Annotated in this window: 48 protein-coding genes and 3 pseudogenes (2 of these 51 only partly in view); 25 read left to right on the top strand and 26 right to left on the bottom strand. The window is 61.8% G+C overall.

Annotation, left to right across the window (positions count from 1 at the left end; translation table 11 throughout):
* Together FHK92_RS00760 and FHK92_RS00755 are read left to right on the top strand one after the other, a co-directional pair.
* A protein-coding gene (locus FHK92_RS00760) for a LysR family transcriptional regulator (RefSeq protein ID WP_181286341.1) crosses the window boundary here: on the top strand, nt 1–526 show its 3' portion. The gene continues 386 nt to the left of window position 1, outside the view; 526 of the gene's 912 nt are visible here — the last part of the coding sequence; the start codon falls outside the window, past its left edge; the stop codon is at nt 524–526.
* 215 nt (nt 527–741) lie between these two features.
* Nucleotides 742–1,899, top strand: a complete 1,158-nt coding sequence (locus FHK92_RS00755) for an alpha/beta hydrolase family protein (protein WP_181286340.1) — start codon at nt 742–744, stop codon at nt 1,897–1,899.
* 87 nt (nt 1,900–1,986) lie between these two features.
* Here FHK92_RS00755 and FHK92_RS00750 read toward each other — a convergent pair whose 3' ends face one another.
* Together FHK92_RS00750 and FHK92_RS00745 are read right to left on the bottom strand one after the other, a co-directional pair.
* Nucleotides 1,987–2,586 (bottom strand): NADPH-dependent F420 reductase, encoded by a 600-nt coding sequence (locus tag FHK92_RS00750; RefSeq protein ID WP_181286339.1) that lies wholly within the window; start codon nt 2,584–2,586, stop codon nt 1,987–1,989.
* A 72-nt stretch (nt 2,587–2,658) separates the two neighbouring features.
* Nucleotides 2,659–3,393: an SDR family NAD(P)-dependent oxidoreductase gene (locus FHK92_RS00745; protein WP_181286338.1), complete on the bottom strand. Its 735-nt coding sequence runs from the start codon at nt 3,391–3,393 to the stop codon at nt 2,659–2,661.
* A gap of 113 nt (nt 3,394–3,506) precedes the next feature.
* Between FHK92_RS00745 and FHK92_RS00740 the strand changes: the two genes are divergently transcribed.
* Nucleotides 3,507–3,908: a winged helix-turn-helix transcriptional regulator gene (locus FHK92_RS00740; RefSeq protein WP_181286337.1), complete on the top strand. Its 402-nt coding sequence runs from the start codon at nt 3,507–3,509 to the stop codon at nt 3,906–3,908.
* An 18-nt stretch (nt 3,909–3,926) separates the two neighbouring features.
* Here the strand turns inward: FHK92_RS00740 and FHK92_RS00735 are convergent, their stop codons facing one another.
* A complete protein-coding gene (locus FHK92_RS00735; protein WP_181286336.1) occupies nt 3,927–4,814 on the bottom strand; it encodes a LysR family transcriptional regulator in 888 nt (295 codons plus the stop codon).
* Between the two features lie 94 nt (nt 4,815–4,908).
* Here FHK92_RS00735 and FHK92_RS00730 point away from each other — a divergent pair, with 94 nt between their 5' ends.
* The 5 genes from FHK92_RS00730 (at nt 4,909) to FHK92_RS00710 (ending at nt 9,971) form a co-directional block, all read left to right on the top strand.
* Complete coding sequence (locus tag FHK92_RS00730; RefSeq protein ID WP_181286335.1) at nt 4,909–5,955, top strand: Ldh family oxidoreductase; 1,047 nt, start codon at nt 4,909–4,911, stop codon at nt 5,953–5,955.
* Nucleotide 5,956: 1 nt separating this feature from the next.
* Entirely contained in the window at nt 5,957–6,685 is a 729-nt protein-coding gene (locus FHK92_RS00725) for an ABC transporter substrate-binding protein (RefSeq protein ID WP_181286334.1), read from the top strand.
* A gap of 51 nt (nt 6,686–6,736) precedes the next feature.
* Nucleotides 6,737–8,041, top strand: a complete 1,305-nt coding sequence (locus tag FHK92_RS00720) for a CitMHS family transporter (RefSeq protein WP_181286333.1) — start codon at nt 6,737–6,739, stop codon at nt 8,039–8,041.
* Between the two features lie 130 nt (nt 8,042–8,171).
* Nucleotides 8,172–9,110, top strand: a complete 939-nt coding sequence (locus FHK92_RS00715; RefSeq protein WP_309109591.1) for a glycosyltransferase family 2 protein — start codon at nt 8,172–8,174, stop codon at nt 9,108–9,110.
* Nucleotides 9,111–9,119: 9 nt separating this feature from the next.
* A complete protein-coding gene (locus FHK92_RS00710) occupies nt 9,120–9,971 on the top strand; it encodes an NAD-dependent epimerase/dehydratase family protein (RefSeq protein ID WP_181286331.1) in 852 nt (283 codons plus the stop codon).
* On the opposite strand, the gene FHK92_RS00705 is transcribed toward FHK92_RS00710, so the two are convergent.
* The 4 genes and pseudogenes from FHK92_RS00705 to FHK92_RS27690 all read right to left on the bottom strand — a co-directional run.
* On the bottom strand, nt 9,938–12,094 hold the full coding sequence (locus FHK92_RS00705) for a glycosyltransferase (protein ID WP_181286330.1): 2,157 nt from the start codon (nt 12,092–12,094) through the stop codon (nt 9,938–9,940). The genes FHK92_RS00710 and FHK92_RS00705 overlap by 34 nt on opposite strands.
* Entirely contained in the window at nt 12,087–12,773 is a 687-nt protein-coding gene (locus FHK92_RS00700) for a 2OG-Fe(II) oxygenase (RefSeq protein WP_181286329.1), read from the bottom strand. Before FHK92_RS00700 ends, FHK92_RS00705 begins: the two co-directional genes overlap by 8 nt.
* Nucleotides 12,767–14,113, bottom strand: a pseudogene (locus tag FHK92_RS27695) (polysaccharide pyruvyl transferase family protein); the annotation flags it as partial. The gene FHK92_RS00700 and the pseudogene FHK92_RS27695, both read right to left, overlap by 7 nt.
* 132 nt (nt 14,114–14,245) lie before the next feature.
* A pseudogene (locus FHK92_RS27690) lies at nt 14,246–15,469 on the bottom strand (ABC transporter ATP-binding protein); the annotation flags it as partial.
* A gap of 181 nt (nt 15,470–15,650) precedes the next feature.
* Here FHK92_RS27690 and FHK92_RS00690 point away from each other — a divergent pair.
* The 10 genes from FHK92_RS00690 (at nt 15,651) to FHK92_RS00645 (ending at nt 28,992) form a co-directional block, all read left to right on the top strand.
* Nucleotides 15,651–16,469: an ABC transporter permease gene (locus FHK92_RS00690; RefSeq protein ID WP_181286327.1), complete on the top strand. Its 819-nt coding sequence runs from the start codon at nt 15,651–15,653 to the stop codon at nt 16,467–16,469.
* 146 nt (nt 16,470–16,615) lie between these two features.
* On the top strand, nt 16,616–19,063 hold the full coding sequence (locus tag FHK92_RS00685; RefSeq protein WP_181286326.1) for a glycosyltransferase: 2,448 nt from the start codon (nt 16,616–16,618) through the stop codon (nt 19,061–19,063).
* Nucleotides 19,064–19,282: 219 nt separating this feature from the next.
* A complete protein-coding gene (locus FHK92_RS00680) occupies nt 19,283–21,691 on the top strand; it encodes a phospholipid carrier-dependent glycosyltransferase (RefSeq protein ID WP_219915907.1) in 2,409 nt (802 codons plus the stop codon).
* Nucleotides 21,692–21,703: 12 nt separating this feature from the next.
* A complete protein-coding gene (locus FHK92_RS00675; RefSeq protein WP_181286325.1) occupies nt 21,704–22,726 on the top strand; it encodes a glycosyltransferase family 2 protein in 1,023 nt (340 codons plus the stop codon).
* A 110-nt stretch (nt 22,727–22,836) separates the two neighbouring features.
* Nucleotides 22,837–23,505, top strand: coding sequence for a class I SAM-dependent methyltransferase (locus tag FHK92_RS00670; RefSeq protein ID WP_309109589.1), 669 nt, complete (start codon nt 22,837–22,839; stop codon nt 23,503–23,505).
* A complete protein-coding gene (locus tag FHK92_RS00665; protein ID WP_181286324.1) occupies nt 23,502–23,909 on the top strand; it encodes a GtrA family protein in 408 nt (135 codons plus the stop codon). The genes FHK92_RS00670 and FHK92_RS00665 overlap by 4 nt, the downstream gene beginning before the upstream one ends.
* Complete coding sequence (locus tag FHK92_RS00660) at nt 23,909–25,192, top strand: NAD-dependent epimerase/dehydratase family protein (protein WP_181286323.1); 1,284 nt, start codon at nt 23,909–23,911, stop codon at nt 25,190–25,192. The genes FHK92_RS00665 and FHK92_RS00660 overlap by 1 nt, the downstream gene beginning before the upstream one ends.
* Nucleotides 25,182–26,768: an FAD-dependent oxidoreductase gene (locus FHK92_RS00655; RefSeq protein WP_181286322.1), complete on the top strand. Its 1,587-nt coding sequence runs from the start codon at nt 25,182–25,184 to the stop codon at nt 26,766–26,768. Before FHK92_RS00660 ends, FHK92_RS00655 begins: the two co-directional genes overlap by 11 nt.
* Nucleotides 26,765–27,874, top strand: a complete 1,110-nt coding sequence (wecB, locus tag FHK92_RS00650) for a non-hydrolyzing UDP-N-acetylglucosamine 2-epimerase (RefSeq protein WP_181286321.1) — start codon at nt 26,765–26,767, stop codon at nt 27,872–27,874. The genes FHK92_RS00655 and wecB overlap by 4 nt, the downstream gene beginning before the upstream one ends.
* A complete protein-coding gene (locus tag FHK92_RS00645; protein WP_258232528.1) occupies nt 27,871–28,992 on the top strand; it encodes a glycosyl transferase in 1,122 nt (373 codons plus the stop codon). The genes wecB and FHK92_RS00645 overlap by 4 nt, the downstream gene beginning before the upstream one ends.
* A 1-nt stretch (nt 28,993) precedes the next feature.
* On the opposite strand, the gene metC is transcribed toward FHK92_RS00645, so the two are convergent.
* From metC to FHK92_RS00615, 6 genes are read right to left on the bottom strand one after another with little or no spacing between them, the layout of a single operon-like run.
* Nucleotides 28,994–31,741 (bottom strand): cystathionine beta-lyase, encoded by a 2,748-nt coding sequence (metC, locus tag FHK92_RS00640; protein ID WP_181286319.1) that lies wholly within the window; start codon nt 31,739–31,741, stop codon nt 28,994–28,996.
* Nucleotides 31,742–31,787: 46 nt separating this feature from the next.
* Nucleotides 31,788–32,387, bottom strand: a complete 600-nt coding sequence (locus FHK92_RS00635; RefSeq protein WP_181286318.1) for a cysteine dioxygenase family protein — start codon at nt 32,385–32,387, stop codon at nt 31,788–31,790.
* A gap of 28 nt (nt 32,388–32,415) precedes the next feature.
* Nucleotides 32,416–33,252 (bottom strand): amino acid ABC transporter ATP-binding protein, encoded by an 837-nt coding sequence (locus FHK92_RS00630; protein WP_181286317.1) that lies wholly within the window; start codon nt 33,250–33,252, stop codon nt 32,416–32,418.
* Nucleotides 33,239–34,027 carry an amino acid ABC transporter permease gene (locus FHK92_RS00625; protein WP_181286316.1) on the bottom strand — a complete coding sequence of 263 codons (789 nt, stop codon included), beginning with the start codon at nt 34,025–34,027 and terminating at the stop codon, nt 33,239–33,241. The genes FHK92_RS00630 and FHK92_RS00625 overlap by 14 nt, the downstream gene beginning before the upstream one ends.
* On the bottom strand, nt 34,017–34,751 hold the full coding sequence (locus FHK92_RS00620) for an amino acid ABC transporter permease (protein ID WP_181286315.1): 735 nt from the start codon (nt 34,749–34,751) through the stop codon (nt 34,017–34,019). Before FHK92_RS00620 ends, FHK92_RS00625 begins: the two co-directional genes overlap by 11 nt.
* A gap of 57 nt (nt 34,752–34,808) precedes the next feature.
* Nucleotides 34,809–35,651: a transporter substrate-binding domain-containing protein gene (locus tag FHK92_RS00615; protein WP_181286314.1), complete on the bottom strand. Its 843-nt coding sequence runs from the start codon at nt 35,649–35,651 to the stop codon at nt 34,809–34,811.
* A gap of 243 nt (nt 35,652–35,894) precedes the next feature.
* Between FHK92_RS00615 and FHK92_RS00610 the strand changes: the two genes are divergently transcribed.
* Complete coding sequence (locus tag FHK92_RS00610) at nt 35,895–36,746, top strand: LysR substrate-binding domain-containing protein (RefSeq protein ID WP_181286313.1); 852 nt, start codon at nt 35,895–35,897, stop codon at nt 36,744–36,746.
* 37 nt (nt 36,747–36,783) lie between these two features.
* Here FHK92_RS00610 and FHK92_RS27685 read toward each other — a convergent pair.
* Nucleotides 36,784–36,888, bottom strand: a pseudogene (locus tag FHK92_RS27685) (LysR substrate-binding domain-containing protein); the annotation flags it as partial.
* A gap of 197 nt (nt 36,889–37,085) precedes the next feature.
* Here FHK92_RS27685 and FHK92_RS00605 point away from each other — a divergent pair.
* On the top strand, nt 37,086–39,029 hold the full coding sequence (locus FHK92_RS00605) for a sigma-54-dependent Fis family transcriptional regulator (RefSeq protein WP_181286312.1): 1,944 nt from the start codon (nt 37,086–37,088) through the stop codon (nt 39,027–39,029).
* Nucleotides 39,030–39,083: 54 nt separating this feature from the next.
* Here FHK92_RS00605 and aldA read toward each other — a convergent pair whose 3' ends face one another.
* Together aldA and FHK92_RS00595 are read right to left on the bottom strand one after the other, a co-directional pair.
* Entirely contained in the window at nt 39,084–40,520 is a 1,437-nt protein-coding gene (aldA, locus tag FHK92_RS00600) for an aldehyde dehydrogenase (RefSeq protein ID WP_181286311.1), read from the bottom strand.
* 42 nt (nt 40,521–40,562) lie between these two features.
* Nucleotides 40,563–42,740, bottom strand: coding sequence for a PQQ-dependent dehydrogenase, methanol/ethanol family (locus FHK92_RS00595; protein WP_181286310.1), 2,178 nt, complete (start codon nt 42,738–42,740; stop codon nt 40,563–40,565).
* A 289-nt stretch (nt 42,741–43,029) separates the two neighbouring features.
* Between FHK92_RS00595 and FHK92_RS00590 the strand changes: the two genes are divergently transcribed.
* Both FHK92_RS00590 and FHK92_RS00585 read left to right on the top strand, forming a co-directional pair.
* Nucleotides 43,030–43,926 (top strand): alpha/beta fold hydrolase, encoded by an 897-nt coding sequence (locus FHK92_RS00590; RefSeq protein WP_181286309.1) that lies wholly within the window; start codon nt 43,030–43,032, stop codon nt 43,924–43,926.
* Between the two features lie 81 nt (nt 43,927–44,007).
* On the top strand, nt 44,008–44,415 hold the full coding sequence (locus FHK92_RS00585; RefSeq protein WP_181286308.1) for an ACT domain-containing protein: 408 nt from the start codon (nt 44,008–44,010) through the stop codon (nt 44,413–44,415).
* A 344-nt stretch (nt 44,416–44,759) separates the two neighbouring features.
* On the opposite strand, the gene glcC is transcribed toward FHK92_RS00585, so the two are convergent.
* On the bottom strand, nt 44,760–45,527 hold the full coding sequence (gene glcC, locus FHK92_RS00580; protein WP_181286307.1) for a transcriptional regulator GlcC: 768 nt from the start codon (nt 45,525–45,527) through the stop codon (nt 44,760–44,762).
* A gap of 231 nt (nt 45,528–45,758) precedes the next feature.
* On the opposite strand from glcC, the gene glcD reads away from it, so the two are divergent.
* Genes glcD through glcF form a run of 3 tightly spaced genes read left to right on the top strand, consistent with a single transcriptional unit; the run spans nt 45,759 to nt 49,543 of the window.
* Nucleotides 45,759–47,258 (top strand): glycolate oxidase subunit GlcD, encoded by a 1,500-nt coding sequence (gene glcD / locus FHK92_RS00575; RefSeq protein WP_181286306.1) that lies wholly within the window; start codon nt 45,759–45,761, stop codon nt 47,256–47,258.
* Nucleotides 47,258–48,322 carry a glycolate oxidase subunit GlcE gene (gene glcE, locus FHK92_RS00570; RefSeq protein ID WP_181286305.1) on the top strand — a complete coding sequence of 355 codons (1,065 nt, stop codon included), beginning with the start codon at nt 47,258–47,260 and terminating at the stop codon, nt 48,320–48,322. The genes glcD and glcE overlap by 1 nt, the downstream gene beginning before the upstream one ends.
* Before the next feature lie 3 nt (nt 48,323–48,325).
* The gene (gene glcF / locus FHK92_RS00565; protein WP_181286304.1) at nt 48,326–49,543 is read left to right on the top strand and encodes a glycolate oxidase subunit GlcF; all 1,218 of its coding nucleotides are present in this window, start codon (nt 48,326–48,328) and stop codon (nt 49,541–49,543) included.
* A 93-nt stretch (nt 49,544–49,636) separates the two neighbouring features.
* Here the strand turns inward: glcF and FHK92_RS00560 are convergent, their stop codons facing one another.
* The 9 genes from FHK92_RS00560 to FHK92_RS00520 all read right to left on the bottom strand — a co-directional run.
* A complete protein-coding gene (locus FHK92_RS00560) occupies nt 49,637–50,023 on the bottom strand; it encodes a hypothetical protein (RefSeq protein WP_181286303.1) in 387 nt (128 codons plus the stop codon).
* Between the two features lie 10 nt (nt 50,024–50,033).
* On the bottom strand, nt 50,034–51,266 hold the full coding sequence (locus FHK92_RS00555) for an SfnB family sulfur acquisition oxidoreductase (RefSeq protein ID WP_181286302.1): 1,233 nt from the start codon (nt 51,264–51,266) through the stop codon (nt 50,034–50,036).
* Nucleotides 51,267–51,435: 169 nt separating this feature from the next.
* Nucleotides 51,436–52,212, bottom strand: coding sequence for an ABC transporter ATP-binding protein (locus FHK92_RS00550; protein WP_181286301.1), 777 nt, complete (start codon nt 52,210–52,212; stop codon nt 51,436–51,438).
* A 52-nt stretch (nt 52,213–52,264) separates the two neighbouring features.
* Complete coding sequence (locus FHK92_RS00545; protein WP_181286300.1) at nt 52,265–53,599, bottom strand: ABC transporter substrate-binding protein; 1,335 nt, start codon at nt 53,597–53,599, stop codon at nt 52,265–52,267.
* 86 nt (nt 53,600–53,685) lie between these two features.
* Nucleotides 53,686–54,750, bottom strand: coding sequence for a branched-chain amino acid ABC transporter permease (locus FHK92_RS00540; RefSeq protein WP_181286299.1), 1,065 nt, complete (start codon nt 54,748–54,750; stop codon nt 53,686–53,688).
* A gap of 4 nt (nt 54,751–54,754) precedes the next feature.
* Complete coding sequence (locus FHK92_RS00535; protein ID WP_181286298.1) at nt 54,755–55,636, bottom strand: branched-chain amino acid ABC transporter permease; 882 nt, start codon at nt 55,634–55,636, stop codon at nt 54,755–54,757.
* On the bottom strand, nt 55,633–56,403 hold the full coding sequence (locus FHK92_RS00530) for an ABC transporter ATP-binding protein (RefSeq protein ID WP_181286297.1): 771 nt from the start codon (nt 56,401–56,403) through the stop codon (nt 55,633–55,635). Before FHK92_RS00530 ends, FHK92_RS00535 begins: the two co-directional genes overlap by 4 nt.
* Complete coding sequence (locus tag FHK92_RS00525; protein ID WP_181286296.1) at nt 56,400–57,362, bottom strand: AMP-binding protein; 963 nt, start codon at nt 57,360–57,362, stop codon at nt 56,400–56,402. The genes FHK92_RS00530 and FHK92_RS00525 overlap by 4 nt, the downstream gene beginning before the upstream one ends.
* 4 nt (nt 57,363–57,366) lie before the next feature.
* Nucleotides 57,367–57,671: the 3' portion of an LLM class flavin-dependent oxidoreductase gene (locus FHK92_RS00520; protein WP_181286295.1), read on the bottom strand. 1,114 nt of this gene lie beyond the right edge of the window; the window shows 305 of its 1,419 coding nt (coding positions 1,115–1,419); the start codon falls outside the window, past its right edge — the gene reads right to left on this strand; its stop codon occupies nt 57,367–57,369.

Here is a 57,671-nt window from a genome sequence, read left to right as displayed (position 1 = left end):
ACTGCTGGGCCCCGGCGACACGTCCACCGAGCTGCTGATGCGCGGCGAAGCGGACATGATGATCGTGCCTGAGCGCTACCTCATCGAAGGCCATCCGTCGCAGTTGCTGTTCGAAGAAGAACACGTTTGCGTCGTGTGGGATGGCAATACCCTGGTGGGCGACAGCATCACGCTGGATCAGTACATCGAGATGGGTCACGTCTCGGTGATCTTCGGCCGCAACCGGCAACTGAGCGTCGAAGAATGGCTGATGAGCCAATACGGCCTCACCCGCCGCATGGAAGTGGTGACCCACGACTTCAACACCCTGCCACAGCTGATCGTCGGCACCCAGCGTATCGCGACCATGCTCCAGCGAATGGCCAGGCTCTACGCCAACTACCTGCCGCTGCGCATCGTGCAGCCGCCGGTGAAAATCCCGGTGATGCGTGAGTTCATGCTCTGGCACCGCACGATGGAAGGCGATCCGATGCACCGCTGGCTGCGGGCGAAAATCAGCCAGATCATCAACGAGCTGGAGCAGTAGCGACTGCCCGCTGCTTGAGCTTTTCGCTGGCGTGCAGCCCATGGCCTCAAACCGATGGTGCACGCCCCCTCCATCGCCGTTCGCAATACCTCCCATCCCGACTCGCGATTGGCCAAACTACCGGCCTCCCCTTAGCCTGCTTCGAACCGTCAGGTCTGGCGATCCCGCTCCGGACCTGGCCGCCTGCCTTTGCTTGCACAAGGACAACAACAATCATGTTTCGCTACTTTCCAACCAACTACGTGTGGAACCTTTCCGTCGACCTGGCCATTGAAATGGGCGCCCGCATCGGCGAAATCGAGGAAATGTGCGCGCCATTGCAAGACGCTGCCAGGCAGCCGGATGCCGCCGGCAGCCAGGCTTTCCGTGAAACCTGGGCGAACATGGCCGACAAGCTGTGCGGCTTGGCTGAAGAAGACGAAGGCAAGGGACGGATGTTGTCCGCCGGTGAAAAATACAACCGCGCCGCCACCTATTACCTGAGCTGCGAACGCCTGCAGGCCCATGGTGCGCCTGGCCGCACGGCGTTGTACCAGCGTTTTCTACAGACCTTCCAGCGCGGCATCGAACTGTCGAGGGAAAACTGTGAGCGCGTGGAAATCCCCTACGAGGGCAAACACCTCAGCGGCCTGCTGGTCCGTGCCGAAGGCGTCAGCGGCCCCGCGCCGATCCTGGTGCAGGTCAATGGGCTGGATTCCACCAAGGAAATGAAATACCGCGTCGGCCTCCCCGCCTGGCTGGCGAAACGTGGCGTGTCGTCGTTGATCATCGACCAGCCCGGCACGGGCGAAGCACTGCGCCTGCATGACCTGACGGCGCGGTTTGACAGCGAACACTGGGCCAGCCGCGTGGTGGACTGGCTGGAAACCCGCGACGATGTCGACGCCAGGCGCATTGGCCTGGAAGGCGTGTCGCTCGGTGGTTATTACTGCCCGCGCGCCGTGGCCTTCGAGCCGCGCTTTGCGTGCGGTGTGGTATGGGGCGCCAATCATGACTGGCGCGACGTGCAGAAGCGTCGCCTGGAAAAGGAAGGCAGTTTCCCGGTGCCGCATTACTGGTCCCATGTGTCTTGGGTCTGGGGCGCCAAAGACACGGACCAGTTCATGGCCATCGCCGAGCAGGTCCATCTGGACGGCATCCTGGATCGCATCAAGGTGCCCTTCCTGGTCACCCATGGCGAGAAAGATTCACAGATCCCGTTGAAATGGGCACACCGCACCTACGACCAGTTGGTCAACAGCCCGAAACGCGAACTGAAAATCTTCACCGAACGCGAGGGCGGCGTGCAGCATTCGAGTTTCGACAACAGTATCAATGCCGGCCAGTACATTGCCGACTGGGTGGCGGAAGTGCTCGGTGGCCGTACGGCATGAACAGGATCTGACAAACCATTACGATCAGGCCCCGGCGGCGATTTGTTCGCCTGAGCCTGGTCGAATCAGAACAGGTAGCTCGACTCATCAGCCGAACTTGACCAGGTCCTTGAAGATCAGTTTGCCCCAGCTGTTTCCCCGCGCTTGCACCAGCAATCCTCCTTCCGAAAGCCCTCCCAGCATGATGGGGGCGAATCTCAGGTTTTGCGCAAGCGCACCCACCTGCTCCGCTGCGCCCTCATCGTCGCTCGCCAGGAACACGACTCTCCTGCCGCCCTGTACCGTCGGATCTTGTTCGAGGACAGTGGCGGTCAAATGGTTGAATCCCTTCACCAGCCTGGCCCCCGCAAACGCCTGCTCGACCACCTTGGAAGAAGGCAGGCCACCGAGCTCTTCAGGGGATACGCCATAGGCGTTTGTCACATCGATGATCGTCTTGCCCTCCCAGCTCGGCAGCGCCTTCGCGACCTCCCGGTGCGACTCGAAACGGACCGCTAGGAAGATAACGTCCGCCTCGATGGCTTGCGCCAGTGTCTTGGGAATGACCTCGGGCCCGATCGCGGCCGCAGCGGAGGCAAAGCTTTCAGGGTCACGCGTGGTTGCAACGCAGACGTCAATGCCGCTTCGGGCAAAGGCCTTGGCAAGCGCCTGGCCGATCTTGCCGAAGCCGATAATTGCGTAGCTCATAGGGTTTTCCTCAGGTGACTTCGCCCTGCGGGCTCCGCTTCTCGAACGGAGCGACCGGCCGGGCGCGAAAAATCAGATTTGCGCCAGGCCACCGTCGACGGCGACTTCGCTGGCGGTCATGAAGCTGCTGTCCGCAGATGCCAGGAAGGCGGCAACGGCGCCGATTTCCTCCGGATCAGCCATGCGCTGCAGCGGATTCATCGAGGCGAAGACCTTCATGCCCTCCTCGCCCAGCGCTTCCTTTGCCAGTTCGGTCGCCGTCGGCCCGGGCGACAGCACGTTGACCCGGATGCCGGTGCCCTTCAGGTCCTCCGCCCAGGTCCGGGCGAGGTTGCGCACGGCCGCCTTGCTCGCGCTGTAGACGCTGAATGCCGGAGCACCAGTAGTGCCGGCGCTGGAGCCGGTCAGGATGATCGAACCGCCCTGGCCCATCAGCGGCAATGCCTTCTGGACCGTGAAGATCGATCCCTTGACGTTGGTTTCGAAGGTTTCGTCAATGTGCTCGGCGGTGATCTGGCCGAGCGGCAGTGGGCTGCCCGCCCCCGCATTGGCGAAGACGATGTCGAGGGTCCCGCGTTCGGCCTTCACCGCCGCGTAGAGTCGATCAAGGTCGGCCGGATCGGAAACCGAACCCTTGACCGCCCGGGCATTCGGGCCAAGCTCGGCCACGGCAGCGTCGAGCGCTGACTGGCGGCGGCCGAAGATGAAAACAAAGGCGCCCTCCTCGATGAAGCGTTTGGCGGCAGCGCGGCCGATGCCGGTAGCGCCGCCGGTGATCACTGCGGTCTTTCCATTCAGTCTGGTCATGTCGTGCCTCCTCGTAGGCGTTGTACGCAAGCAGGAAAACTGATTGCTTGAGAACGAGGATGAAGCCCTGATAACCTAAGGACAAGTATGCACCTTTTGGTAAGTATCAAAAAATGACGACATCTCCTGAAATCTGCGACACCGGATGCGGGCTCAATGCCACGCTGCGCATCATCTCGGGCAAGTGGAAACCGCTCGTCCTGTTTTTTCTGCGCAACGGCCCGAAGCGTTACGGCGAACTCAAGCGCCTGATCCCGGGCGTCAGCGACAAAGTGCTGATCCAGCAACTGAAAGACCTGGAAGCCGACCGCGTACTGGCACGGACCGACTACAAGGAAGTGCCGCCACGGGTGGACTACGCGCTGACTCCGCTGGGCTCCAGCCTGGCCGAAGCGATCATCCCATTGTGCACATGGGGAACCGAACATGCGGCGGAAATGGCGAGCATCTTCGCCGAACGCGACGCGTTACCTGCGCAAGAACCCCACGAATCGCTTGATCGACAGACTGCGTGACAGCCAACGCAGCGGACGTTACGTCCTGATCCCCATCAACAGGTCGAAAAGCAACTGCGCCACGGGGGACAGCGTTCGTCCGCGACGTGAAATGAGCCCCAGGGTTCGGCTGATCGCCGGATTCGTCAAAGGGCGCGTGACCAGGGTCGCATGCCCTTCCGCCGGCATGGCCAGCTTGGGCACCACCCCCACACCCAGCCCTGCCTCTACCAGGCTCACAAGCGCTGGGACATGCTTCACCTCACAAAACGACCGGGGCCGGATATCGCGGTTGGCGAGTGCCTGGTCGATGAGGAAACGATTGCCGCTGCCCTGCGCGAGGCTGATGTAGTCCACCGTTGTCAGGTCGTCCCAGGTCAGTGATTCGCGTTCGGTCAGCGGATGGCCGACTTGCAAGGCAACGACAAACGACTCCTCCAGCAACGGCTGGAACACCACGTCGGCATCCTGGGTGCCGATGTAGGTCAGGCCAAAATCTGCCTCCCCTCTGGCCACCACCGTCAAGATCGCAGATGACGACTCATCAATGACCCGCACCCGGATTCCCGGGTATTTGGCGTGGTATTGCCGAATGACGTCGGGGAGGAAGTACGCCACCGCCGAGGGAACGCAGGCGATGGTGACTTCTCCGGAAAGTCGGTAGGCCAGGTCGTGAAAACCAATCAGCGCATTTTCCAGTTCGTTCAGCACATTGCGCGCTCGCGGCAGGAAACCACGGCCGATGGTGGAGAGTTCCACACGACGGGTGGTGCGCTCGAACAGTTGCACGCCCAGGGCCAGTTCAAGCTTGTCGACCCGACGCGACAGTGCGGACTGCGACAAATGCAGCGCCTGGGCAGCCGCGCTGAAACTGCCCAGGTCCGCTACGGCGAGAAAGCCGCGCAAATCCGCGAGATCGAAATTCATGCGTTTCCCTCATAGACCAAGCTTTTATTTGCATTTCTCTTTTTAATCAGCGACCGGCAACCTGTCAACTCAGTCGAATCCATGAGCTATTTCCATGCACAACAAAAACGAATCCGCTGATGTTTCCCTTGAAGACCTGCGCCAGCTGGGATGTCTTGCCTTCCAAGGGTTGGGGCTTGCGCCAGAAGCCGCCGAACAGGTTTGCGAGGTGTTGGTGCTTGCCGACTTGTTCGGTTTGACCACTCACGGCCTTAGCCGCATCGAGTCCTATGGCGAGCGCCTGGCCTGCGGCGGCATCAGTGCCGCAGCCGAGCCAACGGTGGAAACGCTTGCCCCCGCCATCGCTCGGGTAGACGGCTGCAATGCCGTCGGCCCACTGGTCGGCATGACCGCGCTGGAGGCCGGGATGAAGATTGCTCGGCAGTTCGGCATTGGCCTGGTCCTGGCGCGGGGCAGCAATCATTTCGGACCCGTTTCGCCCTATTCCTACATCGCGGCCGAGCAAGGCTTTGCCAGCATCATCGGCAGCAACGCGACCACCACGATCGCGCCTTCGGGCGGCAGTGACGCACGCCTGGGCAACAGCCCGTTGGGGTTCGGCGTACCGAATCCCGATGGCAATCACTTCATGTTGGACATGGCCATGAGCGTCGTCGCGCGGGCCAAGATCCGCAATGCCCTCACCCGCCAGGAAAGCATCCCGGACAACTGGGCAACGGATGCCAGCGGCAGGCCCACCACCGATCCCCGCGCGGCACTGGACGGCTTCCTGTTACCCATCGGCGGCCACAAGGGCTACGGGCTCGCGCTGGTGGTTGATTTGCTGGCGGGGTTGCTCTCGAACGCGGCCTATCTGACCCACGTGGAATCCTGGGTCGATGCGCCGGATGAGCCACAGAACCTGGGGCACTTTTTCATCCTCATCGATACCGCACGCCTTGGCTCCGCTGACTGGCTGAAGGAGCGCATGAGCGACTTCGCATCGATCCTTCATCAAAGCCCACCCATCGAGCCTGCGTCGCCGGTCATCGTTCCGGGGGAGATCGAACTGAAGAAGATGCGGCGCTACTTGCACGAAGGCGTGCCGGTGGATGCCGCCACCCGACGGTTATTGGATCAATACGCAAGTCGGGTGGCCTGAGATGACTTCATCACACGAAAACCTTGCGGCCGCCTTCAGCCCCACTGGCGTGCTGCGCGCGTCGATCAACGTCGGCAATCCCATCCTCGCGCGGCTGGACGAAGCCGGCAATGCGCTCGGTGTATCGGTCGATCTGGCCAATGCCTTTGCCGTGGAGCTCGGGCTGCCGCTTGAGCTGCGCGTGTTCAAAAGCGCGGGTGAATCCGTCACAGCGGTTTCCGAGGGCCGGGCCGATTTCGGTTTCTTCGCGATCGACCCGCTTCGCGCCGAACAATTGGCCTTCACCGAACCCTATGTGCTGATCGAAGGCTGCTACCTGGTCAGGGAAGACTCGCACCTGAAAGACACTGGCCAGGTCGATCAGCCAGGTCTCACGCTGGTCGTCGGCAAAGGCAGCGCCTATGACCTGCACCTGACGCGCGAGCTCAAGCACGCCCGGATTGTCCGCTCACCGACTTCACCGACAGTCGTCGATACCTTCCTCGCCGAGGGTGCCGATGTGGCGGCGGGCGTGAAGCAACAGCTCGAGTTCGATACCACACGCTTCCCCGGCCTGCGCCTTTTGCCGGGGCGTTTCATGGAGATCCGCCAGGCCATGGGCGTTCCCCATGCCTATGGCAAGGACGCCGCCGAATGCTTGCGACGTTTTGTCGATCGGGCCAAGGCCAGCGGCTTCGTTGCCGAGGCCATCAAGCGCCACGGCATCATTGGCGCCACGGTCCCCGGCTGACGACCACGCAAACGTCCCGGGTCCTCTCCAATAAAAACAAGAGTAACTGACATGTTGGCATTCCTTGGCTTATCGATGGTCGTGGTATTTACCTACCTGATCATGGCGAAGCGACTTTCGCCTATCGTTGCGCTGATCGTCGTACCGGTGGTCTTTTCGATCATCGCGGGCTTCGCGCTCACCACCGACAAGATGATGCTCGACGGCATCAAAATGGTCGCCCCATCGGCCGCGTTGTTGCTGTTCGCGATCCTGTTCTTCGGCGTGTTGTTCGACGCCGGACTGTTCGACCCGATGATCAAGACGATCCTCCGTGTAGTGAACGGCAATCCGGTGAAGATTGCCGTCGGCACGGCCATTCTCTCGTTGACCACCGCACTGGATGGCGATGGCACGACCACCTACATGATCACCTGCGCGGCGATGCTGCCGCTGTATAAACGCATCCAGATGAACCCGATGATTCTCGCCAGTATCTGCGTGCTTTCACTGAGCGTGATGGGTGGGATGACACCGTGGGGCGGGCCGGCGACTCGGGTCATCGCGGTGCTCGGACTGGACGCCGCCGAGTTCTTCATTCCGCTGTTGCCGACCATGGCCATCGGCGCCGCCGGGGTGCTTTACATCGCGTATGTACTGGGAGGGCGCGAGGTTCGGCGAATCGGCGTGATGACCTTGTCCAGTGGTGGAGATGACTGCTACATCGATTCCATCGTCGGCCAGGGTGAGCATAAAAAACCGAAGAACGTGGTGCCCAACCTGATACTGGTATCGATGGTGATGGTGTGCCTGGTAACCGGACTGCTGAATTCGGTGATCAGTTTCTTGCTGGGATTCGTGATTGCCCTGGTCATGAACTACCCGAACCTGAACCTGCAGAAAGAGCGCATGCTCGCCCACGCAGGCAATGCCATGGTCGTTGTATTGCTGGTGTTCGCAGCGGGGGTCTTCGCCGGTATCTTCTCCGGCACCAAGATGGTCGATGCGATTGCACAGCTGTTGGTCAATACCATCCCGCCGTCCTGGGGGCATCTGTTCCCGCTGGTGGTGGCGATCACCAGCATGCCGCTGACGTTCCTGTTGTCCAATGATGCTTACTATTTTGGCGTCGTGCCGATCCTGGCCAACGCCGCGGCGGCGTACGGGATCAGCCCGATGGAAATCGCCCGCGCCTCGGTATTGGGCCAACCCGTGCATCAGATCAGCCCCCTGGTGGCGTCGACGTTGTTGCTGGTCGGCATGATCGACCGAGACCTTGGTGACTTCCAGAAGAGCACGATCAAATGGGCGGTGTTGCTTTCGCTTTTGATGACGGGGTTGTCGCTGCTGACCGGGGCGATCAGTCTGTTTACTTGAGGACAAACGCTCCTCTGATATCGGATGCACTGGTCGAACCCCACCGACCTGCTATCTTCAACACAGACCTGAGTAGTTGCGATCCCATACGTATCCAGGTCTGTACAGGGAGTGGGTGAAGTTGGAAGCAGTGGAACTGCTCGCTATTGATGAATGGACGGCCACATCATCTCTACTTGGCGAGTGTGACGTGATCATCGTCAATTACAACGCCGCTGAGCTGTTGCTGGCGAGTGTCGGATCGGCATTTGCCGCCGGCGCCTCCAAGGTGATCGTGGTCGATAACGACTCCCACGACGACAGCCTGATGCGGCTGGAACAAACCCAAGTTGTCGGCGACTCGCTTCAAATCGTCCGTAATGCCACCAACCTTGGCTTTGCCGTGGCCTGCAACCAAGGTGCCCGCCTGTCAACGGCCCCCAACTTGCTTTTCCTGAACCCAGACACCGAGCTGGCCGCCAATGCCATTGACCGCATGCAGCGGGCACTGCGCAGCTCACCCGAAATCGGCATGGTCGGCGGGTTCCTGTGCAATCCGGACGGCAGCGAGCAAGCCGGTGGACGCCGGGTGTTTCCGACGCCCCGGCGTGCCTTCATGCGAGCGTTCGGACTTTCGCGACTCTCCGCTCTTTTCCCATCGATACTGTCCGACTTCCTGCTGCACAAGGAACCACTGCCCCGAACCCCTGTTGTCGTCGAGGCCATCTCCGGAGCTTGCATGCTGGTCAAGCGTGAAGCGATCGAAAGCGTCGGGTTGTGGGACGAAGATTATTTCCTGCATTGCGAGGATCTGGACTGGTGCATGCGCTTCCATCAGGCCGGCTGGCGCGTCCTGTTCGTGCCGGATGCCCGAGTGATGCATGTGTTCGGTGGCTGCAGCCGTCATCGTCCCTATTTCGTCGAGTGGCACAAGCACCTCGGTTTTCTGCGCTTCTACCGTAAGTTCTTCCGCCGCAAATACCCTTTGGCCCTGTGGTTCAGCGTGGTGATCGGGGTCTGGATTCGATTCGGCCTGATGGTCCTTCGCCACGCCACCACCCGGCTTGGAAAAGCATGGAACCCACGATAAGAGAGCTCGATGCAAATAGGAATGTTGGGCAGCTCCAGCCTCCTGGGCCAACGCGCATTGCCATTGCTGGCACAAGCCGGTCACTCGACAAGCGCGTTTACTCGAGGCGTGCCCAACGTATCTTGCCCTGGTGTGATGTGGCGAAACACCGATGACTGGCACGGACTGACGCTGGACACGTTCCTGTCGTTTGCCCCCCTCTGGGTGTTACCCGACTATTTGGAGCGCCTTGCCAACACCCAGGTCAAACGCATTGTCGCCCTCTCTTCCACAAGCCGCTTTGCCAAGCACGCATCACCCGACGCCAGGGAAAGGGACGTGGCGCAACGCTTGACAGAGGCAGAAGAAAAACTCGAGCAATGGGCGATCAAACGGCGGATCGAATGGGTGATCCTGCGACCGACCCTGATCTATGGTTTTGGCCGCGACAAGAACATTTCGGAAATAGCGCGCTTCATTCAACGCTTCGGATTCTTTCCGCTCATTGGCGGCGCGACTGGATTGCGTCAACCGGTGCATGGCGATGACGTGATCCAGGCGTGTCTATCGGCGATGACCACACCTGGCCTGCCCAGTGGTGGCTATAATCTCTCAGGGGGAGAAATTCTGCCCTATCACCTGATGGTGAGCCGGATATTCCAGGCCATGGGACGCCCGCAGCGAACGTTGCCCCTCCCCGCCACCGTCTTGAGCAAGGGCATAACGCTCCTGCGCTGCCTGCCACGCTACCGGCATCTTTCAAGCGCGTTGGTGGCGCGGATGAATGAGGATCTGGTGTTCGACCATTCGGACGCCCGTGAACGGCTTGGCTTTGTGCCCAGGGCGTTTCATTTGATGGATGAAGATTTGCCTGGTCGATGAACATGAGCCTGCCAAGCCCCCCATTTGCTTTCGAAGTAGGCCTGGTTCCTATCCCAGAGAGCCTGATATTCGCCGCTGGCGATTAGTTTCCGGAACGATGCCTGCCCGTAGTGATGGATAAAGGAGTCTTCAGCGCACACCGTCCGGTAGCCAGCCGCCTGCACGCGACGGCTGTAGTCGTCGTCCTCGAACATGCCGATGCCGAATGCCTCGTCCAGATACCCCACTTCTTCGAGGATGCCCCGGCGAAAGGCGACGCAAAACATCGCGAGCATTGGAATATCGAATGATCGCCCCTTGTGGGCTCCGGTATAGCGGTCTGCAAACGCTTGCATCTGTTGGATGTCAGCGTAGGCAACCTCGATTTTCGCCTCGTTGCCAACCTCATTCGTGACCGGTCCAACCAAGCCGATACTGGGTTCTCTCAAATGCATGACCAGCGGATCCAGCCAGCCGCCAGGCACTATCGTGTCGTTATTGAGCAGCAGCAGAATGTCACCGTCGGCTTCTCGCAACCCCTGGTTGTTGGCCGCCGCGAAGCCACGGTTGTCCGGGTTGAGGATGACCTTCGCGGTCGGCACCTCGTTGCGCAGGCGCTCAAGGTAATCAGCCGTGCCGTCCTTCGAGCCATTGTCGATCACAATGAGCTGGTAATTGGGCCAGGTGGTATTGCGAAGAATGCTGTTTATGCACTGAATCGTCAGGCTGAGATTGTTGTACGTCACGAGCACGATGGAGACTTTTTCGTACAGCCCGGCGATCGCCGGTTTCAGGCTATTGAATCGATCCTTCCAGTCATTGGCCCGGGCGAGTTCGACGCGCCGTTTGTACAAGGCCAAGTCGCGTTCGGCCAAGGCTCGCTCGATCTGCTCGATGAACTCATCGACCCCGGTCGCAAAGTACAGCAACTCTGCATAGATGCTCATTTCCGCCAATGGCGTTGAGATCACGGGTTTGCCTGCACTGATGTACTCGTAGAACTTCACCGGATCGACCGCGTGCGTCACGTTGTAGAGCCTGAAGGGAATCAGGCAGGCGTCGAAATGATCCAGGTAGCGCGGCATTTGCGAGTAAGGCTTGCGGCCCAGCAACCGCACGTTTGGCTTGTGCTCCAGCCCCGCCAGATCGTCGACGAAAATGTCTCCCACCAGGATGAAGTTCCACTCTGGGCGCCGGTCCGCCAACGCCGCCAGCAATGGGTAGTCGAGCCATTGAGCCAGGGCGCCGTAGTAACCAATGACCGGGCCGACCAGCCCACTCAGCAAATCATTGGTGAAACAGTGCTGCCGGAAAAAATCGAAATCCACCGCATTGCGCACCAGCATGCACCGCGGATTATGGGCGCACCATTTCTGGTAAAGCAGCGCGGCGGAAACAGTCACCAGATCCGCCTCCACAACCAGGGCCCTTTCCTCACTCAGCAATTGGTCGCCGATGTTCGGAAAACCATCCCAGTCATCCATGCAATCGTAGTGCACGCGCCAGCCATGCCTGGCGCGCAAGCTGAATGCCACGGGGCTCCAATAGGCAATGTGCACCACCGAGAGAGCGGTTCTGATCTGCATGTCGGCGATCAACGCAGCCAGGGCAAGCAGCAAGGCCTGATGATTCTCAGGCGTTACCACTTTTTCGTAATATGCCTCTTGCGCCTCGCGTTGCAGTGCCACTTCGAAGATATTGGGCGCTACCGACGTCAGTCGATAAAGCTGTCCCTCCTGCGGCAAACTGGAGGGCACGATGTAAAAAACCCGATGACCATTGCTCGCAAACTGCCCCATCAATTGCTGCGGTCGCTGGAAGCGTGCGTCCCAATCGATATTGGCGAAGCAGAGAATATCCAGGCGCCCTTTCGTGACGAAGTCCGCTTCCACACCAGGGGTCGGCAACGGCCCCGGCGCTGTTGGGTAGCCAGTCGCGGCGACCGGTTCGGGCAATTCATGGGTTGCGCCAAAACCATAACGCATCACCCTGAACAGCGCGCGCAGTGGCCGGGTGAAACGCCACGAACGAGTCTTTTGCAGGAAGTCCACTTTTGCCAGGGCGATGTCGCGCTCGTTGATGGCCGCGTCTCTTTGAGCCAAGGCGGCGTCGCGGTCGATCAAGCTGCTGTCGATCTTAAGCACGTGGGTACCCATGCAGCGGAGTGCTGTCGCCCGCCGGCCACATCGAGCTGAGGGATCCCGGTCGATAGAACGTCGCAGTCAGGCTTCGGCGGGAAGAATGGCAACTGCTCACCACGGGCGTGACGGCATGCCAGGATTTATCCGAACGCACCAGGATCGCCGAATTTCCCACCAAGGGCTCGATCTCGGCCGCCACGGCGCTGGGATCGTTGCCGTGCAGGATGTTCAGGCATCCGCCGTCGTTGCGGTCCCAGGACTCGTTGAAGTAAAGGATATGGGTGACCAGTTTATCCGGCAGGTCCGGATGCGCGCCCAGGCTCGCGCCGGGGCCGTAATGAAAGACGTTGACTTCCATCGGCACGCTGCGCAGGTCGATCCCGGTCAGCGCCGACATCGCCTCTCGATAGCCCGCCGAACCAAGGTCCTGCGCCAGCTTCAACCACGCCTCGCTCAGTTCCTCCGGAAAAGCGATGGCATGGGTGCCCATGCTCACGAGGGCGCGGGCCTCATAGTCATAGTTTTTCTCCCCACCATAACCACTCACCGTCTTGAAGTGATCATGGGGAAAGGACGCCGCCAACGCGGCGGCATCCTGGGGCGAATACAGACCGCCGATTTCAGCCCATGAGAACGGATGAGCCTTTAGCGCCGCAGGCGTGAGACGAGAGATATCTAGCATTGTCTGTTCTTGTTCGCTGTCAGGTTTCTGATACCACGGGCGATCGAACGCAGTGGCGCGGTCATTCGGAACGAGTTGGAGTTCTGCAACTCAAGCATCCTGGCATCACCGAGGGCCAGCTGCTGGCTGAGCTGAACGATCCGTTGTTCTTGGGCCAGGCTTTGTGCCTGCTCGATGAGGTCTGGCTCCCGTGCGACGGGGCTTCGCGGCGATTGCGCCGGCGCTGGGTCGCGCCCCTCGGCCGCGGCTTCGAGCAGATTGGGCAGGTGTTGTAGAAACGCCCCCAATACCGGCTGGGACACGGTTTTACCTTGGCGAATGATCGCTGCGACCCGATCCCAGTGCTCGACCAATTGGTCGGCCGCCGCACGCGCCGCCGGCGATGGGCAGGCCTTGCCCAGGCGTGCGACGAACCATTGTGGGTCGATTGTCGCCGGGTCCGGCAACGCATGAAGTGAGTCGAATTCCGCCAGCGCCGTGTATTTGCCTGTCGTCAGGTCCGCCGAGCAAAACACCGGGACGCCAAACGCCAGGGCGGTGATTGCCAGGTGGTAGCTGTGGCCGATCACCGCTTGTGCCTGGCTGATGATTTCCGCCATCAGCAAGGGTTCAGGCCAGAACGGCAAGGTGGTGGCCCCCGGCAGGCGCGCGGCAATGACCGAGTGATCGTCACCCAGCACCGGACCTATCGGCACCACCAGGAACCGATAACCCTGGAACGCCTCGGGGTGGTCTTCGAACAGTTTCATGAACGACTCCACGACATGAATGGCGTGGATCACGATGTATGGACCAGTCAGCCCGGCGTGCTCGCGCAGGCGAATGAACTCAGCGGAGGGCTGCCGTTCATCGATCAGGCGAGGCAAGCCGAACGCGGTATCGGGCAGCACCTCGATCTCGGCGCGCTGGGTGAGCGCGCCCAGGGTGTCGCGCGTTGGTGCGTCACGGACTCGCACGTACTGGCTTTGCTCGAGGGCCATCGTCAATAACGGCCTGGCCCAGGCGGGAACATCATTGCAGTGCATACCGGGGGCGTTCCATATGATTGGAATCGCATGCTGCAACGCAATCAGCGCAGGCGTCAGCCAATAACCGGTCGGGTGATGAATATCGGGCGTTGTCGGACCATAGCCGTGGGCGACGATTTTATCGAAGCGGATCAGGAAGCCCCCGCCGATCAATATACCGTCCAGGGTGGACGCCACCTGGGGCAACTCCGTCAAGGACGTCACCGCGTAGGGCCATTCGGATCGGTTTTTTCCGTGATAGGAGAACCGGTGCAGATTGACTGAGCCCAAGCGTCGGGCCAACTCCGCCTCGGCAATGATCGGAAACAGCAAATCACCGTAGTTTTCGACGTCGAAGGTGCCAAATATAGCGACCTGCCACGTGCGCCCGTCCTGGTGTCCCATCAATGCGTTCTCTCCTTGAATCCGGCAGGCAAGCGGCTCGACCGGCCGTGGGTCGATCCGCTGCAACCCCAGGTCCACCATTCCCAGGAAGTTCTTTTGGCTCGGCAACATGTCGAACGCCAAGGGCGCGACTTGTTTCTCGATCAGTTGCGAGGTGTCCTCCGTCGCTCCGTGCAACAGCTTGAGGGTGACATGGTAGCGACCCTCGGCGAGATTGGCCGGGAAGCGCACCGTGATTGTCGATCGCCGCCAGCCGTTCTCGACAGGGCCTGGTTGCAGCGCGAAGTTGCCGCCTCCGATCACCAACAGCCTGGCTTCCTGGACAGTGAAGCTGATGCTGGGCTGAGTGATCGACTCATGCAGCAACGCCTCGACGCGAATCTCGATGTCGTCGCCATACAGGTAGCTGGAGGTAAGCTGCCCGGTGTTGGTAAAGCAGGCGGTGCTGATGTGCCCTTCTTCAGTTCCAAAGGCCATCCCTTCCTTCCCGCCCATGAACGGCTTGCGCGTCACGGGTATGTTGCCGCCACTGGCCCAACGACGTTGCTCGTCACGCATGTCGAGCAAGTGCAGCTCGGCCATTTCATCGGGCGAGCCGCTGGCAACGATCCGGCCCCCGCGCAGATAAATGACCCGGTGGCAGAAGCGCTTGACCATGCTCATGTCGTGGGAGACGAACAGCAGCGTGGTGCCTTTCGCAGCCAACTCTTCCAGCCGGTTCAGGCACTTGAATTGAAAGGAGGCATCGCCGACGGAAAGGGCCTCATCGACGATCAGCACTTCGGGCTCCACGCAAACCGAAACAGCAAAGGCCAGCCGTACCAGCATCCCACTGGAATAGATCTTGGTGGGTTGATCGATGAAGTCGCCGATATTGGCAAAAGCGAGGATGTCATCAAAACGAGCGTCGATTTCCGAGCGATCCAAGCCCAGCACCGCCGCATTCACATAGACGTTTTCCCGGCCGGTGAACTCGGGATTGAAGCCTGACCCCAGCTCAAGCAGCGCCGCGATCCGGCCATTTGCCTGGACGTTGCCCCGGGTCGGCGACAACGTTCCGCAGATCAGTTGCAACAGGGTGGATTTGCCACTGCCATTGCGGCCGATGATGCCAACGGTCTCGCCCCTTGCAATCGTCAGGGAAACGTCGTCGACGGCCCAGAATTCACGATAGAAACGCTTCCTGCCACGCACCAGCATCTGCAACAGACGGTCCTTGGGCGCATCGTAAATCTGATAACACTTGCTCAGGTTCTCGGCACTGATGGCCACTTCAAACGACATCGGCAAAACCCTTCCATGAACCACGACATTCTGCGGCGCTACTGAATCCGTCCTTCGTTGGGCCTTGCGGATGAGTTAAGCACAGATGGGATAAAAAACTTGGAATGAAGCCAACTTGGTCTACCCTCCGTGAGGATGCGACCCAAGGAGCATCCGAATATCGCCTCAAGGATCAGCAACAATGCAGTCGTTCAACACGTCCCCCGCCGCCATGATCAAGAGTGTCCTGGTCAATCGAATGTTGATCTATGTGTTGATCCGCCGGGAAGTCATCGGTCGCTACAAAGGGTCGATGCTCGGTATCTTATGGTCGTTCTTCACGCCCGCGTTCATGCTGGTGGTCTACACGTTCGTGTTCAGTGTCGTGTTCAAGGCCCGCTGGTCGGGCGGCGGTGAATCCAAGAGCGAATTCGCCCTGGTGCTGTTCGCTGGGTTGCTGGTGTTCAATCTGTTTTCCGAATGCATGAACCGTGCGCCCGGCCTGGTGCTGGCCAATACCAACTACGTCAAGAAAATCGTCTTCCCGCTGGAGACCCTGCCCCTGGTGTCCCTCGGCGCGGCGCTGTTCCACATGGCTGTCAGCGTCGTGGCCTGGCTGATCTTTTATGTCGTGCTGTTCGGCATCCCTCCGGTAACCGTTCTGCTCCTCCCGCTGGTGCTTTTTCCATTGGTGCTCCTGACACTGGGGATTTCCTGGTTTCTCGCTTCGATAAGCGTCTACCTGCGGGATATCGGCCAGTTCATCGGCATTGTCATCACGGCGATGCTATTCCTCTCACCGATTTTTTATCCGCTTTCGACACTTCCGCAAAGCTATCAGAGCGTCTTGCAGGCAAACCCGCTGACGCTGCCGGTGGAAATGGTGCGCGATGTGCTGTTCTGGGGCAGACCGCCGCAATGGGATCAATGGGCTACTTACTCGGCGATCGCCGCGCTGATCGCCTGCGCCGGGTTTGCCTGGTTCCAGAGGACCCGCAAAGGCTTTGCCGATGTCATATGAGCCTGCTGGCGTGGCGCGCTTGGCAACAGCCGCTATGATGATTCATGGCACGGCTGGAGCCGGTGCCTGTCTGGTGATTGAAGTCGACAACGATCCTGGAATCCCTGGGGTGCGTTGCCGTAATGACCAAAGGACCGAAAGCACGCATGGACCCAATCAACCGTCTTGTTGATCGCATCGACCAACTGACTCGCTCGACACGATCCAGATCCATTGAAGCCTTGCAATTGGTCAAGGAAATCGAGAATCGAGATCGACTGATCAAACAACTGAACCTTGATTCCAGGGCGCTTCGCACGCGCGTTTCACTTCAAGAAGATGACACCCGGCGGCTGCGCGGACAATTGCAGGCAGCCGAACAGCGCCTCAAGGACGCTGAGGCACAGCTCAAGGTCAAAGAAAGCGAGGCTGTCGCGCTTTCCGACTGGGCGGTGGACTTGCGCGCCCAACTGGCGAAAAAGCAAGCTGAGCTGCTCAAGCTGTCCGACTGGAGCAGCAGCATCGAGCGCGCACCGTTGCGGTATTCGATTCGCAAGAGTCTGTATCGGTTATCGCGTCGAATCTACGCCTGGTTGCCACTCACCGTGCAGCAGAAAGGCAAGTTGACGCGTCGGATTCGAAGTTGGTTGAAGCCTCGCAGGGCAGTGCCTGGCGAATCAACGGCGCCAGCAAGCTTCACCCCGTTGCAGTACCTGTTGCCGTCGGTAAACGTTGCCGTGCCATCTTGCCCAGGGCTGCCGATGCTCCTGATGTTCGGCGTCATCGACTGGCACTTCCGGATCCAGCGCCCACAAAACCTGGCCAAGGAGCTGGCCCGGGCGGGGCAAACGACCCTCTATATCTCGAACAACTTTATCGACGATGATGCCCCCGGCTTCGAAGTAGAGCCGCTGGAAGGTTCCAACCGGCTGTTCCAGATCCGTTTCAAAGTGGCCGGCGCGCCAGCCATTTATCATGCCCCGCCTTCGGCCGCCGCGATCAGCCAGTTGCACGAAGGCCTGGCCATGCTCCTGCAATGGGCGAACGCCGGTCCTTTGGACTGCATCGTCCAGCACGCCTACTGGTTCCCACTGGCAAGGCGCGTCCCCAACGCCACGTTGGTCTATGACTGCATGGACCATCACGAAGGCTTCGGCAACGTCGCCCAGGAACTGCTTGACCTTGAGATCGCCTTGATGCGCAGGGCCGACCTGCTGGTGGCGACATCCGATTGGATCGAACAACACGGCAAGCGCGAAAACCGCAACGTGGAAGTGATCCGCAATGCCTGTGAGTTCAGCTTCTTCAGTCAACGCCCGGATAAAATCTACCGGGACTTCGCCAACAGGAAAATCATCGGCTACTACGGCGTCATTGCCGAATGGTTCGATCTGGACCTGGTCAAGCAGGTCGCCCAGACATTCCCGCAGCACCTGGTCCTGTTGATCGGCAGCGATACCGTCCAGGCGAAAAGATTCTTCAAGGCCTGCCCGAACGTGGTGCTGGAGGGCGAGGTTCCGTACGCCTCCCTGCCCTATTATCTCCATGCAATGGACGTCTGCCTGCTGCCGTTCAGGATCACGCCGTTGACCCTCGCTACCAACCCGGTCAAGGTCTATGAATACCTGAGCGCGGGAAAACCGGTGGTGTCGGTGAAACTGCCGGAGTTGAGCCAGTTCGGCACGCTGGTCTCGGCGGTTGAGGAGCCTATCGAGTTTCTCTCGGCCATACGCCAGGTCCTGGACACATCGCCAGAAGCCGCCGCAATCCAGGCGCGTCAATCGTTCGCCCAAGGCCAGACCTGGCGGCATCGAGCCGCCCACTTGCGCCAAGCCATCGCGGCACTGCCGCTGCCCAAGGTCAGCGTCGTGGTGCTGACCTATAACAACGTTGAACTGACCAAGGCCTGCCTCGACAGCCTGCTGACCCAGAGCCAGTACCCCAACCTTGAAATCATCGTCGTCGATAATCACTCCAGCGATCAGACCCCAGCCTACCTCACCGCCTGGGCCGACGGGCATCCAGACCGGATCGTCATCCTCAACCGCGATAACAAGGGATTCGCCGCCGGCAACAACATAGGCCTCGCAGCGGCCACTGGCGATTATCTGGTCATCCTGAACAACGACACCGTCGTCACCGCCGGTTGGGTCAAGGGCATGATCCATCATCTGCAGGACAACCCGGAAATAGGCATCATCGGCCCCATCACCAACAACATCGGCAATGAAGCCAAGGTCAGCACTCGCTATGACCGGATAGAAGACATGCCCGCCGAAGCCGCGCAAATGACCCGCGCTCGCATGGGCGAATGGTTCGAGATCAATACCCTGGCGTTTTTCTGTGTGATGTTCCCGCGCTCGACCTACGAGCAGATCGGTGGCTTGTGCGAAGAGTACGGCCTGGGGTTCTTCGAGGATGACGATTACTGCCGCCGCGTGCAGCGTCGCGGCATGCGCGCGGCCTGTGCCGAGGACGTCTTCGTTCACCATCACCTGTCCGCTTCGTTCAATACCCTGGGCGCCGGAAAAAGACAGGCGCTTTTCGAGAAGAACCGGGCGATCTACGAGAGCAAGTGGGGGTCATGGGTTCCGCATACGTACCGGGATGTGTGAGCACCCCCTTTGCATGCGCAGTAGATGAATTTGTGGCGAGGGGATTTATCCCCGCTGGGCTGCGAAGCGGCCCTGAATCCAACCACCGCAGCGTGCCAGGTTGGTTGCATTCAGCCTTTTTGGGGCTGCTTCGCTGCCCAACGGGGATAAATCCCCTCGCCACAATGAATCGAACACGCATCCAGCGAACAGCATTGTCCCTTCAGCCGAGACAATAATTTGCCCAGATACAGCCTGAAATACGCAGTGGTGTTGTTGGTTCTGCTGGCGAGTGTGGCGGTCGGCGCCTACGGGTTTTCGACGCTTGAAATGGCGTCCATGAACAGCGGCACCCGGACGATACTGCTGTCCGTGGGAAGCCTGGCTGTCCTCACCGTCTTCACTCGCCGAACACCGTACATCCTCTGCCTGGGTTTACTGGCCTGCTTGTCCATCGTCTGCGCACAGGTGTGGCCGGTGATGGTCGTTACGCTCTTCGCGCTATCTGCTACCCTCCTCGGCAGCTGGATGCTCAGGCAACGAGCCTCGGCCGACAGGAGCATTCACCTGCTGGTAGGAGCAGGTACGCTTGGCACCCTGACAGGCCTGGCGGCCTACTTGCCAATCAATTATCCCGGGCTGTATGGCACGCTGCTGTCATTGCCACTGTTGCTGGGGCGCAACCACCTCATGGCGGTAGGACGCGAACTGCTAGGGCACATCCAGGCCACCCGCTCGGCACAAACACCTGTCCAGACGGCGCTCGACGTGCTGATCTGCAGCTTCGCCTGCCTTTACGTGCTGGTAGCCTTCATGCCCGAGATCGGCCATGACGCCTTGGCGATGCACCTCTTCATCCCTTCCCAACTGGCGCAGCGGCATCAATGGTCGTTCGACGCCAGCACATATGTATGGGCGGTCATGCCCATGCTGGCCGACTGGATCTACAGCATCGTCTACCTGCTGGCCGGCGAAACGGCGTCACGCTTGAGCAACAGCGCATTCACCTTGTTGCTGGCGTGGCAGATCCACAACATGACGCTCTGGGCTGGAGGCTCTGCCACAAGCGCCCGTTGGGCAAGCCTGATCTTTCTCTCGACGCCCCTCGCCTTTGCCGAAAGCAGCAGCTTGCATATCGAGTCAGCGTGGACCGCTTTCATGATGGCCGGGACCCTGGCGATCCTGAAGGTATCCAACTTCACGCCGGATCCCAGGGAGCGCCTGTGGCAATTGCGCCTGGCCGGCGTCTTGCTGGGCTTCGCCATGGCGGCCAAGGCCGTGACCCTGAGCGTGCTGCCGGTCCTGTTGCTGGTCCTGCTGTGGCAGTTCAGGGCCTGGGCTGTTCCAGGCCTCGCCAGGGCGCTGCTGCTCGGCAGTGCCGGCCTGATACTGGCGGGCGCCACCCCTTACGTCTCCGCCGGGTATCTGACCGGTAACCCGGTGTTCCCGTTTTTCAACGCCATTTTCCATTCGCCGCTCTGGCCCAACGTTAACTTCGAACCGCCGGCCACTTTCGGTACAGGGATGACGTGGGACACGCTCTATCGAATGGTCTTCCATTCGCCGCAGTTCATTGAAGGACGAGTCGGCGCGGCAGGCTTTCAGTGGTTGTTGCTGCCTACATCTGCCGTTGCCGTGTTGTTGAGTGGTAACAGAAAGGCGCTGTGCATTCTCCTGGTCGGCGCCGGTGCGATGTTCATGACGTTCCAGTCAACAGCCTATCTGCGTTACGTGTTTCCGTCTTTCGCGCTCTTTTCGGTGATCCTGGCCCTGCCGGTTGCCGGCGACAAGCACGTCCCGCGCAGCCTCGCCCTTTTGGCTGGAGCCTTGTTGATCCTGACCAATACCCGTTTCATCCAGGCCGCGACCTACTATGGAGAAATAAAACCTTCGGCATTGTTGAGCCAGGCAGGTCGGGAGGCCTATCTATTGGAACGCCTGCCCATCCGCAAAATGGTCGACACCGTCAACGCATTGAACATAGGCCATCAACCCGTGGCGGTCTTTGCGCCGCCGTTGATGGCGGGGTTGCAGGCCGATGCCCTTTACGCGTCGTGGTACAACCTAGATTGGAAACACGATTTCGACACGGCGGCCTCTCCATCGGAGCTTGCCCAACGCTTGCGCCAGCGCCACGTCAGCTGGCTGGTGATCGACCTCAAGTCCTTGCCCCAAGTGAAACTCGATCGGCTGCTCACGGTGTCCACGTCGTATACCAGGCTGGGAGACCTGGACCTGCGCAAACTCGATGTCGCGCACTACGAACACCTGCTCAATCCAGACCTGTCCAGCCTTGAAGGCTGGAGCCTGACGTCACCTTCCAGCTATGACCCATCGCACAAGACCCTGACCGTCAACGTCAAGACACCCGCCACACAGCGGGTCGAAGTGACACCGGGGCTGACCTACACCAACAGCGTGTCCGCACGCTGCGCAACGATACCCACCGCAGGAAGAATCCAGGCCAATTGGATGGACGCCCATGGCGATTTCATCGCCGCCAGCATCGAGACGTTTGACTGCACCTCGCAATGGGAGACCCACGAAATGAACGTCGTTGCCCCAGCGAACGCAACCTCCGTGATCATTTATGCCTCCGGCCATACCGACACGCCCCTGGCGTTCAAGTCACTCTCATTCAGGCAATAGCGGGCGATATCGATGAACTCCAAAACAGCGCTTTTCACGGACGAACAACGCGTCGCCGTCGTCATCCCCAGCTATCGGGTCACCGCTCACATCGTCGGTGTCATCGATGCCATAGGGCCAGAAGTCTGGCGCATCTACGTCATTGATGACGCCTGCCCGGATGGCTCAGGCGGACATGTCCTGGCCTCCTGTAACGACACTCGGGTCAAGGTGCTGCCCCATGACATCAACCAAGGCGTGGGCGGCGCCGTCATGACCGGCTATCGAGCTGCCCTCGCCGACGGTGCCAGTATCATCGTCAAAGTCGACGGGGACGGCCAGATGGACCCGACCCTGATCCCGCTTTTCATCGAACCGATCCTGGCCGGTGAAGCCGACTACACCAAGGGCAACCGGTTTTTCGATCTGGAAGAAGTCCAATCGATGCCGCGGCTGCGCCTGTTCGGCAACGCGGTATTGTCGCTGATGGCCAAACTGTCGACCGGTTACTGGGACCTGTTCGACCCCACCAACGGCTACACGGCGATCCACCGTGACGTCGCCAGGCTGTTGCCCCTGGACAAGGTCAGCCAGCGCTATTTTTTCGAGACCGACATCCTGTTCCGCCTGAATACCTTGCGTGCCGTGGTGGTGGATATTCCGATGCAAGCCCGCTATGGCGATGAAGTCAGCCATCTCAAGATTTCGAAGATCATCGGCGAATTTCTGTTCAAGCACTTGCGCAATTTCATCAAGCGCGTGCTCTACAACTACTACCTGCGCGACATGTCCCTGGCTTCGATCGAGCTGCCAATCGGGATCCTCATGTTCGTGTTTGGCGTCTTCTTCGGCAGTTATCACTGGTACGACTCGGCGCAGAACGGCGTCGCCACGCCGGCCGGCACCGTGATGCTCAGCGCACTGCCCATGCTCATGGGGTTGCAACTGATCATGGCGTTCCTCGGTTACGACATCGCCTCGGTACCCAGCAGGCCGCGGCATTCCAGGCGCGGCAGAGCCACGTCATTACGGGAAGAAAACTCATTAAAACACTGAGAGATCTTTTATCGGACCCATCCCTTGATGGGCTGGATGTCGACGGCGTCGAGCGCCTCGAACTTCACGGCAGAGTGCTTGGCCGCAAGCGGATGCTTCGGGAAGTCTTCGTGGAGTTCCACCACGCGTTTCATCGCCTGGCGAACCGCTATTTCGAGGTAGACGGCCTTGAGGTGGAGCTGGGGGCGGGCATCGCGCCCATGCGCAACTCATATCCGAAAGTACTGGCCACCGACATTGTCCGCACCGAACAACTGGACATGGCGCTCAATGCCGAAGCAATGGACCTTGGCGATCGTTCGGTCCGGGCATTTTATGGCCAGAATTGTTTCCATCATTTCCCTCATCCCGATCGCTTTTTCACGGAACTGGAACGAACGATCAAGATCGGCGGGGGCGCCATTTTGATCGAGCCGTTCCATGGTCCCTTTGCCGCGTTCCTCTATCGGCGTCTATTCAAGTCCGAAGGCTTCGACATGCATTTTCCCTCTTGGGAAACGCCGTCGACCGGCCCCATGAACGGCGCCAACCAGGCCCTCAGCTACATCGTCTTCGTGCGCGACAGGCAAATATTCGAGCGCAAGCACCCTGGCCTGGAAATCGTCCATCAGGAGATATGCGGCAATTATCTGCGCTACCTGATTTCCGGTGGCCTGAACTTTCGCCAGTTGTTACCGGACGCGCTGATCCCCGTGCTCAAAGTCATCGAAAAACTGCTGCATCCGTTGCGGCGGGTATTGGCGCTGCATCACATCGTGGTGCTCAGGAGGACGTCTTGACCTTTATCAGGTACGGCGCCATCCAACTAATGGCCTATGCGTTGGACATGGGTGCCTTTTTGCTCTTGATCGCGCTTTTCGACGGTCACCCCGTCCTGGCCAACATCGCCGGCAAAGTCACCGCCGGCGTGTTCGCATTTTTTCTGCATCGACACTTCACGTTCCAATCGACCCACGGCAGCGGCAAAGCCCAAGCGGTGCGCTACTTCGCACTGCTCGCCATCAACATCCCGGTCGCTTCGGCACTGTTCAGCGTGGGACTGTATTTCCTCGACAGCCCTGCCCCGGTGAAATTGATCTGCGACGTGGTCTGCGTAGCCCTGACCTACTGGATCAGCAAGCTGTTCGTGTTTCATTCCAACACGCGCCCGCCCGTTTCCGCTGACCGCGCGGAGGGCGCTTGATGAAACTGGTGATTACCGGCGCGACCGGCTACGTCGGACAACGTTTGGCAGCCCTCGCGGCAGCCAGCGGACACGAGGTCATTTGCGCCACGCGCCAGCCATGCCCTGCCCCTTACACCTGGCTTCCCTATGACCTGCGGGGCCCGGGCCTCGATTTACCCGTTGGCACCCAGGCGCTGATCCATTTGGCGGCCAACACCTCGAGCGCGGTCCACACCAGCCCGGACGACGAAGTCGAGGCCGCCCAGGCACTGCTTCGTTGCGCCCAGCAAGGCACGGCCAAGTTCATCTTCATCTCCAGTCAGACCGCCGAGGCCACAGCCCCCAATGTCTATGGCCGGACAAAGTGGCGTATCGAACAACGGGTACTCACCGCCGGCGGCACCGTGATCCGCCCCGGCCAAGTGTATGGCGGTCCCGAGCGCGGGCTCTTTGGCCTGTTGTCCGGGATGGTTCGGCGAAGCCCTTTCATACCGATCCTCATGCCTGCGCCTTGCGTGCAACCGATTCACGTCGATGACCTCGCGGCCTCGATACTGGCGATTGCCGAGCGGGACGATATGCGGGCCGAAACCCTCAACCTGGGCGCCGTGCAGCCCATCGCGTTTGACCGATTCCTGATGTCGATTGCAACGCACCGGGTCCGTACCACTCGCCTGGCGATCCCGGTGCCAGTGGTATTGCTCAGGCTGTTGCGGCGGTCACTCGGCCAGTCGTTGAGTACGAAAGTGGGCTTGGAGCGACTTTTTTCCCTGATCCAACTACCGCCCATGGACAGCGAGCACTCCCTGCAAAGAATCGGCATCCCGCTGCGCCCCCTCGCCTACGGCATGCATCGTTCCGGCCATGGTCAACGTCGAAGCCTTCTTCAAGAAGCTGCGGTGCTCTTGGGCTACCTGCTCAAAAGCCCGCCACAAAAAACCCTGGTCCGTCGTTATGCGAGGGCACTGGAGCGAGCGGGCAAACGGTATCCCATCATCCAATCACGCCTGCTGATGCGCTGGCCGATATTCCTCGCACTTCTCGACAACCCAGGCATCCTGCTCAAGCCCGACGGCCAGGAGCTGGCCTGGCGCCTGCAGGTTGCACTCGGTATCGCCGAAGCCAGCCGCCAGGGTGCGCAGGTGTTTCTCGGCGACCAGCAGCCGCGAAGCCTGGTCGCCACGCTGGTTGCGCTGGGATTGACTGCGGCCAAGGCGCTGGTATGGAAGCTGGCGGCGTTGGCGTGCCGTCCCTTTGCCCGCCAGCTAATGCTTGAAAGTGAAACCCGGCATGGCGCCTGAATTCGACGTCATCATTGTCGGCAGCGGTCCGGCGGGGACTTCAGCTGCCTATCCGTTGGTCAAGGCGGGCCTGAGAATCCTTATGGTCGATGCCCAGGCCGATGCGGGGGCACCGGTGCTGCCAAGCCGTCCATTTCTGGACGCCAGGGCCAACGACGAGCATCAGTGGAAGTGGATGATCGGCGAAGACTTCCACGCCTTGGACCAACTGGACGCGGTATCGCCCAAGCTGAAGACACCGACCCATGCCCATGTGTTCGAGGGGTTCAGCAACGGTAACCGCATCGAGACCGATAACTTTATCGGTATCGGCTCACTCGCAACCGGAGGCCTGTCCAATGCCTGGGGCTGCGGTGTAGCCACGCTCGGTGCCGAAAATTTTGCCGGGCTGCCCATCGATTATTCCGAGATGCAGGCGTCTTACGAAACCGTCGCTCGCCGAATCGGTATCAGCGGTCGGAGCGCCGATGACCTGTCGAGCTATTTCGGCCTCGATGAGTGGTCACAACCGCCCCTGCCGTTGGACGCCTTGCATCAGCGCCTGCTCGACCGATACACCCGGCGCCGGCCGGTATTTCCCGACCTGGGGTTTCGCCTTGGCCGCTCCAGAGTGGCCGTCCTGAGCCAGCCCCTGGACGAGCGCAAGGCCTGCGATCTGTCTGGAAACTGCTTGTGGGGCTGCCACAACCAGGCCTTGTACAGCGCCTCGCAAGAGCTGAGCAAACTCAAGCAATACCCCGGTTTCCAGCACGTCCAGGATTTTCTGGTGGACGATCTGCTGAAACAGGACGGTTCATGGGTGATCAGCGATCGTCGCTCCGCCCGGCGGTTTTGCGCCACGCGCCTGCTGCTGGCGGCGGGCACCCTCGCCTCGACCCGGCTCGCCCTCAAGCACCTGAACCATTCGGCCCCGATACCATTGCTGTCATCGCCAACGGCGGCTTTCCTGCTGTGGCTGCCAAAGATGCTCGGCACCCCAAGGGTGCCAACCTTTGGCCTGGGACAGCTTTCGTTCACCCTGGAGCTGTCGTCCAGTACCACGGCCTTTGGTTCGACGTTCAGTACCACTGGCTTGCCGATGAGCGAGTTTGTCAGCCGGATTCCCTTGGGCAAACGCTACAGCATCGAACTGCTTAGAAATCTGCTCTGTGCCTGCCTTGTAGGCAACATTTTCCTGCCCGGGCATCTGTCCTATAACACGGCGCGCCTGCGCACCGATGGTTCGTTGAGCGTCACCGGCCAGGTGCATCCCGAGCTGCCCGGGTTCATGAAGGCTGCCGAGGCAAAGCTACGGCAGATCTATTGGAAAATGGGCGCGCTGTTGATGCCCAGGAGCTTCACCCTCGGCAGGCCGGGAGCGGATATCCATTACGCGGGAACCCTGCCCATGCACTCGATGCCCAAGGTCGGACAGACCGATAGCCTGGGCGAAGTCGCAGGCCTTGGCGGCGTGCACATTGTCGACGGGGCCTGCCTGCCCAGCCTGACCGAAAAGTCCCACACGCTGACACTCATGGCCAACGCGGACCGGATAGCCCGCTCACTTGCCACAACGATAGGAAATCAAAAGGCATGACTCGCAAGGTACTTTGCATCGTCGGTACACGCCCGGAGGCCATCAAGATGGCCCCGGTGATCAAGGCACTCCAAGCCGAAAGACACATCGATTGCCGGGTGCTCGCCACCGCCCAGCACCGACGCCTGCTGGACCAGATTCTCGAGGGCTTCGCAATCACGGCCGACCTGGACCTGGACATCATGCGGCCCAACCAGTCGTTGACGACATTGACCTCACGCTTGCTGCTTGAACTCGACGGCGTACTGCAATCAGAGAAACCGGCCGTCGTACTGGCTCAAGGCGACACGACCACGGTCATGTGTGCCGCACTGGCGTGTTTTTACCTGCGGATTCCCTTTGGCCACGTCGAAGCGGGCTTGCGGACCGGCGATTTCTGCAACCCGTTTCCCGAAGAGGCCAACCGGGTGATCGCCAGCAAACTGACCCGCTGGCATTTCGCGCCCACCCAGCGCGCCGTGGACAACCTGCTGCACGAAGGCGTCGCCGACAGCGATATCACGCTGACCGGAAACACAGTGATCGATGCCTTGTTGATGACCGCCAAACAAGACTCAGCCTTGGCGATCCCACTGGATGCCAGCAAACGCCTGGTGCTGGTGACCGCCCATCGACGGGAGAACTTCGGCGAACCGTTCCAGAACATTTGCCAGGCGCTCAAGTGCCTGGCCGAACGGAACCCGGACATCCAGATTCTCTATCCCGTCCACCCCAATCCGAACGTCAAGGATGTCGCGCATCGCCTGCTCGGCCAGACCCCGAACATCCTGCTCTGCGCACCACTGGACTATGCGCCGTTCATCACGGCTATGAAGCGCGCGTATCTGATCATCAGTGACTCCGGCGGCGTGCAGGAGGAAGCGCCAGCCCTGGGCAAACCTGTGCTGGTACTGCGGGAGGAAACCGAACGCCCGGAGGCAGTCGACCTCGGCGTGGTCAGGCTGGTCGGTGCCAACCAGGACACCATCGTCGAACAGGCCCAGCGCTTGCTCGATGACCCACAGGCTTATCGAGACATGGCTCGCGGGGTATCGCCCTATGGCGATGGCAAGGCTGCGGCACGTATCGTCGATGTGTTAAGGCAGTACTTCCAATCATGCGAATGATCTATCTGTCGCCGGTGCCATGGGCCAGCTTCAGCCAGCGCCCCCATCACTTCGTCGACTGGTATCACCACCAGACCGGGGCGCCGGTACTCTGGATCGACCCGTATCCGACGCGCTTACCGACGCTGAGCGATCTCAAGCGCAAGTCGCCTGTCGCCGGCCAACAAAACGTCAGCGTTCCATCCTGGTTGCAGGTCCGTAAGCCCCCCAGCCTACCCATCGAGCCCCTGCCGGGATCGGCCATTTTGCTTAAGCGGCTATGGCACAACCTGTTCAGGGAGGTCGCAGTATTTTGCGCAGAAAAGCCCTGCAGGGTGTGCGTCGCAAAACCCTCCGAATTGGCCTTGCAACTGCTGGCGCTCGTCCCTGAAAACCATGCCATCTACGATGCCATGGATGATTTCCCGGCGTTTTACCAAGGCCTGTCGCGCAGGTCCATGGAGCGTCGCCAGGCACAGCTCATCCAACGAGTGGACAAAGTATTGGCATCCTCAAGCCCACTTCGCGACAAGCTCCTGGGCATGACCGACCAGGTGGGACTGGCCCTCAATGCCTGCGACATGAACACACTGGCGCCAGTCCAAAGCCTGGACCTGGGCGCCAAACACCAGGTGCTCGGCTATGTCGGCACGCTGGGGCGTTGGTTCGACTGGGACCTGGTCATCGCGCTGGCGCAGGCCAACCCCGGAAACCCGATCCGGCTGATCGGCCCCCTTTTTACCCCTGCGCCTCGCGGATTGCCCGCCAACATCGAGTTGCTCCCCGAGTGCTCCCACGCCGCCGCGATCGCCGCCATGGCGACGTTTTCGGTTGGCCTGATTCCTTTCAAGCGCAACCGCCTCACCGCCTCGGTCGACCCCATCAAATACTACGAGTACCGCGCCCTCGGCCTGCCGGTCATCTCGACCCGCTTCGGTGAAATGGCCCTGCGCGACCGGGAGCCGGGCGTTTGGATCGTGGACAAAGACACTGATCTGCGTAAGGCCGCCGTTGAAGCGCTGGCCAGTCGAAGTGATCCTTCGGCTGTTGAGCAGTTTCGCGAAGCGCATCGCTGGGCTCGGCGTTTTTCGGCGATAAACCTCACGTATTCCTCCGTGGAAAAACCGAAAGTGTCGTAGCTCAACCAGCGGCTGCAAACCCCCGCTGCAAATCCTCGATCAATACCCCGACGTCCTCCAACCCGACATGCAACCGGACCACCGGATTCAACGCCCGGTCCTCGGCACTGTTCCGATCCTGGGTGTCAGCGACCGTCACCAGGCTCTCGAACCCGCCCCAGGACGCCCCCAACCCGAACACCTGCAAAGCGTCGATGAAGCGTTCCAGGCAAGCGTCGTCCTTCTCGCGGAGCTCGAAGGACAGCAACCCGTTGCTGCCCTTGAAATCCCGTTGCCACAACCTGTGACCGGGATGCTCGGGCAGTGCCGGATGGAAGACCCGCTTGACCTGCGGTTGCGCCTGCAACCAATGGGCGATCTCCAATGCCTGGCGCTCATGCGTCTCCAGGCGTGGAGCCAGGGTACGGGCGCCGCGCAGGACCAGGTAAGCGTCATCCGGGCTGACGGTATTGCCGAAGGTGTCACTCATGGCCGCGAGTGCCGGCCACGCCTCCTGCCGTGTGCAAACGCTGCCCATCACCACGTCGCTATGGCCACCCAGGTATTTGGTCAGGGCCATGATCGAGATGTCGGCGCCCAACGCCAGTGGCCGGTACAGCACGCCCGAGCCCCAGGTGTTGTCCACGGCCAGCAAGATGCCGCGGGATTTGCAGAGTGCGGCGATGGCTGGCAAGTCGCATAGCTCGTACAACAGTGAGCCGGGCACTTCGGTGTAGACCATCTTGGTGTTGGCTCGCAGCCGTCCGAGCAGGTCGCTGCCGTCGGGAGCGAAGTACTCGACCGCTACGCCGAAGGCTTCGAGGAAATCCCGTGCCACGCGCCGTACCGGGGCATAGACCGCATCGGTGATCAGCACATGATCGCCGGGCCGCAGGTAGGCCAGGAAGGTTTGCGCCACGGCGGCCAACCCGGTGCCGAACAGCCGGGTGCGATAGCCACCCTCCAATTCAGTGACGAGGTCTTCCAGTGCGAAGGCCGTCGGATTGCCACGGGCGCCATACGTCAGGACGCGCTCGCTGTCGCGCCGGGAACGGGCGTCACGCATCTGTGCGAGGTTGTCGAACAGCACCGTGCTCAAACGGCTGACCGGTACGTTGACGGTTCTGGCACCGCTGCCCTTTTCGGCGCGCGCGCCATGGATCAGACGGGTGCGAAGTCGTTCATCGACAGCGCCTAGAAGCGGTCCGTGCAATGGCTTGAGGCTGGCGATTTCATCGGCACTCATCTGCGCCAGCAAGCCGATCTCCCAAGCCAGGTATTGGCGCGCTGCATCCTTGTTACCCGCGTGACGGTCGTGGGTAAAAAACAGAAAATCGATGCACTGTTCATCCGGCAGCGTGTCCACGCCTTCTCGTAGCGACAGGCCCGCCGAACGCCAGGCATCAGGGCCGCCCTCCAGCAAGCGGACTTGCGCGTGCGGTAGCTCCAGTGCCGCCAACGCCGCCAGCCGAGGGTCATCGGCCACCAGCACCAGTGGCCGCTGCTCCCCCGCCAGCGCACGCGACAGTAATGGCCGGATCGACCAGCGCGCCCCGGCAATATGCCCGTGGCGATACGCCCGACTCGAACGCAGGTCGATCAAGGCCACCGCGTCATCCTTCAGGGCATCGGCCAAGGCCTGCACGCTGATCAGCGGCAGCCTTTCAGGCGTGACGATAGCTGGAGCCGGCAAAACCAAGCCACTACTCAACCCATCTGATAGGACAAAAGCCTGGTGCCCCAGTTGCCGCAGCCAACTGGCGATGATCGGTGCACGCACACCGTCGTGGTCGAACAGCACCACCCGCGCCTGGCGCACCCCCACATACAGATCGGTGGATTGGATCAACTGCCCGCCCGGGGTGTGTTGCGCGCCCGGCAACGTGCCGGCGGCGAACTCCTCGGCGGTGCGCACATCGCAGAGAAACAGACTGCGCCCGGCGTCCGCTGCCCACCGCTCGACCTCGGCAGCCCCGACGGCAGGCACCCCAGCCCGCGCGGCCAGTCGTGTCGCCGCCAAGCGCTGTTCCGGCAACGTGCTGCCCGACACCTCTTCGGCATACCGACGCTCGCTGCCATGTTCCAGCTGGAAATCTTCCAGGTCCCAGCCTTGCGTACCGTTCTCCAGGGCATAGATCGGGTTTTTCAAACCCAGGTCGATCAGTGTCTGGGCACCGATGATGCTGCGGGTCCGGCCGGCGCAGTTGACCACGATGGGGGTTTGTTCGTCCGCTACCAAGTCGCGCACGCGGTAGCCCAATTCACCATTCGGGCAACAGATCGAACCGGGAATGGTCATCTTGCGATACTCCTCCAGCGGTCGGCCGTCGAGGATCACCAGCGGTTCACCCTCGGCTTGCCATTGCGCCAGTTGGCGGGCAGTGACGTGAGGGGTGTGACGCACCGCTTCCACCTGCTCGCCAAACGCCTTGGAGGGCACATGCACACCGGCGAACAGCTGATAGCCGGCGGCCTGCCAGCCATCGGCGCCGCCCGCCAGGATGTGCACGTTCACGTAATCCAATGCCCGCAGGCGTTGCGCCGCGCGCACTGCGAGGTCTGTGCCATCCTGGTCATGAACAACCAACCGAACCTTGGGGTTGGGTGCCAGCCGCCGAGCGTCCAGCTCCAGGCGGCTATAGGGCAGGTTCACCGCGAAAAACAGATGGGTTTCGCCATACTGGCCGTGCTCGCGCACATCAAACAGGGCGATTTCCTGCCCGTCGAACAACCACTGTTGCAGTTGCTGGGGAGTTACGGTCTGGCTCATGGGAGTCCCGCCGGAAGAAATGGATGACTGGAATTCAAGGGCGGCGTCAGTGGGCATAGGCCTTGATCGACGGTGCCATTTGCGAGGCGTTGTAATTGAGGATGCGCCCGTCCGCTTCAACGCCGTAACGGCCGTTGAGCGATTCCAGCGGCAAGCCATAGAGATGGAAATGCAGGGTCGGTTGCTCGCCGGCCACGCGGATTCCATGCACGTCCTCGCCCAGAAATGCGATGGACGTTCCCGGCTGCACGACGACTTCTTTTTCCAAGTGCAACGTGGTGTAGCCCGGCTCGGGACCTTCATCATCGCGCCGATAGACATAGTTGATTTCCTGGCCTTCGACGGCGCTGATGATCGCCCACGTCTCATGGTTGTGAGGGATCGTGCTTTTGCCTGGCAACAGCGAATTGAGGTAAAGGGTCGGGGTGTCGCCATCGTCATTGAGGCGATAGCGGAACGCCGTGCTGCCCTGCCCTGGAACCGGCGCGGGGAACGCGTCGAAGTTGAACAGGTCACGGCGCTCGGCCAGGCCTTCCAGGAGGGCAACGATCTCTTCCAAGGCCGCGCGATCCACACCGCGCTGGTGGATCACGCGCACTGTCTGCAGGAAGTCTTCGATGACATCGGGACGCTTGAAAATACTCATGGGGCGGGCTCCTTGCTTAACGGAAAAGTCAGACGGACAGGCTGTAGCGACTCAGGTTGGTCAACAGGTACGGATCAGCGGCGATAGGCGGTCGCCGCCCCGGATCACCCAGGGCATGGCGCAGAAACTCCCGGGTGCGCTCGCTGGTGGGGTGCTGGAAAATCCGCGCGGCGCTGCCGTGCTCGACGATCACACCGTTCTCGGTGAAATAGACGATGTCGCTGATTTCCTCGGCGAAGCGCATCTCGTGGGTCACCAACACACAGGTCATGCCCTCTTCGGTCAACTCGCGGATCACTGTCAGCACCTCGCCGACGGTTTCCGGGTCCAGGGCCGAGGTCACTTCATCGAACAGAATCAGCTCCGGACGCATCGCCAGGGCACGGGCGATCGCCACCCGTTGTTGCTGGCCGCCCGACAGCTGCCCCGGATAGGCATCCGCCTTGTGTTCCATGCGCACCTTGGCGAGCAAGGCGCGGGCGTCTTTCTCGGCGTCGGCTCGATGGCGGCCCAAGACCTTTCGCGGCGCGATCACCAGGTTCTCCAGCACCGACAGATGCGGGAACAGGTTGTACTGCTGGAACACGAACCCCACGCGCTTGCGCAGCTCGATGCGCTGGGCCTCATGGGCTAGGGTGTGGACCTCGGTGGCACCGACGCGAATGCTGCCCTTTTGGGGCTGCAACAGGCCGGTGACGCAACGCAGGATCGTCGACTTGCCCGAGCCGGACGGGCCGATGATCGACACGGCCTCGCCACGGCGCACGTCCAGGTCGATGCCCTTGAGCACCGAGTTGCCGCCGAACGAAAGGTGCAGGTCGCGCAGGCGGACCAAGGGCTCGGCGACGGTTTCAATAGAAGGCATAACGTCGCTCCAGGTATTGGGTGAGGCGGGAAATCGGATAGCAATAGGCAAAGAACAGCACCAGCAGGCTCAGGTAGATCAGCACGGTGAACCCGGTCAGGCTCACGGTGTTGCTGGCGATCTGCGCGGTGTCGATCGCGTCATGCACGCCCACTAGCGAGGCCAGCGCAGTGCCCATGGTGATCACTGCGTAGAGGTTCATCCATGGCGGCAACATGCGCTTGAAGCACTGCGGCAGAATGATCGAGCGGAAGATCTGCCCACGGCTGAACGCGAGGGACCGCGCGGCTTCCCATTGAGTGCTGGGGATCGAGGCGATGGCGCCACGGAAGATCTCCGCGACATTGGCGCTGGCCGGCAGGGCCAGGCCAAGCGTGACCTTGACCCAGTCGGGGAACGCGACATAGGCACTGCCGATACGAATCTCGAACGGGAACACATAGGTGGTGAAATAGATCAGCACCAGCCAAGGCGCGTTGCGAAAGACCTGCACCCAGAGCCGCGCCGGCCAGCGCAGCAGGCGCAGAGGCGACAGCACCATGGCACCGACCAGCAGCCCCGCCACGGAGCCCGACCCGATGGCCAACAGGCTGATCAGAATGTTCTGGCCGAACCCGGCGGCCAAGGCGGGAGCCCACTGCAGCAAAGCCTTGAACACTGGGCTGTGTTGCGCGAAATACACCAGCCCGCACAACGCGCCCATCCCCAGTAGCAACTTGCCGACATGGCGACGCGGCCAAGCCCGGGGCAGGACGACGGACGAATCAATGGCCATAGCCGGGCATCCTCAGGCGCGCTTCGAGCCAGCGCCCCACGCAATTGACGGTGAAACTCAGCAGGCCGAAAAACCCCAGGATCACGATCATCAACTCCAGCACGTTATCGCTCTGGGTCCAGATCATGATGGCCGCGTAGGTGATGTCGCCCACGGCGATGGCCGAGGCCACCGCGGTCATCTTCACCAGGTCGATCAGGTTATTGATCAGTGCCGGCAAGGCGAAACGCAGGGCCAATGGCAGTTGAACGTTCCATAACAATTGACGGGGGTTGAACGCCAGCGAACTGGCCGCCTCCAGCGTCACCGTGGGTACGGCTTCGATGCCAGCCCGCAGTGCCTCGGCGTGGAACGCGCCCTTGTGCAGCGAGATCACGATCACCACCCAGGCAAAGGGTGTCAGCGGGTTGGCCGCGCCGACGGCCTCGGTCAGCAGCATATTCAACACCAGGAACGCGCAGTACAGCTGCACCAGGGTCGGTGTGTTGCGGGTGACTTCGACAAACACCCGCGCAGGCCCCGTGAGCCAGGGCTTGCCCGAGGTCAACATCGCCGCCAGGCCGACGCCCGCCAGCAGGCTGCCGACGATGGTCAGCAGGCACAACAGCAAGGTGGTCAACGCGCCCTGCCCCAGCGCGCCGCGCTGATAGGCATCGAGCAAAAACTGATAGTTGAGGCCGAGCCCGGCGCTCCAGTGGACGAATTGCTCCAGCCAAGGGGTCATGGGCGATTACCTTGAGCGTCGGGGTGGGTCGTTGGGAGGGAGGCAGGCACGAGGATCTCAGGCGCCGTTGGCCTGGAACTGCTTCTGCAATTCCACCAGGGCCGGTGATGCCGGGGTAATGCGGTGGCGGGTCTGGGCGTCGATCAGCCAGCCGCTGCGGTGCAATTGCTGGATGATCGGGTCGAGCTTGGCCTGGGTGTCGCTTTCGCCTTTGCGCGTCCAGACCACCGAGGGCGCCGGGTTCAACTCCGGACTCAGGGCGCGGTAGCCCTGCCATTCGGCGTTATCGGCAACCAGCGGATTGATCAGCGTGGCGTCGTGTACAGCAGCGACGCAATTGTTGCCCCGCAGTGCCAGGAGCGATTCCGAGGAACTCTTGAAGGCCTTGATCTCGACGCCCAGCTCGATGAGCGGCTTGATGTAGCTGCTGCCCTGGGAAATGCAGACCGGTTGATTCTTCAAGTCTTCCCAGCGGCTGATCTTGCTGTCCTTGAGCACTGCCGCAGTGCCGCCGACGCGGTAGAACGGCGTGGGCACGAAGCCGAGGATTTCACCGCGCTCGGCGGTCCATTCCATGTTGGCAATCAGCAGGTCGACCTTGCCCTGCTGCAAGAACTGCACGCGGTTGGCGGGAAGCACCGGCACCAACTGCACTTCGGCGCCGAGTTGCCGGCCCAGTTCCTGGGCGAGATCGACATTGAAGCCGCGAGGTTTCTGGGTAGCGGGATCGATACCGCCGAACGGTCCACCGGACAACAACACGCCCACCACCAACGTGTGGCGTTGTTCGATCTTGTCCAGCGTGGCATCGGCATGGACAAGGCTGACGGTCGACAACGAGACCAAGGCGCCCAGCAGGACAGGCAGCAAGCGTTTTATGGGTGAGCGCTCAAGTGACATGGAAATTCCCCTCATGGATGATCGGCGTACCCCGACCTGATGAGTGGGCATCCTAGGTACCGCCCGAAGCCAACGGAAATTCAAATATCTAATATCGTTATAACTCGCCAGGTTTGGTTTCCTAACGAAAAACGAATAACCCCATTTGCATGGGCCTGAATGACATATCGAGCGGAAGCAGTGCACGCATTATATAAAGTTCTGTAATGTTTAGCCTTTCAGCCTTGATATGAAGCGATGACCATGTCGACCTTGGATCTCGAATTACTGCGCACCTTCATCGCCGTGGTCGATCATCACAGCTTTGCCGAAGCAGGCATCCAACTGGCCCGCACGCAATCTTCAGTCACCCAGCATATGCAACGCCTGGAACAACAGGCCGGGGTCACGCTGTTCGAAAAACGCGGGAGGCAAAAACAGCTCACCGAAGCGGGCCAGCAATTGCTACGGCATGCGCGGCAGATGCTTTCGCTCAATGACGACGCGCTCAATTCCCTGCGCGAAAGCAGCCTCAGCGGCGTGTTGCGCATCGGCTCGCCCCACGACATAGCCGATACCATCCTGCCGCCGATTCTCAGCCACATCGCCCGCTCGGCTCCGCGCCTGCGCCTTGAGATCGATGTTGGCCGCAGCCCCTTCCTGATGGACGACCTGCATCGGGGCAAAGTCGACATGGTGATTTCCACGCGCCAGGACCCGAACCTGGAAGGCTTCGCCTTGCGCACCTCGCCGGTGTGGTGGATCTGTTCGGCGCAGTACCTCCACAATCCCGGCGAACCCCTGCCATTGATCCTGGTGGATGAGCCGAGCATCTATCGGCGCTACGCCCTGGAGGCCCTCGAACGCGCCAATATTCCATGGCGCCAGGCCTACCTGGCCTCGAACCTTATTGGCATCAAGGCGGCCACCCGCGCCGGCCTGGGCGTCACGCCCCGCAGCATGGAAATGCTCGGCCCGGACATGCGCGTGCTGGGTGAAAACGATGGACTGCCACGGCTGCCGGATGTGACGTATTACCTATGGATCCGGCCCAATACCGTCAATGCGCTGGTGCGCCGGGCTTATGAGCTGATCAGGAACAATCAGGGGCACTGAGACGTCGGTCGTCACTGCCCAAGGGAACCCTGATCAGTCAATACGCGAAGCCCTGCCCCAACTCACTTTCCATCCACGCCAGGAAACGTCGCACGCGAGGGAAATTGGAGTGGGCCTTGGGAAACACCAGATGCATCGCGGATCAATCGACCTGCGACATCGTCCGGGCGTTGAAAACATTTTTGAGGAGGTGACGAAGCGCGATCCCAACCGGCAATACAACGGTGAAAACTTGCGCGCCAGCGTCTATGGTAGTTATCTGCAACGCAGAGACCATCCCCTAATAACAAGATTGCCGTGAAAGCCCTGCGCGGGCGTCACGCCCGATGGGAGCCTTTCATGACCCTGCACAGCGCGCAGCCGATCCCCAGCGAACTGGCGGCCTTCGTCAACGATCATTTTGCCGGACGCGGCCTGAAGCCCGATGGCGTCATTGCGCGGTCCTGGTACCGCAGCGTCGTGGAGCACCGGCTCGACCCCGGCGCGGCGAGCCGCAAGAACATCCTCAGCGCCGAGGACATCCGTCGTCATCAGGAACAGCACCAGCAGTATCTTTCCATCGCCAGCCAGGGCGTCAGCGGTCTGGCCCGGCGCGTGGTGCCCGCCGGCTTTGCCGTGCTGCTGAGCGACGAGCGCGGCATCACCCTGGATTCGCGATTGCCTGACCAGCACGATATCTATACCCAATCAGGGCTGGTGGTGGGTGCGCAGTGGGAGGAATCGGTGGTGGGCACCAATGGCATTGGCACCACGCTGGCAGCCGCGCAACCGTTGATCATTCATCGGGAAGAGCATTTCCTGGCGGCCAATTTCAGCCTGAGCTGTTCGGTGGCGCCCATCTTCGATGCCCAGGGCTTGCTGCGCGGCTGCTTGAATGCGACTTGCATGAACAGCGCGGGACCTCGGGAAAGCCAATACCTGACGCTGCAACTGGTGATCATGTACGCGCGCCTGATCGAGAATGCGCATTTTCGCCAGAGCTACCGCGACCGCTTGACCTTGTCCTTGAAACCCCTCGACGAAATTGCCGACCTGGCCAATGAACAGTTGTTGGCTCTCGATGAAAGCGGTCGCATCATCGGCGCCAACCGTGCCGCATTTGTTGCCTGGGACCTGGCTGAGGGGCCGGCATTGCTGGGCATAGCCATCGATCGCCTCCTTCCCACCACAATGGATGAGTTGCTCAAACTCACCAACGGAGGCGCCCAAGGCGTGCGGTTGCGTGGTCTTCGGGACGAAGCGTTGCTGGAGGTCGGCCTGCGAATACCCTCTCAACAGCACCGCCCGCGCCCCATCGCCCGCCCTGCCCTTGACGCTCATCCGGACCTGCAGCAACTCGCCGGCCTCGACCCCCAACTGCAGCAGAGCGTCCGGCGGGTGCGCAAGGTGATCGACAAAGGCATCCCGATCTTGATTACCGGCGAGACCGGCACCGGCAAGGAAGCCTTTGCCCGCGCGATCCATCACGCCAGCCAACGTCGCGCCGGGCCTTTCGTCGCACTCAACTGTGCCGCCATCCCGGAGACCCTTATCGAGAGCGAGCTGTTCGGCTATCGCGCCGGCAGCTTTACCGGCGCGAACCGAAAAGGCATGAAGGGCAAATTGGAACTGGCGAATGGCGGCACGCTGTTTCTCGATGAGATCGGCGACATGCCCGCCCATCTGCAGACCCGCTTGCTGAGGGTGCTGGCGGAGCGGGAAATCGCGCCGCTGGGGGCTGAAGTGCCGGTGACGCTGGACGTCCAGGTGATATCGGCGACTCACCAGGACCTGCCGACCATGATCGGCGAGAAGCGCTTTCGCGAAGACCTGTTCTATCGTCTCGCCGGCATGAACCTGGCATTGCCCGCCCTGCGCGAACGCAGTGACCGCGCCGCGCTGATCGAGCAGTTGCTCGCGGCCCAGGACGAAACTCGCGCGCTACGCCTCAAAGCAGATGCCCGCCAATGCCTGCTCGATTACCACTGGCCTGGCAATATCCGCCAACTCCTCAACAGCCTGCGCTACGCGGTGGCCCTGGCTGAAAACGGCGTCATCGACCTGGACTGTTTGCCCAGCGAAGTGCTGATGCCACAGAGGCTGGCACTGCCCGCCTACACCCAACCGGTGTCCGGCAACCTGGGCGAACAGTTGGGCGACGAAGAGTCCCGTTGCCTGCTCGCGACCTTGCGCCAGCATCGCTGGAACATCAGTGCCGCCGCCACCGACCTGGGCATCTCTCGCTCCACGCTGTACCGCAAGATGAAAAAGCACGGCGTCGTCGCGCCCAACGACCAGTTCTGATACGTCCATGAAAATGCTGGCGCCCTCGCGGGCGCCGGCACTTTTCTCGCCCGATCAAACCTGGATGTAGACTACGTGGGTGTGGGTGTATTCATACAAACCATGCTTGCCGTCCGCGCCGCCAATGCCGGACTTGCGCGCCCCGGCATGGAAGCCCTGCATCGCTTCGAAGTTCTCTCGATTGATGTAGGTTTCGCCGAAATCGAGCTCGTTGCTCGCGCGCATGGCAGCAGTCAGGCTGCGGGTGTAGATCGATGACGTCAGGCCGTATTCGCTGTCATTGGCCAGGGCGATGGCTTCGTCCAGGTCTTCGACAATCTGGATCGGCAGCACCGGGCCGAAGATCTCCTGGCGCATGATCGCCATCTCGCCGCCACACCCGGCCAGCACCGTCGGCTGGTAATGGAAGCCCTGGCCCTTGCCAGCCACCGCGCCGCCCGTGACCACTTCGGCCCCCTGCTCCTTGGCAATGGTGACCATCCGCGCGACCTTGTCCAGCGCCGCCTGGTTGATCAGCGGCCCCATGTCCAGATTGTCCTCGGCCAACGGGTCGCCGTAGCGGGTCGCGGCCATCGCGGCGGCGATCTGCTCGATGAACTGATCGGCGACCTTGCGCTCGACATACACCCGCTCGGCGCAGTTGCAGACTTGCCCGGTGTTGATCACCCGCGAAGCCGTGATCGCCTTGACCGCGAGGTCCAGGTCGGCGTCCGCCAGCACGATGGCCGGCGCCTTGCCGCCGAGTTCCAGGTTGAGCTTGGTGATGTTCGGCGCCGCCGCGGCCATGATCCGCGAGCCGGTGCCGACGCTGCCGGTGAAGCTGATCAAGTCGATGCCGGCATGGCGGGTCAGGTTATGCCCCACGGTCGCCCCCGTGCCGCTGACGACATTGAACACCCCAGCCGGCAGGTCGGTCTCGGCCACCAGGCGGGCAAACTCGAAGCAGTTGATCGGCGTTTCTTCGCTGGGCTTGATCACGATGGTATTGCCGGTTACCAGCGCCGGCGCCATCTTGCGAGCGATCAGGAAGAATGGGAAGTTCCACGGCAGGATGCCGGCCACCACGCCCAAGGGCTTGCGCAGCAGGAAGATGCTTTCGCCGGCGCGGTCGCTGGTCAAGACCTCACCTTCAAGGCGCCGTGCCCACTCGGCCATGTAGTCCAGGTAATCGGCTGTGAAGTTGACCTCTACCCGCGCCAATCCCAGCACTTTGCCCTGCTCGGCGGTGATGATATGGGCGAGTCGTTCGGCGTTGTCGCGCACTTTGCTGGCAATTTTGCGCAGGTAGCCGGCGCGCTCGATGGCCGGGCGGGCGGCCCAGCTTTTTTGCGCCTTGCGCGCAGCGGCGATGGCGGCCTCAACCTGCTCGCCGCTGGCCTCGGGCACCCGTGCCAGCAAACGGCCGTTGGCCGGGTTGTGCACCTCAATGCTTGGGTCGCTGTGAATGAAGGCGTTGGCAATGAAATTCTGGTAATCGGTGATCTCAGTCATGTGCTAGCTCTCACGGTCAGTTTCAGAACGATGCAGGGACATTCATTTGGCGGTGAAGGTTTTCCAGACGCCGCCTTCCTGCTGCAGGTCATGGGCGCGCTTGATCAGGTACTGATGAATCTGCTCCACCTGTTCCGGCGTGAAGGCGTCGGCAAAAGACGGCATGCCGTCCGGCACACGACCGCCGTAGAGAATGCCGAGGAACATCTGGTGTTTTTCCGCCGTCAACTTGCGCAGGTCCGGTAGCACGCCGCCGCTGACCGCATGAATGCCGTGGCACTGGGAGCAATAGCCGTCGTAGAGCTTGCCGCCGGCGTCCACTGCGGCGAGGTCACCGGTCAAGGGCGGCGGTTTCGGGGTGTCGGCGAGCGGTGCCGGCTCGTTGAGTTTCGCCGTGCCGCCCAGTTTGTAGGTCAACACTTGAGAAAACGGCCGGACCCCGGCACGCAAGGACAAGGCACCGGCAAAGGTCGAGAAGGCACCGCCCCACCCGGCCATGAACGTCACGTACTGCTCACCGTCCACGCTGTAGGTAATCGGCGCGGCCATGACGCCGCTGGCCGCCGGTTGCTCCCAGAGTTTCTTGCCACTGTCGGCCGCATAGGCAATCACCCGGCCGTCGGCGCTGCCCTCGAACACCAGGTTGCCGGCGGTGCTCAAGGTGCCGCCGTTGAAGATCGTCACATAGGGCACTTCCCAGGCCGGTTTTTGCTTCACCGGGTCCCAGGCGATCAGCTTGCCCGACCAGCCCTTGGCCATTTCTAACAGCCCATCGGCGTCCTCCGGCATCATCCCGGTGCGCAGGCCCAGTTGGTACATGCTCTTGAACGGGTTGCGCTTTGGCGCCTCGGGGATGTGCTCGTAATAGGCGGACATGATGTGCGCCGGGATATACACAAGACCGGTGTTCGGGTTGTAGGACATCGGCTGCCAATCATGGGCGCCCCAGAACGCCGGCGTGACCAGTTTGCGCTTGCCGTCCTTCCAGTACGCTGCATTCTCGTCATCGACAATGGGCCGACCCGTCTTCATGTCCATGCCCTTGGTCCAGCTCTGAGGCACGATGCCCTTGGCGGACAACAGCTCACCCGTGGCGCGGTCGATCACGTAGAAGAACCCGTTCTTCGGCGCTTGCATCAGCACCTTGCGCGGCTTTCCGTCAATCGGCAGTTCCGCGAGGATCATGTGCTGGGTGGCGGTGTAGTCCCAGGCGTCCCCCGGCGTGGTCTGGTAATGCCAGGCGTACTCGCCCGTATCGGCGTTGACCGCGACGATGGACGACAGGAACAGGTTGTCGCCCTTGGCCTGGCTCCGCCATTTCGGGTCCCACAACGATCCGTTGCCGACGCCGATGTAGAGCAGGTTCAAGTCCGGGTCGAAAGCGAAGGAGTCCCAGGCCGTGCCGCCACCGCCCTGGGCCACGTAGGCATCGCCGTGCCAGGTCTTGGCGGCGATGGCCATGGCCTTGTCCTCCGGCGGCAGCTTGGGGTCACCCGGTACCGTGAAGAAGCGCCAGGCCTGCTTGCCGGTCTCGGCGTCGTAGGCGGTGACATAACCGCGTACGCCAAACTCGGCGCCGCCGTTGCCGATCACGACTTTGCCGTTGACCACCCGCGGGGCGCCGGTGATGGTATAGCTACGCGAGTGATCGGCCCGGGTATCCACCGACCAGGCGCGCTGGCCGGTCTTGGCATCGATGGCCTCCAGGCGACCATCGAGCACGCCCACATAAACCTTGCCCTTCCACACCGCGACGCCCCGGTTGACCGCATCGCAACAGGCCTCGCCGGCGCGGTTGCGGTCGGACTTGGGGTCGTACTTCCAGATCAACTTGCCGTCGCGCGCATCCAAGGCGTAGACCACCGAAAACGGACCGGTCGTGTACATCACGCCATCGACCACGATAGGCGTGGCCTCGACACCGCGATCCAAGTCCAGCTTATAGCTCCAGGCGAGACCCAGCTGGCCGACGTTCTGGTCGCTGATTTTCTTCAACGGGCTGTAGCGTTGCTCGTCGTAGGTGCGCCCAGTGCTCATCCAGTTACCGGGTTCCTGGTCGGCGGCGATGATGCGCTTGCCGTCGACATTCGCCGGCATGTCCTGCGCCCAGCTCGGGACGGTATGGAAGGTAAGCGCCAGCACGACAAACAACGTCTTGAGAGGAACGCGAAGGGGCGCGGTCCGAGAAGCAGTAGGCACGGCGAGGCCAATCTGTGTCATGGGGGACTCCTGGTTCTTATTAGTAGCGAAGCCATTGCGCTGCGCACCAGAAGAGGAGCAACCCCCATGCCACCGTTTGAGAACACTTTGCAGGCCCCGCCCTGCGGGGCTTTCAGCTCGTGTCACGGGTGCTGCAGACGTGCGACAGTTGTCGCACCTGCCGCGACAGCTGTGCCAGAGGTGAGTCAGGTTGCACACGATTCGTGAAGAAAGCCGCCACACGCCATGCCTTAGTACCCGAGCACGCGCGCCCTACAATAAGCGCAACCATCAGCAGGAGAGCCAAGCGATGTTCGCCTCATTTGAATCGGGCCGATGCCAAGTCAACGGCATCACCGTCAACTACCGCAAAGGCGGGAGCGGCCAAGGCCTGCTGCTGCTCCACGGGCATCCCCAGACTCACGTCATGTGGCACAAGATCGCCGAACCCCTGGCGGAGCATTTCACCGTGGTCGCGGCCGATCTTCGTGGCTACGGTGACAGCGACAAACCGGCAGGCGACGCCGAGCACCTCGCCTATTCCAAGCGGCAAATGGCCCTGGACGGGCTCGAGCTTATGCGCGCGCTGGGATTCGTGAAATTTGACCTGCTGGCGCATGACCGAGGCGCACGTGTCGCCCATCGCATGGCCATGGATCATCCGGACGCGGTGAAGCGCCTGATCACGTTGGATATCGCGCCGACCCTGGCGATGTACGAACAAACCAACGAAGCATTCGCCCGCGCCTATTGGCATTGGTTCTTCTTGATCCGACCTGCTCCGTTTCCCGAAACGCTGATCGAGGCGGATCCGGAGCTTTATCTGCGCAGCGTCATGGGCACCCGCAGCGCTGGCATGGCGCCTTTTACCGACTCAGCCTTTGCCGAGTACTTGCGCTGCCTGGCACTCCCTGGCACCGCTCATGGTTTGTGCGAAGACTACCGCGCAAGCGCCAGCATTGATCTGGAGCACGACCGGAGCGACCGGCAAGCCGGGCGAAAGCTCTCAACGCCGTTGCTGGCCTTGTGGGGAGCGGACGGCGTTGTGGGCCGTTGCTTCGATCCGCTTGGCGAATGGCAAAAAGTCGCGACCAACGTGCGAGGTAAGGCGTTGCCGTCGGGGCATTACATCGCGGAGGAAGTGCCAGAGCTTTTGATGGACGAAGTGCTTGGATTCATGCTTCCTTCGGTCCCTGGAGGCAGGTAGTTGCAGGTGGTTCCCGTTTCGACAACACTCGCCGGCGTACTTCGGCAAAATGCCCCCTTACCCATCGAACGGTGAACCGACATGTCAGGCGAGAAATCGATTGCGAAATTGCTCCGCGGAATGAGCCCGACGCTCAACGAAGGAGATTATGTCTTCTGTTGCGTCACCGACATGGACCTCGTCAAAGGCGAGGAAATACTGGGGAGCTTCCGCGAAAAAGAAGGCCTGACCGTCATCATCGAGCGCAACAGGGCCCAGGCCCTGGGCCTGCACTTCGAATACGTCGCCGCCTGGATCACCTTGACGGTGCATTCCGCCCTGGATGCCGTCGGCTTGACCGCAGCCTTCGCTACAGCCTTGGGCAACGCGGGCATCAGTTGCAACGTCATCGCGGCTTACTACCACGACCACATCTTCGTGGGCCGGGAAGATGCGCAGCGGGCGATTGAGGTTCTGGAGGCGCTTGCCCGGTCTGGCGGTGGCGAGTGATATTGCTCGTTGAATGGCAGTAGCCACATTTCAGCCCGATCCCGCCTCTACGCAAACCTTGAAACCACCCCAAAACAACTGCGGGCGGGCTTGCCCGCGAAGGCGTCCGGTCAGTTACGTATTTTTTGACTGACACTCCGCCATCGCGAGCAAGCTCGCTCCCACATGGGTTTTTGGGCCGTTTATAAGATCAGTGTCCACCACTCATCCCTTGTCGGAGCGAGCCTGCTCGCGAAAACAGTGGATCAGCTTGCATCTATGTTGAATGTGCCGCCGCCTTCGCGAGCAGGCTCGCTCCTACAGGAGAATGGCGTACCAGCTCGGCACCTGCCCAACGGCTGCCTCTACGCCCACCCCTCCAGCCGCAACGTGGCGCGCACCAGGCGTTGCTCTTCGTTTTCGATTTCCTTGAGGTTTTCGCAGATGCTCTGGATATGGGCGATGGCCGCCTTGCGCGCCTGCTCTGGCAGGCGGCCGGTGACGGCGTTGTAGAGCCGTGCATGCTGGCGGTCGATCTGGCGCTTTTGCGGTACACGGTGGTAGAGGTTGTTGACCGAGGCAAACACCGAGCTGAGCAGCAAGTCCGTCAACGAACGCAAGGTCTGCACCAACACCGGATTATGCGAGGCTTCGCAGATCGCCAGGTGAAACGCATGGTCGAGCCGGGCGTGGACGCTGGCCTCCAACGGACGGCTATGGCCATCGAGCATGGCCTCGTAGCTGCGGGTGATCAGTACGAAATCAGCCTCGGTACCGCGCAAGGCCGCCAGGCGCGCGGACTCGCCTTCGAGCAGGCTGCGCACCTCGAACAAATCATAGAGTGTGCGTGGCTGCGAGCTGAACAGGTGCATCAGCGGCGACGCCAAGCCATGCCCCGACAGGTCGGCCACGAATGACCCCTTGCCCTGCTCGGTCTTGATGATCCCGCGGGCGCGCAACAGCTTCAGTCCCTCGCGAAGCGCGGTACGAGAGACGCCGAGCTTTTCCGTCAACCGCCGCTCCGAAGGCAACAATTGCCCGCTCTTGAGCACGCCATCGACAATCAGGCGCTCGATGCGCTCGCAGACCACGTCGGCGACTTGCGGGTTACGGCTCGTCTCGAAGCTTTCCATCGAATCTCCAACTGGTATGACCAGTGTTGTCGTCGGATTCAAATCTGTTCAAGCACAGTCATAGCTCGCTGTATTTCCTTGATTTTTCCAAACGAACCAGAAGAACAGGGTCGAAGAACTGGTTCGACCAGTCCAACAACACATGGACAGTAGAACGCCTCGGGCCAATGATGCAAGTCAGCCGTATCGGAACAGACCTCTAATAAAAACAACCGAGTCTCGCTACGAACGATGAATATTCTCTACGATGAAAAGGTCGACGGCGTCCTGCCTGACGTCGACAAGAACGCGCTGATGCAGGCCCTGCAAGCACAGCTTCCCGATCTGGAAATCCTCCACCAGCGCGAAGCGCTCAAACCGTACGAATGCGACGGGCTCTCCGCCTACCGCACCACGCCCATGCTGGTGGTGCTGCCGCGCCACATCGAGGAGGTTCAAGGCGTGCTTCGTCTCTGCCACGAGCGCAAGGTGCCCGTCGTCGCCCGTGGCGCGGGCACCGGTTTGTCCGGCGGTGCCCTACCGTTGGAAAAAGGCGTGCTGCTGGTGATGGCGCGCTTCAACAACATCCTCCACATCGACCCCGCCGCCCGTACCGCACGGGTTCAACCGGGCGTGCGAAACCTGGCGATCTCCCAGGCGGCCGCGCCGTTCGGCTTGTACTACGCGCCGGACCCTTCCTCGCAGATCGCCTGTTCGATCGGCGGCAATGTCGCGGAAAACGCCGGTGGCGTGCATTGCCTCAAGTACGGGCTGACCGTGCACAACCTGCTCAAGGTCGACATCCTCACCGTCGATGGCGAACACCTGACGCTGGGCTCCCAGGCCCTCGACTCTCCCGGTTTCGATCTGCTGGCGCTGTTCACCGGTTCCGAAGGCATGCTCGGCGTGATCACCGAGGTCACGGTCAAGCTGTTGCCCAAGCCGCAAACGGCCAAAGTGCTGCTCGCAGCCTTCGATTCCGTTGAAAAGGCTGGCCGTGCCGTGGGAGACATCATCGCCGCCGGGATCATCCCGGGCGGCCTGGAAATGATGGACAACCTGGCCATTCGCGCCGCCGAAGACTTCATTCACGCCGGTTACCCGGTGGACGCCGAAGCCATTCTATTGTGTGAACTCGACGGCGTGGAGGCCGACGTCCACGACGACTGCAACCGCGTGCGCCAGGTGTTGCAACAGGCCGGCGCCACCGAAGTCCGCCAGGCTCGCGATGAAGCCGAGCGCGTGCGCTTCTGGGCCGGGCGCAAGAATGCCTTCCCTGCGGTGGGCCGCCTCTCGCCCGATTACTACTGCATGGACGGGACGATCCCGCGCCGGGAATTGCCCGGCGTGCTGCGGGCCATTGCGACGCTATCGGCGGAATACGGCCTGCGAGTCGCCAACGTTTTCCACGCCGGCGACGGCAACATGCATCCGCTGATCCTGTTCGATGCCAATCAACCGGGCGAGCTCGATCGCGCCGAAGCCCTGGGCGGCAAGATCCTTGAATTGTGCGTGAAGGTCGGCGGCAGCATTACCGGTGAGCACGGTGTGGGCCGCGAGAAGATCAACCAGATGTGCGCGCAGTTCAACAGCGATGAGCTGACCGTGTTCCATGCCGTGAAGGCTGCGTTCGACCCGAGCGGGCTGCTCAACCCTGGGAAGAATATTCCGACGCTGCATCGCTGCGCCGAGTTTGGCGCCATGCATGTCCACATGGGTCAGATGCCCTTCCCCGAGCTGGAGCGTTTCTGATGGGCAGCGAACACGATTTCGATGACAGCGCAGCGCTGCTGGAACAGGTCAACCAGGCGCTGGAGAACGCCACCCCGTTGCGCATCCGGGGCTCCAACAGCAAGGCGTTCCTCGGGCGCAGCGTGGCAGGCGAAATACTCGACACGCGCTCGCACCGCGGCATCGTCAGCTACGACCCGACGGAACTGGTGATCACCGTTCGCGGCGGTACGCCATTGGCAGAATTGTTCGAAGTGCTCGACGCTTCGCAGCAGATGCTGCCATGCGAACCGCCCGCCTTCGGTGAAAACGCCACGGTGGGCGGCATGATTGCCTGCGGACTCTCGGGCCCACGTCGCCCCTGGGCAGGATCGGTGCGCGATTTCATCCTCGGCACACGGGTCATCACCGGCCAGGGCAAGCACTTGCGCTTCGGCGGCGAGGTCATGAAAAACGTCGCCGGCTATGATCTGTCGCGCTTGATGGCCGGCAGCTACGGCTCGTTGGGCGTAGTGACCGAAGTGTCTCTCAAGGTCCTGCCAAAACCACGGCAGACCTTGAGCATCAGCCTGGAGATGGACGTCAATCATGCCTTGCAGCGCCTGGCGGAATGGGGGCAGCAACCGCTGCCGATCACTGCCGCGTGCCACGATGGCCAACGATTGCACCTGAGGCTTGAAGGTGGCGAAGGCTCGGTGGCGGCGGCCCACGACCGTCTGGGCGGCGAGCGGCTGGACTCGTCGTACTGGCAGGAGTTGAACGAACATCGATTGGATTTCTTCGACGAGGACCGCTCCCTGTGGCGCCTTTCCCTGCCGCCGAACACCCCTCGGCTGCCCCTGCCGGGCGTTCAACTGGTCGATTGGGGCGGCGCCCAGCGCTGGCTAAAATCCGATGCCGAAGCGACCTTCATCCGCTCGATCGTCGAACCAACCGGCGGGCATGTGACCTGTTATACCCCTGGCCAGACCGACAATCCTTTCCAACCGCTGCCCGACGCATTGATGCGCTACCACCGGAACCTGAAGCAGCAACTCGACCCACGGGGCCTCTTCAACCCCGGTCGCCTGTACGCGGAGCTTTGAACCATGCAGACCACCTTGAGCGACGACGCCCGCCAATTGCCCCGCGCCGAAGAAGCCGAACGCATCCTGCGCAGTTGCGTGCACTGCGGTTTCTGCAATGCCACCTGCCCGACCTATCAGTTGCTGGGCGATGAACTGGATGGCCCGAGGGGGCGCATCTACCTGATCAAACAGGTGCTCGAAGGCAGCGACGTGACCCGCGAAACCCAGGAACACCTGGATCGCTGCCTGTCGTGCCGCAACTGCGAAACCACCTGTCCTTCCGGCGTCGATTATCACAACCTTCTGGACATCGGCCGGGCGGTGGTCGATGCGGCAGTCCCGCGTTCACTTGGCCAACGCCTGTTGCGCGAGGGGTTGCGCAGCGTGGTGCCCAATCGCGGGCTGTTCAAAGGGTTGGTGAGCGGCGGCCAGGTTTTCCGCGCGTTGCTGCCAGACACGCTGAAAGCCAAGCTGCCCCGCCATGTGCGCCCACCAAAGCCACGACCGACCACCCGCCATGACCGGCAAGTGCTCATGCTCGAAGGCTGCGTACAACCGAGCCTCTCGCCCAACACCAACGCAGCCGCCGCTCGGGTACTGGATCGATTGGGCATCAGCCTCGTCCCGATTCGCGAGGCCGCCTGCTGCGGGGCGGTGGATTATCACCTGGACGCCCAGGCCGCCGGCCTCGACCGCGCCCGGCGCAACATCGATGCCTGGTGGCCGGCCATCGAAAGCGGTGCCGAAGCCATCGTGCAAACCGCCAGCGGGTGCGGCGCCTTCATCAAGGATTACGGGCACCTGCTCAGCAGCGATCCGGCGTATGCCGACAAAGCCGCAAGGGTCAGTGCCCTGGCCAAGGACCTGGTTGAAATACTCCGCGACGAACCACTCGATAAACTCGGCGCACACAGCGACCAGCGCCTGGCCTTTCATTGCCCCTGCACGTTGCAGCACGCACAAAAACTTGGGGGCGCAGTCGAAGCGATCCTGGAAGAACTTGGATTCAACTTGACGCCGGTGCCCGACAGCCACCTGTGCTGCGGCTCGGCGGGCACCTATTCGCTGACCCAGCCCGAACTGTCCCGGCAACTGCGGGACAACAAGCTAAACGCCTTGGAAAGCGGACACCCCGAAGTCATCGCCACCGCCAATATCGGCTGCCAGACCCACCTTGACGGTGCCGGCCGAACCCCTGTCAGGCACTGGATCGAACTGGTTGAAGCGGCGTTGCCTTGAACGAGCACTGCAAACGCCCTTTAAAACTGAGCCAGGCCGACACGAGCCTGGTTCACTCGACCCGATACCCAGGCGCGCAACCTCAAAACCCGCTCACGCCTGCCCTCCCTGCTCATCCGCCAACGCCGCGCCGTTGAGGTAATGGTCGCCCAGCAACCGTCGCTGGGTCAGCAACACCGGTTCGGCGGCGTCCGGCAATGGCCGCGGCAAGCTGCGCCCGGCCAACTCGAAATATGCATGACCGGCCACACGCGCCGCCTCCGCAGCGGCCAGACGAAAAGCAATGGCGGTCGATTGGGACGTGTTGGCGCGTTCGAGCAAAGCATTGGCGGCGTCGATGCGGATACGCAGGTCGCCGACCGTCGCGACCACCAGGGCTTCATGTCGTGCACTCTGCCCGCGCAGGTAGTCGAGCAGTGCCGCCTCGACGTGGCGGGCATGGGCGAGGTCGCTGCGACCTTGGGAATGTGAATTTGACATGCTCGATACCTCAGTTCCAAGAGTGCCGTTGTGGCTTGATGTCGTTGAGTAGCTGGTTGCCGACCAAGTGATATTTCCAGCGCACCGGGTCGTGCAGGGTGTGGGTCCGCGCGTTGCGCCAGAACCGATCCAGGCCTTGGCTGGCCGAGACGCTGCGCGTGCCGCCCAGCTCCAGCAAACGGCTCGACGCCTCCAGGGCGATCTCGGTCGACAGTACCTTGGCCTGGCCGACGACCACGGACGCTTCGGCGACCCGTTCCTCACTGGGCTCGGCGACGGCGCGATCGACGGCTTGGGCCCCGCGCTGCAAGATCGCCTCGGCCGCTTGCAGGCGCCAGGCCAGTTCACCGATCAGCGCCTGGCCAAGCGGGTCCTGCCAACCGTACTGCAGGCCGCTGTCGACCCAGGGGCGAGCCTGGCGGGCGACGCGCAAAGTCTCGGCGAAAGCCCCCCGGGCGATACCGGTGTCCACCGCAGCCTGGATGATCTGCGAGATCGGACCGTCGGAAGTGGGTTGGTCATAGGCCTTCCAGGCCGGCACCACGTCGATGGCAGGCACTCGCACACCGTCGATGCGCACCTGGCCGCTGGCGGTGATGCGCTGGCCGAAACCGTCCCAACTGTCGATCACGGTCAGCCCGGCGGCGTCGCGCGGCACCAGCGCGATGTGCACATGCCCCACCTCGTCCACCCCGGCAACCGGCACGATATGGGCGAACAATGCGCCGGTGCAGTAGGCCTTTTCGCCGTCGAGTACCGCCGTGTCGCCGTCGAAGCGGATCTGCGTCTGGAAGGTCGTGACGTATTGGCTTCGCGCTTCGGAAAACGCGTTGCCGAAGCGATACCCCTGGAGCACCTTGGCGTAGTAGCGCTGTTTCTGCTCTTCGCTGCCGGTCAAGCCGAGATTGCTGAGCACGCCGAAATGGTTTTGCGGTAACTGGCCGAGGGATGAATCGGCCGCGGAAATGATGGCGATCACCTCACTGAGGGTGACATAGGACACCCCGGCGCCACCGTAGGCCTTCGGCACGCTGATCGCCCACAGGCCGCTTTCGGAAAAGCGTTCGAGTTCATCCCAGGGCAGCCGTCGCTCGCGGTCACGCAGGGCGGCCTCACGGGCGAATTCCTCGGCCACCTGCTGCGCCACCTCGATGGCCTCGGCGTCGCTGCGAATGATATGGGCCGGGCGCCGAGGGGCCGGACGAGGCTGCTGGGACGGGTCCACGGTTGATAAATGGCTCATGTGCTGCTCCTTGCGTAACGGGTTCATCCACAGCCAGAGCACAGTCCGTACCAACCCTGCAAACTCTTTATATTCAATGAGTTGCGAACCGAAAACAGGACTGGAAAAGCCCCTGCAACAGCAAACTGCGGATTCACTGTTGCCCACGAGACAGTGGCGTCACCCGCGCTCAACCGGTCTTGCCGCCCAGATAGAAATGCTGGATGTCTTCCCGCGCCGCCAACTCCGCACCGCTGCCCTCACCCACCACCCGACCGTTTTCCAGAACGTAGGCGTAGGTGGCATGGCGCAGGGCAACGTTGATGTTCTGCTCGGCCACCAGAAAGCTCATGCCTTCCTGGGCATTGAGCTGGGCGACGATGGCGAAGATCTCCTCGACGAGGATCGGCGCCAGCCCCATAGAAGGTTCATCCAGCAGCACCAGCCGAGGCCGTGTCATCAATGCCCGACCGATGGCGAGCATCTGCTGCTCGCCGCCCGAGGTCAGCCCGGCCTGGGTCTTGCGCTTGGTCTTCAGGCGCGGGAACCAGGCGTAGATGCGCTCCAGGTCCTGCTCCAGCTCACGGCGCGTCGGCTTGCGCAGGAAACCGCCGCTGCGCAGGTTTTCCTCAACGGTCAGGTGGGCGAACACATGTCGCCCCTCCAGCACGTGGACGATGCCCTGGCGGGCCAGCAGGTTGGCTGCAACGCCGGCGGTATCCTGCCCCTGAAAAGTGATCCGGCCACGGCTGACGTGCGCGCGGTCAGCCTGGACCAACCCGGAAATCGCCTTGAGCGTGGTGCTCTTGCCGGCCCCGTTGGCGCCCAGCAGCGCAACGATGTCGCCCTGCCCGACCCGCAGGGAAACCCCGGCCACGGCGAGGATCGCGCCGTCGTAAATCACTTCGATGTCGTGTACCGCCAATAGCTCACTGCTTGTGGTGGCGGCAAGGGCTGCAATGGTCATGGGTGCTTTCTCCTCGGGCGCGGATGCGCCCGGTTGTATGTCGTGAGCTCGGTCATTGCGCCGCGCAGTCGCGGGCGGTCACGCCCTTTTCCTTCGCGTATTCGGCGGCCTTGGCATCGATCAGCGGGCGCAACGTCGCGCGGTCGGCCTGGACCCAGTCGGTGATCAGCTTCCATTGCTGGCCGTCCCATTGCTGGACCTTGGCGGCCCCGCCACCTTCGTGATCGCTGCAAGACAACTTCAGCGGCTGCATCAATCCAAGGAAACCGATCTCCTTCAGACGCGCGTCATCCAGGTCGAGGTGTTCCAGGCCCCAGCGACCTTCCTCACCGTTGAGCGGACGATTGCCGAATTTTTTCTGCCCGGTACGGATCGCCTCGACGGCAATGGCGGCGTTCACCAGGCCGGAGTTGTAGTAGACGCTGCCGAAACTCTTCGGGTCCTTGAGGTCGCTCTTGCCGGTATCGAGGATGTACTGGCGGATGCGTTGGTGAATGTCGAAGTCGGCGCCGCCCGGATAAGGTGTCAGCGCCAGGTACCCCTTGCCCGCCTCACCGGCCGGCAATACGTCTTCGTTGGAACTGGCCCAGATGTCACCGACGATGCGCTCCACCGGGTAGCCGAAACGCGCCGCGGTCTTGATCGCCACGGGCGTGGACACCCCCCAGGTCCGCAAAAACACCCAGTCCGGCTTCAATTGCCGCACCTGACGCCACTGCCCGGCCTGTTCGTTGCCCGGATCGGCCACCGCGATCTGGATGTTCTCGAAGCCATACTTCTGCGCCAGCAGCGCCAGCGGCCCCTGGGTTTCCCGACCGTAGGCCGAGTCGTGGTAGACGGTGGCGATCTTCTTGCCCTTGAGCTTGTCCAGCCCGCCCTCGCGCTCAGCCACGTAATTGATGAACGCCGAGGCCTCGCTGTAGAACGTCAGCATGGCCGGGAAGTTGTAGGGGAACACCCTGCCGTCGGTGGCCTCGGTACGGCCATAGCCCAGGGTGATCAACGGGATCCGGTCGGCTTCGGCCTTGTCCGCGAGGGCATAGGCCGCCGGTGCGCCGTTGGGTGCGTAGATCGCTACCGGCGCGCCGTTGAGGCCGTTCTTGAAGCGCTCGTAGCACTCGATGCCCTTTTCCGCCGTCCATTCGGTCTCGCACTCCTGCCAGACCAGCTTCACGCCATTGATACCGCCTTCCACCTCGTTGATGTAGCGCAGGTAGTCGATCATTCCGGCCCACACCGGAATGCCGCTGGAGGCATAGGCGCCGACCCGGTAGGTGGCCAGCGGGAAGAACTGTTCGTTGGCCGCCTGGGCAGTCGGTGCTAGCGTCGCGCAGGCGCCCAATGCCAGGCTGATGGCAGCGAGGCTGCGTTTAAAAGTTGCGTGCATGTTTGTCTTCTCGATGGGGTCTTGTGCAGTGTTAAAACCTCCTTTCCCTCGGTAGGGTCAAGGTTCGTTGGGTTGTGGGTCGGCGCTCAGAACCGCAGCGGCCAGACCCTGATGCGTTCGCGCAGGTCGCCGAGCAGGCGCGCCAGCCCCTCCGGTTCCTTGATCAGGAACCAAATAATCAAGCCGCCGAAGAGCACCTTCTGCAGGTTCTGCAATTGCCCGGCGTCGACGTTGCCATTGAACAGCCATTGCCCGGCATGGCTGAGCAGGATCGGTACGAGGCTAATGAAGGCCGCGCCGATGAAGCTGCCGGCGATGCTGCCCATGCCGCCGATAATGATGATGAACAGGATCTGGAACGAACGATTGATGTCGAAGCTGCCCGCGCTGGCCGTTCCCAGATAGGCGAACGCCCACAGCGCCCCAGCGATGCCCAGGTAGAACGAACTGACGGCGAAGGCCATGCGCTTGTCGCGCTCCACGGCAATGCCGATCACGGCCGCAGCGGTGTCCATGTCCCGGATCGCCATCCAGTTGCGGCCGACCTGGCTGCGCACCAGGTTGACCGCCACCCAGGTCAGCAGCACCACGCAACTGAGGGTCAACAGATAGCGACCGACCGGGCTGCTCAGGTTATGGCCGAGCAGCTCCAGGCGCGGCGCGCTGATGGTGCCGGACGAGGCGTAGTTGTAGAACCAGGGGAATTTGGCGAACACCCATTCCAGGAAGAACTGCGAGGCCAGCGTGGTGACCATCAGGTAAAAACCCTTGATCCGGGAACTTGGAATGCCGAACAGCAGCCCGACCAACCCGGCAATCACCCCACCGCCAAGCAGCGCCAGTGGCAACGGCAGGCCAGGCACGCGCAGCAGCAGGCCGTAGGTGGCAAACGCGCCCACGGCCATGAAGCCGGCGGCGCCGACCGAGGTCTGGCCGGTGTAGCCCGTCAACAGGTTCAGCCCCAGGCCCGCCAGCGACAGCACCAGGAAGGGAATCAGGATTGCGTTGAGCCAATAGTCGTTGCCCAACCACGGCAACCCGACAAACGCCACCAACAGCAGCAACAACAGGCCCGGCCGCCAACGGCGACGCACCAGGGTCAGGGGCGCGTCGTCGAAGCTGGCAGTGAGGCGCGGAACAATAGCAGTCATGGCGTCATACCCGTTCAATGATCCGGTCGCCGAACAGGCCGGACGGACGGATGTAGAGAAAAATCAAGGCGAGGAAATAGGCGAACCAAGGCGTGATTCCACCGCCGATCAGCGGGCCGATATAAGCCTCGGCGAGGTTCTCGGCGGCACCGACGATCAGCCCGCCGACGATGGCGCCACCTATAGAGGTGAAGCCACCGATGATCAGCACCGGCAACGCCTTGAGCACCACCAGCGACAGCGAGAACTGCACGCCTTGCCGCGCGCCCCAGAGCAACCCGGCGACCAGCCCGACCACCCCGGCCACGGCCCAGACGATTTGCCAGATGCGGTTGAGGTTGATCCCCAACGAAAGCGCCGCGCGGGTATCGTCGGCCACGGCGCGCAGGGCGACACCGATGCGGGTCTTGTTGAACAGCAAGGCCAGCACCGCCACCGTCAGCCCCGACACGCCGGCGGCGATCACGTCGAACTGGCTGACCATGATCTCGCCCACGAACAGCGGGACATCCTCGATGCCCAGGTCCAGCGCATGCACCTGGGCGCCCATCAACCCTTGGGCGAGGCCTTCGATGATGAACGACAGGCCAAGGGTGGCCATGAACAGGGTGATCTGCGATCGGTTGACCAAGGGACGCAGCACCAGCCGCTCGATCAACAGTGCGCCGACGATCATTACCAGCACCGTCGACACCAACGCGAGGGCGAAAGACAGGCCTTGCTCACGCAAGCTGACGAAGGTCAGCGCGGCGAACAGCAGCATGGCGCCCTGGGCAAAATTGAACACGCCGCTGGCTTTGTAGATCAGCACGAAACCGATGGCCACCAGGGAATACAGGGTGCCGGCCAACAGCCCGCCGACCAGAGTTTCCAAAAAGAAATTCATGAATGCGAGGCCCCCAGGTAAGCGGCGATCACATCGGGGTTGGCCTGCACTTGCGCGGGCGTGCCGTCACCGACCTTGCGTCCGTAGTCCAGCACCACCACATGGCTGGACAGCCCCATGACCACCTGGATGTCGTGCTCGATCAGAATCACCGTAGTGCCAAGGTCGCGATTGATATCGGCGATGAAGCGGCTCATCTCCTGTTTCTCCTCGGCGTTCATGCCGGCCATGGGTTCGTCGAGCAACAACAGGGTCGGCTGGGCGATCAGCGCCCGGCCCAGCTCCACGCGTTTCTGCAGGCCGTAGGCGAGGCTGCCCACGGCGACGTCGCGCCAGGCCTGCAATTCGAGGAATTCCAGCACCCGCTCGGCCCGCTCGGCAAACGCCCGCGCCTCGCGCCGGGCACGCGGCAGGCCCAGGGCCTGTTCGAGAAAAAACGTGCGCTGGAAGCGCGACAGGCCGGTGAGCAGGTTGTCCACCACGCTCATTTTCTTGAACAGCGCGTTGTTCTGGAAGGTCCGGCCAATCCCGAGCCGCGCCGCCTTCAGCGGATGCGGACGGTGCAACGGTTCGGCGGCAAAGAACAATTGGCCGGCGTCGGCCCGATAGACCCCGTTGAGGATGTTCAGCAGCGAACTCTTGCCCGCCCCGTTCGGCCCGATCAAGGCGCAGATTTCGCCAAGCCTGACACTGAACGAGAGGTCGGAAATCGCTTTCACGCCCCGGAACGACAGCGACACATTGCGCACCTCCAACAGCGCACTCATGCCGCTCGCTCCAAGTATTCCTGCAACCATGCCGGGCCGCGCAGCACGGCGTTTGCGGTCGCACTCGGCACCTCGATCCGGCGCAGCCGCTGGAACCCGAGCAGGTGCCGCACCCGCGCCTTGAGCCAGCGTCTGAAGCCACGGCGCGGATCATCCAGGGTCCATTCGCACAGCCGCCGGCGCCAACTGCCCGGCGTCGGCAGCCGGGCTTCTATTTCCGCCGCCAGCGATTCGACTCGCGCAGCGGACAGCAGCAAGGCCGTCGGGGCGATCTCGCGGCGATCGCGGCTGGCCGACTCGCGGTTTTCCGGGAAGGCCAAGCCTTCACCGCCCTCCAGCCAGCGACGGAACAGGTGCCCCAGCCCGTCACGCCATTCGGTGCCTTCATCGATCCACACCACCGCGTCGTCGGCAACCTGACCCCATCCTTGGCGCTGCGCTGTCGGCGCCTCGGCGACAAACAGCACCGACAGCGATTGCACCTGCCACAAGCCGCGGCGTACCGCGTTGGCCTGGGCTGAATACAAGCGCAGCGACCAATCTTCATCCAGGCCGCATTGCAGCCAGTGCGACACGCTTTCCCGGCGCTGGACAAAGGCGAACGCTGGACGGATCAAACGCAACTGGCGTCGCAAATCCTCACCTTGGCTGTCGCGGTCGATCACCACGCTGTGCCCGCCTAACTGACGCGCCGCCAATGCCAGGATCAGCAGGCTCGGCTCGAAGGCGCCACTCAATGCCAACCGCGCCCCCGAGGCAAACCCCTGTTGGCGCAGGCCATCGCAGACACGCTCGACCTCGCGTTGCACATCGATCCACCGCCAGGCCTTCCACACGCCGAGGCGTCGATGGCGCAAGGCGATCTGCGTCGGCCGCTCCCTGGCCCAACGTTGCAAAGCGACCAAGGCGTTGTCCGTCACGCTTTCAGGCAGTGGTGCATTGAGTTCGAAGAGGCTCATGCGCTTACTCCTCATCCACCAAGGCCGGCTCGGCGATACGGGCGCGCTGGGCCAGTCGATTCAAGTCCCGATAACCGGCGCCCGGGTGGTTGGCGGGCAGGCGCGGGCCGTCGCCAAACAGCTTGTCGCGCAGGGTGCCGGGGCGGTATTCGGTCTTGTACGCGCCGCGCTGTTGCAACTCGGGCACCAGCAGTTCAACCACATCGCGGAAGGTTTCATGGGCCAGGACGTAGGCCAGGTTGAAGCCGTCCACATCGGTTTCCTCGACCCAGGCCTGCAACTCGTCGGCGACGGTTTGCGCACTGCCGA

It is taken from the genome of Pseudomonas brassicacearum subsp. neoaurantiaca (genome assembly GCF_013608025.1).
Taxonomy (GTDB): domain Bacteria; phylum Pseudomonadota; class Gammaproteobacteria; order Pseudomonadales; family Pseudomonadaceae; genus Aquipseudomonas.
This window is presented reverse-complemented; position numbering and strand designations above follow the sequence as displayed.

Bases quoted from the DNA above. Each gene is read 5' to 3' on its own strand.
- FHK92_RS00660 (WP_181286323.1), top strand. From the start codon at position 23,909: ATGAAACTGGTGATTACCGGCGCGACCGGCTACGTCGGACAACGTTTG.
- FHK92_RS00630 (WP_181286317.1), bottom strand. From the start codon at position 33,252: ATGCCTTCTATTGAAACCGTCGCCGAGCCCTTGGTCCGCCTGCGCGAC.
- FHK92_RS00545 (WP_181286300.1), bottom strand. From the start codon at position 53,599: ATGCACGCAACTTTTAAACGCAGCCTCGCTGCCATCAGCCTGGCATTG.
- FHK92_RS00635 (WP_181286318.1), bottom strand. From the start codon at position 32,387: ATGAGTATTTTCAAGCGTCCCGATGTCATCGAAGACTTCCTGCAGACA.
- FHK92_RS00745 (WP_181286338.1), bottom strand. From the start codon at position 3,393: ATGACCAGACTGAATGGAAAGACCGCAGTGATCACCGGCGGCGCTACC.
- glcC (WP_181286307.1), bottom strand. From the start codon at position 45,527: ATGGAAAGCTTCGAGACGAGCCGTAACCCGCAAGTCGCCGACGTGGTC.
- FHK92_RS00525 (WP_181286296.1), bottom strand. From the start codon at position 57,362: ATGAGCCTCTTCGAACTCAATGCACCACTGCCTGAAAGCGTGACGGAC.
- FHK92_RS00615 (WP_181286314.1), bottom strand. From the start codon at position 35,651: ATGTCACTTGAGCGCTCACCCATAAAACGCTTGCTGCCTGTCCTGCTG.
- FHK92_RS00605 (WP_181286312.1), top strand. From the start codon at position 37,086: ATGACCCTGCACAGCGCGCAGCCGATCCCCAGCGAACTGGCGGCCTTC.
- FHK92_RS00750 (WP_181286339.1), bottom strand. From the start codon at position 2,586: ATGAGCTACGCAATTATCGGCTTCGGCAAGATCGGCCAGGCGCTTGCC.
- FHK92_RS00610 (WP_181286313.1), top strand. From the start codon at position 35,895: ATGTCGACCTTGGATCTCGAATTACTGCGCACCTTCATCGCCGTGGTC.
- FHK92_RS00620 (WP_181286315.1), bottom strand. From the start codon at position 34,751: ATGACCCCTTGGCTGGAGCAATTCGTCCACTGGAGCGCCGGGCTCGGC.
- glcE (WP_181286305.1), top strand. From the start codon at position 47,258: ATGGGCAGCGAACACGATTTCGATGACAGCGCAGCGCTGCTGGAACAG.
- FHK92_RS00655 (WP_181286322.1), top strand. From the start codon at position 25,182: ATGGCGCCTGAATTCGACGTCATCATTGTCGGCAGCGGTCCGGCGGGG.
- FHK92_RS00685 (WP_181286326.1), top strand. From the start codon at position 16,616: ATGGACCCAATCAACCGTCTTGTTGATCGCATCGACCAACTGACTCGC.
- FHK92_RS00535 (WP_181286298.1), bottom strand. From the start codon at position 55,636: ATGAATTTCTTTTTGGAAACTCTGGTCGGCGGGCTGTTGGCCGGCACC.
- FHK92_RS00585 (WP_181286308.1), top strand. From the start codon at position 44,008: ATGTCAGGCGAGAAATCGATTGCGAAATTGCTCCGCGGAATGAGCCCG.
- FHK92_RS00590 (WP_181286309.1), top strand. From the start codon at position 43,030: ATGTTCGCCTCATTTGAATCGGGCCGATGCCAAGTCAACGGCATCACC.
- glcD (WP_181286306.1), top strand. From the start codon at position 45,759: ATGAATATTCTCTACGATGAAAAGGTCGACGGCGTCCTGCCTGACGTC.
- FHK92_RS00625 (WP_181286316.1), bottom strand. From the start codon at position 34,027: ATGGCCATTGATTCGTCCGTCGTCCTGCCCCGGGCTTGGCCGCGTCGC.
- FHK92_RS00675 (WP_181286325.1), top strand. From the start codon at position 21,704: ATGAACTCCAAAACAGCGCTTTTCACGGACGAACAACGCGTCGCCGTC.
- wecB (WP_181286321.1), top strand. From the start codon at position 26,765: ATGACTCGCAAGGTACTTTGCATCGTCGGTACACGCCCGGAGGCCATC.
- FHK92_RS00740 (WP_181286337.1), top strand. From the start codon at position 3,507: ATGACGACATCTCCTGAAATCTGCGACACCGGATGCGGGCTCAATGCC.
- metC (WP_181286319.1), bottom strand. From the start codon at position 31,741: ATGAGCCAGACCGTAACTCCCCAGCAACTGCAACAGTGGTTGTTCGAC.
- FHK92_RS00690 (WP_181286327.1), top strand. From the start codon at position 15,651: ATGCAGTCGTTCAACACGTCCCCCGCCGCCATGATCAAGAGTGTCCTG.
- FHK92_RS00645 (WP_258232528.1), top strand. From the start codon at position 27,871: ATGATCTATCTGTCGCCGGTGCCATGGGCCAGCTTCAGCCAGCGCCCC.
- glcF (WP_181286304.1), top strand. From the start codon at position 48,326: ATGCAGACCACCTTGAGCGACGACGCCCGCCAATTGCCCCGCGCCGAA.
- FHK92_RS00540 (WP_181286299.1), bottom strand. From the start codon at position 54,750: ATGACTGCTATTGTTCCGCGCCTCACTGCCAGCTTCGACGACGCGCCC.
- FHK92_RS00755 (WP_181286340.1), top strand. From the start codon at position 742: ATGTTTCGCTACTTTCCAACCAACTACGTGTGGAACCTTTCCGTCGAC.
- FHK92_RS00700 (WP_181286329.1), bottom strand. From the start codon at position 12,773: ATGCTAGATATCTCTCGTCTCACGCCTGCGGCGCTAAAGGCTCATCCG.
- FHK92_RS00530 (WP_181286297.1), bottom strand. From the start codon at position 56,403: ATGAGTGCGCTGTTGGAGGTGCGCAATGTGTCGCTGTCGTTCCGGGGC.
- FHK92_RS00710 (WP_181286331.1), top strand. From the start codon at position 9,120: ATGCAAATAGGAATGTTGGGCAGCTCCAGCCTCCTGGGCCAACGCGCA.
- FHK92_RS00730 (WP_181286335.1), top strand. From the start codon at position 4,909: ATGCACAACAAAAACGAATCCGCTGATGTTTCCCTTGAAGACCTGCGC.
- FHK92_RS00595 (WP_181286310.1), bottom strand. From the start codon at position 42,740: ATGACACAGATTGGCCTCGCCGTGCCTACTGCTTCTCGGACCGCGCCC.
- FHK92_RS00555 (WP_181286302.1), bottom strand. From the start codon at position 51,266: ATGAGCCATTTATCAACCGTGGACCCGTCCCAGCAGCCTCGTCCGGCC.
- FHK92_RS00720 (WP_181286333.1), top strand. From the start codon at position 6,737: ATGTTGGCATTCCTTGGCTTATCGATGGTCGTGGTATTTACCTACCTG.
- FHK92_RS00550 (WP_181286301.1), bottom strand. From the start codon at position 52,212: ATGACCATTGCAGCCCTTGCCGCCACCACAAGCAGTGAGCTATTGGCG.
- FHK92_RS00735 (WP_181286336.1), bottom strand. From the start codon at position 4,814: ATGAATTTCGATCTCGCGGATTTGCGCGGCTTTCTCGCCGTAGCGGAC.
- FHK92_RS00725 (WP_181286334.1), top strand. From the start codon at position 5,957: ATGACTTCATCACACGAAAACCTTGCGGCCGCCTTCAGCCCCACTGGC.
- aldA (WP_181286311.1), bottom strand. From the start codon at position 40,520: ATGACTGAGATCACCGATTACCAGAATTTCATTGCCAACGCCTTCATT.
- FHK92_RS00560 (WP_181286303.1), bottom strand. From the start codon at position 50,023: ATGTCAAATTCACATTCCCAAGGTCGCAGCGACCTCGCCCATGCCCGC.